Source organism: Aliidiomarina sp. B3213 (genome assembly GCF_003290085.1).
Lineage (GTDB): Bacteria > Pseudomonadota > Gammaproteobacteria > Enterobacterales > Alteromonadaceae > Aliidiomarina.
In genome coordinates this window covers 630,491-688,161 of the sequence record NZ_QMKJ01000002.1, presented here as the reverse complement: position 1 = coordinate 688,161, position 57,671 = coordinate 630,491, and the positions used below count along the sequence as shown (strand labels likewise).

Here is a 57,671-nt window from a genome sequence, read left to right as displayed (position 1 = left end):
AGCACGCCGAACTCTTCACCATGCGCGATGGGTTGTTCATGAATAAGCTGTTGAGGAATAACTACCTTGGGTTTGAGCACGTTCCTGCCTTTCTAAAATTGAAAACCAGCATAATAAATAAGCTTTAACATCAGACATTAGTTTAGTATGCGAGTTCGAAAGCTTTCAATCGTTCTCGTTAAATGAGCAAAGGGGAATCGGCAGTAACGGGCTGGCGCTCGATTTTGCCTTTGAAACAGTTAGTAACATAGAGCCGATTGTAATTGGCTAAGTCGGGGGCTAGGGTTTATTTCTTGATAAACCACAAATTCAAATAGAGAAACTTATGATAAGAGTACTCTTGTTTACATTGCTCCTAATTCAATGGGTCGCGGGTTGTTCAGATCATGAAGGCACTCAAGGTTCTGAGCGTTTTGATGCCGAATATGCAGAAAAAGCAGAACAAGTACTCACCGAACATCAGCAGTCCAGCGCATTTATGGGCAACATTGTGGTGCTGAAAAATGGTCAACAGATCTTTCAATACTCGTCTGGCTTCTCGCAGATTGAAGAGAATTTGAGGAATAGTGAAAGTACAGGTTTTAGAATTGGCTCCGTGTCAAAAATATATACGGCCGCCGCCATATTCAAAGCGATTGAGCAAGGGCGGTTATCCTTAGATGACATACTCGGTGAATATTTCCCCATGATTGAGAGCGCTGAGCGCATTACCATTGCGCACTTGCTTCAACATCAAAGTGGAATTGCTAACTACACAAGTGAACCCTCTTTTAGAAATTATCATGTTGAAGGCATAACAAAAGAAGAGTTGCTAAACGTTATTTCCTCTATGCCTAGGGAGTTTGATGCGGATTCTCAAACCCAATACAGTAATTCTAATTACTTTCTGTTGGCTAACATTCTCGAAACGGTCTATCAATTGCCCTACGCTGAAATAATTAATAATGAGATCGTTCAACCTCTGCAGTTTAGTAATACATATCATCCGCTATCTAAAACTCTTTCTGAGAAAGAAGCCGCGTCTTATGATTACACGGGCACTTGGGAGCTGCTGCCCACCACTTCACCATCGAGCTCTTTTGGGGCTGGCTCTTTAGTGTCAACAGCTGACGAAGTAGGTTTCTTTCTCCATCAGCTAATGATCGGTAATGTCGTAAACGAATCTTCTCTCATTTCTATGAAAGATATAGAACGTGGTTTCGGTATGGGGCTCCAACAGATTTCCGCAGGCGCTTATAATGGGTTTGGTCACGGAGGAAAAGTTGATGGCTTCGAGTCAATTGCCGTTCATTTTCCTCAGGGCAATCTTACTATTGCAATTATAAGTAACGGGACAAGCCAAAACCTGAATCCGCTTATGGTAAATCTCGCTAAAGCTACTTCGGAGAAACGCAACAACCGCTTACGCAAGAGCAAGCAGAGCTTTTTGCAGGGCGTTACGCTGAAGCCACAAATCCTTCAGAAACCTTTACCTTTATAGCAAGAGGTAATGAGCTCATTCTGCTCGTGATGGACGAGTTTGAAGAATCGCTTAGCTATCAAGGCAACGGGGAGTTTCTATTCGAGCAGGCGCACGCCACCAATATGACGTTTGAATTCTCACAAGACGGTCAAACGCTTATGTTCACGCAGGGAGCATATCAAGGCGAGTATAGAAAAGTTCCGTCGGGCCAATAAATGGCGCACGCTCAGGAGGTCGAACCTGCGGCCTCTGCCTCCGGAGAATAATTGAAGAATTTAGGAGTCTTCCTGTTGGGTTCTCATAAGTCTTTCTTTGCGCGCTTGCATCCCTTCAAAAATCGGTTTTGAAACTACCTCGGGGAAACCACGGGGTAGGTTTTTCTGTACCCGGCTAATAACATCGTCAACTTGGCCGCACATGTTACTGATAATCTGGTTCATTTTTGTTGGACTGAACTCAGCGAGTTTTGATGTGTTAAGGAAATGCCGCTTAAATATTTGATATATATTCCACTTCTTCCCAGTGCTTCCTCGCAAACTCATCGCCAACTTCAACTGACGAATATTTAATCCTGTACCACCTAACATGGGGTAGGCTGAGATAATGTCGTATAAAGGAGTTAACCGATATGCGCCATAAGGCTCAATATGCAAAGAGAAGTTCTTTGCATGTCCATCGGTTGCAGCTAACAAAAAGAAAAGTACTTGTGCCGCCATAAAGACTTCACGATCATGTTGGGCTTTAGCAGAGCCCTGAAGGTGTTTCATTATATCGGCTATTGATGGTCCATTATCTGATTCGTATTTTCGTGCGGACGGTAGGCCGAAAACTTGGCAATAGTCTTCTTGCGGGAGCCGCATGAGCCAGGACCGGTCTTTTGCGTATTTTCGGTCAAAGCGTTCGATCGCGAGTGCTTTCACGTTTGACGTTGTTACCACTTCACAATCCGGAACGTCAAAGCCAAACGCTTTAGCAATTCTCAAACAAAGCATTTCGTTTTCTACGCTATCACTGAGGTCTATTGTATGGTCATGGCTTTCAATTTTACCTATTGGAAGTTTAAGAATATGCGACGTGGGAGTGTTTCCAACAGGTATGCACCATTCACCATCCACTTTCAATAAAGCAGTTTTTTCCTGAGCCCCTGCAATGGATATTTTGAAGTCGTCCAATTCTCGAAGCATTCCTAAGGGAGCTCTCGACTGATACCCCGTTAAAATACGTTCCAATTTTTCTTCGGTGAGTTTCTCATAACGAAGCTCACGTACTCCGCTAGGTTCTTTTCCTTCCGGTACGAACTGAAGTGCTCCAACGCTATCTCTGCCGATTGCCGAGAGAAGATCAAATGCTTGGTTGGAGTCAGCTGCATATCGTGCAACAACCCGATCTCTAATTTCTTCGTTATCGGGGAGAAGGTTGTCGAAGAAATTAATAACCTCCGGACCATAGTACGCGTCGTGGCGCAATGGCATAGATAAAGATATTGGCCGGGCACCTTCCTGTATAAGCCATTGGTTGTCATAGCGAAATTCGTGAGCACCCGAGTCAGAGCGTTTCAAGTAGCCAACTTTAAAACCATTCATATAGACGTCGAGCTTACTCATCACCACTCCTCATTCCATCGTTCACCGGCCGATGTTTCAGTATGTGAAGTTGTATTTTTAGGCTTTACAGAGAGCTCAAGCTCTAGGGCAGACAAGAGCCGAAATAGGGTGTCGAGCTGAGTTTTATCTGGCATAGACTCGAATTTAGATACAGTGCCCTGTCTTAAGCCAACCACGTCTCCTACTGCTGCCTGGCTCAGACCGCGGGCACGACGTTCATTTCGTAAATAGTTTGATAGAGCTTTGGAATCAGTAATTTTCATTATTTAACCGTTTTATACGCAAGGGCGTTTATAATTCATTTTATACGCAAAAGCGGATAAGTCAATTTTTACACGTAAAAGCGCATATATATTCCTGTATACGGACTTGCGTGTAAATCTTCTCTTTCATAAATCCCATACAAAGGGTGGTACATGTCCACTTTATGATGCCGGCTCAATAAGCATATTTCGTCTAGCAAGATGACAGGATAATAGGTTCCGGCACGAAAAATTAAAGGTTTGATTGGAGTGACTGCTAAGAGGACGTTTGAAAGTACAAATGGCGCACCCGGCAGGAGTCGAACCTGCGGCCTCTGCCTCCGGAGGGTAATCCCGTAAAGTGTCACAAGTCTCTTTTATTTTACTAATCAATATTTTACTGTGTTTTCGAGTGCGGTTTTTCGTGCGGGGCTGAGACTTTTTAGATCAATTAAAGAAAATTTTGGTCACAGAAGGGTGGTCCGAAAAGGCTTAAATTTGACCTTTAGCCACGACAGGAGTTCCCAATCGAGCCGGAAAATCTGACTTTTTATGTCGAAAAATTTCGACATAAAAAGTGATTTGCAGGTTTCAAAATGAATGTTGATGAGGGTCACGACTTAATTAGTTGAAACATTATGTCGATATATAGTTGCAAGTATCTACGTTTTGTTTCAATATTGAGAAATGAAAACGAAAGAGCAAGTCATTCTTGAGGCCCTTGAAAAGGGGCCTATGCGAACATCCGAGCTAGAAATCTTGGGGGTTTCGCGTGCGACTATCACACGACTCACACAAAATGGTTCTATCGAGCGAATCGCCAGAGGTCTATACCAGAAGCCGGCGGCTGAGTTTGATGAAAATCAACAACTTGTAGAGGTCTGCAAACAAGTGCCGAGGGGAGTGATTTGCCTTCTATCAGCACTACAATTCTATAATATCTCGACAGAACTCCCCTTCCAAACCTGGCTAGCGATTGAGGGTAAAAGTAGAGCTCCAGCGATAAATTACCCTCCCATTCGCATATGTAGATTTACAGGAGAGTCTTACCATAAGGGTATCGAGGAAGTTCCGACAGCAAGTGGAGTTATTCGAATCTATTCCCCGGCCAAAACAGTGGCCGACTGCTTTAAGTACAGAAATAAGATAGGCAAAGATGTGGCAATAATGGCCCTAAAGGATTGTTACGAACAAAGACTAGCAACGATAAACGAGCTAAATCATTTCGCTAATATTTGCAGAGTAAATAGAGTCATGCGCCCTTACATGGAGGTATTGGCACATGGTTAAAAACATCGCTGTTTCCGTTAGACAAAGGCTTATGAATGTTGCGAGAAAGCGTAAGGAGAATTTTAATTTCGTTCTGACACGATATGGAATTGAGCGCTTACTTTTCAGGCTATCCATATCCCCTTATGCCAATCAGTTCATATTAAAAGGCGCGACACTTTTCGCAATATGGAATGATGAGCCTCATCGACCAACTCGAGATGTCGATTTTTTGGGTGTTTGTAGTAACGATATCAATTCAATTCGTGCAACCTTTACTCAAGTGTGCGAAATCGAAGCGGAAGACGGAATCGTATTTGATGCACAATCAATCAAGATTGACGAGATAAAAGAGGATGCCGAATACAGCGGTGTCAGAGTGAAGCTGATTGGCCATATTCAACGCACCCAAGTTAACGTACAGATAGATATTGGTTTTAATGATGTTGTCGTGCCTGAACCGTTGACCCAAAGAGTCCCAGCGCTCCTGGATTTTCCTGAGCCTGAGTTACTAGCATATCCCGTTTATAGCGTCATCGCGGAGAAGTTGCAGGCAATGTATTCGCTCGGGGAAGCGAATAGCAGGATGAAAGATTTTTATGATTTGTGGACTATTATAACCACTCAAAAACTTGATACTTCGTTGCTGAAAAAAGCTGTACTGGCGACATTCGAGCGCCGAAATACAGAATTCACTTCACAGGCCGTAATTTTTGAATCATCGTTTGTGAATGATGAGGAAAGGCTTCGTATGTGGAACGCTTACATGAATAAGCTTGGTATTTCTGGAATTGATTTTGCTGAGGTTGTGGACTCAATTCAGCTTCTTGTCATTGAAATCTCAAATATACTGCGGAAAGAAATGCGTTAGGCTAGCTCGGGACTAACTAAGAAAGTTTGTCAAAGCGATGAGAATTTCGTCGAAGTCATGGTTTTATTCTTGGGTTAGGTCAGTGTTGTAAAGCCTAGTAGGAATAAAAGTCCATATTACGATTTAGAATAATCGACTTACAAAGGACGTATAATGAAAAAACTAACAGTTATAGATAAGGTTCTTCGCTCCTCAAAAAAACCAGGCGTAGTTTTAAGAAATGCCCTGACTAAATTAAAAGATGAGAATTTAAGAGTGTTCTCGAAAGTTGGTTTATCGAGCTATCCATTGAAGAACAGTCGATACGCTGAAATAGAAACTCGCAATATCGCAGATATAAAAAATCTTAAGGTGTCGGTGGTATTTGAAAGCATATCAAATGAAAAAGTTTTTTATTATGTTCTGGGTATATTAGAAAAAAATAGAGAGAAAATAGAGCAATTTAAAATTACTAGGGACAATATTGAAAATCTCATCGAGCAAAAAAAATATGATCAAGCTGAAAAAAAGATCAAACAGTTGGAGTCGGCTCTTGGTTCCAGCTTTTGGTCTCAGAATAAAACGCAGTTTGTACAACTTAATCAAGGTAAAGAGTATTCGGCTGAGAGGTCGGGAGTGCCATCAGGAACTCCACAGGAGTTAATTCTGCATCATTGGAACGCCTTTTTAAAAGAAACAGATGAGAGTCGGGTTCGCACAGAAGTTCTAGAACAACTATCAGAGCATAGAGAAGATAGTTTTGTAAATTACATTATATACAGACTACTAGGTATTGATCCGCGAGCGGGGGTGGATTTATACAGAATCTTAAAAACGGAACTAAATACAACACTGATAGACCTATACGTGGCATTCGAAAGTTTATGCTTTTATGAGGTGGCATTTTCAAAGGACAACAATAAAAAAGCAATATGTGAGAATTTTGTAAAGCCGAGCAAAGACTCGGTGAATCAGCCTTGTGAGTCCGGCATCATTGAAAGATACACGGCGATAGAGCATTACACCCTTGGGAATTATGAAAGTGTTGTTAAAGCTTTAGCGGAAAAGAGCAAACTTGATTTTACAGAACTTTACTTATTTTCATATTCCTTAAAATTGTTGGGATATAGGTTAATAGGTGGCTCTGAAAAGTCAAGACTCGTTAATTGGCTTGCAGATGTCGTTGAAAACGGTGAGCTTTTTCTGAGCTCAACGCTAAATCTGGACAACTATATTTTTACTAAGTCTACTTCTTATGAAGCTTTCATCTTGACCCATTTTCTAATGCTAGAAACTGAGCCAATGTCTTTTGAACAGACGTTAAAAATTAACGACGGAATTAAAAAAATTCAATCCAGCAGATCATGTGTTACTTCAACTGTAGAAAAGGAAATTAAAACAAAGTTTGCTCCAGAGACTACTAAAATATTTGAAGCGGTAAACCTTTTGAAGGTTGAGCATAGTTATTTAAGCAATAAGATTTATGCAAAATATCTTGGAAGAGCGTTAATGAAAAATGGGGATTATGAAAAAGCAAAAGACGTTTATCAGCCATTTTCTGACACTTCAGATTGTACTTTAAGAAGAGATATTTTGACTTGTCAGATTAGGCTCAATAACCGAGAGGTTGCTGTAGATTATTTTCTTTCATCTATTGATAACATTACAAAATCTATTAGCTTCTGGTATTCACATGAACTATGCGAAATGCTGAAGCAGAACGCTCTGCGCACAAATAATATTAAAGACATAATTTCCTTATATTTTCTAAATGAAACAGTATCTAATACAACTAATCAACGAGCGATCTCACTAGCAATACGAGCTTATACGCGTTACATGGAGAAGGATAACCCTTCTGATATTGAGTTCAATATTAACGATAGGAGGCATGTCTTTTTCTTAGAGCGTATCTGTAGCCGAGAACTGCTAGTAAAATCATTGCTCTATCGTACTCAAAGGGACGCGTACGAGGAGAGAATTAGGATTTGCAACCTCCTAGTGCTTAAAAAGCTGGGTAACACTTCTAGATTAAACCATGAAGCAAAGGAATTATCTAAGCAGCAAGTTCTAGAAGAGGCTTCAAAACAAGTTTCAAGCTCAAAAGTTTATGCCGATTTGGACTATGTAAGAACACAAGTGTGGGAGGATTTTGAAAATCATTTTCAACTTTTCAAAATAAGGAGTCATGAGGGCGATAGAGCGGTTCAGGAGTTGGAGCGTACGATTGAAATGATGGAGGATAACTCTATTTCAGAGAATGCGTCTCCTTTAGCAAAGTTTATATCTGGACAGTTGGAAAGCTTTTTGAGTTTAGGCAAAGACAAAGTGAATAAACAACTTTTCCTTATTTTGCAAGCTGTGATAGAGGAGTACTGCTATGGTTTAAAGGGATTAAACAGCTACCTAAGCACAAGAGTAAGGCATGGGACCTTCAGTTCTAATTTAACAGCACCACTAGAAGCCGAAGGGTTTCTAACAAAAGCAAAGTCCCTCGATGAGCTTCATATCGATGAAGGTAATTTTCCTCCAGAGATTTCAGAGACAAAAATTTACGCGATAATAGAAGGTTTTTCTAAGGAATATACTGAGGCAATCGATAGGTTCATAGGTGAGAAAGTACAAGTGGTCACCAACGGAAGAGGAAATGATGATGGTTTTTTCGATTATCGGGTTTCCTCCAAAGATTTATACAGTATCCGAGAGACGTTAGGAGAAGAATTTACCAGCCAGGATTGTTGGGATTGTATCGTTAGCTTCATGATAGACAGAACAAATATAGGCTGTAGTCGAGCCAAGGAAATGATAAGTGTCGAATTGGCTAATCAGCTAATCAAAGCGGTAAATCGATTTTCTGAAAATGTAACGGGGATCCTTGAGGATTGTTCGCCTGTCTACAGAGAACAATTTATCAGGAAGCTAGATAAGTTAAGAAGAGATATTAACGAGAAAATATCGCATGTTGAACAGTGGTTTGAGGTCGAGTTTTCAGCATCGAGCACGAAATATGACCTCGAAATTGCTTTTGATATAACTGAGAAAATGTTAGGCAGGAAAATATTTAAAGACTCAAAGGTCCCGAGCCTAAAAATTAAGAACTCTAATTTATCATCCTTTGTAGATATTCTTCACAACATCGTTACTAATGCTGTAACTCACTCCAATATAGAGGGGAGTGAGGTGCGAGTAATTGTACATGCTGAAAAGGAAAATGGTCGATATTTTTTCAAATGTAACAATAACTGCAAGTTTTATGGAGATGTGTGTATGGAAAATACACGTCTTTCTCAATTGACTGATATGAATGAAAATCAAATGAAGGAGAGAGCGCAATTTGAGGGAGGCAGTGGTGTCGCGAAAATCCTAGGAATTTTAAGATATGATTTGAATTCTGATTCTGGGATAACTTTACGTTACAAAGATGACCAAGAGTTTGAGGTTTGCTTTGAGGTTGGAGGAGGGATTTTTGTGTGAAAGTTTTAATGGTGGAAGATGATAAATATAAATCACAGGCAATATCAAAGTATTTAGATTCACTTCCAGAACATTTCGATATTGATATTGAAGAGTCATTGAATAGTGGCTTATTCAAGCTTGAAGAATGTCACTTTGACCTGATTATCCTAGACATGAGTATGCCTAGTTTTGATATCTCTAAAAGTGACCCTTCAGGAGGGGCTCCTGAGAGTTTTGCTGGGAAAGAGTTCCTAAGTCATATGTCGCTTATTGGCAAAACCATTCCAGTCATTATTGTAACGCAATACGATAGTTTTGGCCCGGACGAGCAGCAAACATCTCTGAATACTTTGAAGAAAAATCTACAAATTGAATACCCACAATTATATAAAGCTTCAGTCTACTTTAGTATTAAATCGGATGAGTGGAAAAGAGCTTTATTAGATGCACTGAAAGGAATCATATAATGAGAATTTTATTAGTGGAGGACAATTACGAAAAGTTGCGCCTTGTGCACAAGGCTCTGGATGGTTACGGGTGTAACATTCACAGAGTCAGTTCCAGCAATGATGCAATACTTAGGCTCGAAAGAGAACAATTTGATGTTCTGCTGATCGACATATTTATACCCGTGGTTGAAGGGGGAGATGTATCAGAGCGCGGGGGCGTTGAATTGTTGAGCGAGTTAGCTGAGATAGATACGATTATATTTCCAAAGTACGTTATGGGCTTAACCAATGAAATGGATAACTTTGATGCCTTTCGCAAGGAGTTCTCGAGCCATGGCTGGTTTTTATTTAAAGAAAGAGAGGACTACGATTCTTGGGCAGGTATTTTACAAGGCAAAGCCAGAGCGAGCCATTCAAACATACACAACAACATTTGTGATATCGCAGTTGTGGCGGCCTTACACTCTCCTGAACTGAAGGCGTTTTTAAGTGAAGTAGGTGAGGATTGGATAACGTTAACTCATCATGGTCAGGATATTTACAAAGGCTCAATCCCAAGAAGTGGGGAACACCCGTTGACAATTGTTGCGGCATCTTGCCCAAGAATGGGCATAGCCTCCGCTGCAGCACTTACATCAGAATTGATTTTCAAATTTTCTCCAAAACTAATGTTCATGACAGGCATCTGTGCCGGCATTCGAGGCAGAGTTGATTTAGGGGACATAATAGTCGCTGATCGTACATGGGATTATGGCGCCGGTAAGATTATCTCAAAAGGTGATGGTTTTGAAATTCAACCAGACCCACATCAAGTTCCACTGCAGGCCAACCTTCGATTAATGATTAATCGCTATGTTGAAAACTTTGATGATGGAGAGAGAATTTTTCAAGAGTGGAAAGGGAACAAGAAGTGTTCTCCTCCAACAGTAAACCTTGGGCCAATGGCGTGTGGAGCTCAGGTAGTTGCACTAGATTCATTCGCTAAAGATTTGATAACGAGAGATAGAAAGCTTCTGGCGATAGAAATGGAATCCTACGGGTTCATGAGTGTTTGTGAAAAGCACGAAATTGCAGCAATTGTTGCAAAGTCTGTCTGCGACTTTGCGGATTCGGAAAAATCTGATGATTTCCAAGATTATGCAGCTCACACAAGTGCTGCATTTATTAAGACTTTCATAGAGCGCGAGGCTGGTAATGGTTTAATAGACTAAGTGACGGCTTTGAGTGCTGTTGCAACTGAAACAACTAAATTGTCAATGTTCTATGAAGGTCAGAGTCATATCAGGCGGGTAAATTCGCAAAGAACGGAGTAATAGGATCGATGAAATCAAGCGACTGGGTGATCATAGCTTCAGTCACTGCTCTTAACACTCCAAAAGAGTAATTTAGCGTTAAAATATTTCTATTCTTGGGGGAGAGGTCAAGCGCTAAGTGCCCCTCCCGTGGTACCAGATCAATGGTCAGTTTTGAACGAATTTCGGACCATGCTAATTTAACTAGTAACTCGCCTCGCAGTAGTTAATAATTCTGGATAGCGCGAACCGGACACGGCACTCTTATCTCTGCAATATTGCGCGTTTTGTTATTGTGTTGTGTATTTAAGTCTTTTACTGTCAATAACATAATCAAAAACTAAAGTTAGATATTGTGCGCACGTTAGAGAGGTACTGGAACTTAACTATGAAGACTTTTCGTTACTATCGCTCACATGGCTGTGCGCTGAAGCTGGGCGTTACGCTTCATTATTAATTAAGGTACTAAATTTGAATTATGATTTTCGACTTTCTTAACAGGCAAAAGGGGATTTCAGTAGATGAGTTAAATGTTCGCGAGGACAATATGAAGTTCAAATTGGAATTCTTGAAGAATTTATTTTATCTCTCGATTAAAACATGGCCTGAAAAACAAAAAGAAACGATAAAGTTCCAGGTAGACTTTGGTGACTCGCTAACCCCTGTTGCTAGAGCCTTTCCCGGGGGACTATATAGAATAATTTTCCCTGTAAGAATGCTATATGAGTTAGAGCAAGTCGTATATGGTCCTGGAATTAAAAAGCACAGGAAAAAGTCTGAAGAAACGAGAGTAGTGCTAATCTGTTTAATGCTATGTCTAGCTCATGAAATGATTCATTGTGTTCGAGGCCACTTGGATAATGATGTAGACAGCATTAAGTCCGAAGAAACTGATGCCGACTTCATGGCAGGAGGAATGGTATGGGGGTGGATTCATAATCAGCTTTCGTTTCTTAAGCCCTATGGCTTTTTAGATGAGGAGCAAGGAGGATACGAAATGGGATATGCCTCTACTGTATTGACCTCTTTATTTCAAAAGTATCACTTTGAAGATGATGGGTATCATCTTCCGCGTCAAAGGTTACTGACCTTTATGGCTGGCTATATAAATCCTGTAAAGCAAACTCAAGGAAACTTAGCGGCAAGAAAAATTGGTCAGCTTCAGGAAGCAGGCGTTAGTGCTGCTAAGTTACTCTTATCTGAAAGAGGTTTTGATATCCATTTACAAAGTATGTTCGATAATCCAGATAACGATTCTGATTACTATGAAGTCATGGGCAAAACAAATAACAGACGAGATGAGGATATTAATGAATGGCATCGTGCTAGTTTTTTGCTAGAGCCCATCAAAAAACTACTATTCAAATTCAGCTCAAAAAATAACAAGAAAAGTAAGCCGTAGTAGTAAAATAGCGGTGTACTTGGCAGTGTATTTCTGAGGAGTGAGGGTCAAGTTGATTGGTTTTGAGAAGCCGCTTCCAGATGGCATCGCATGAGGATCTGGAGCCAGCAGTCAGCCGTCTTTATAGTCGGTTTGGGGTACCTAAGAAGCTTTTCCTCTCTATTTTCAAATATATGACATTTACCTGTGGCATATACAATTTACTATCAAACGAATTTGTAGCCTATGTCTGGTCACTTTAAGAATATAAATCGATGAATGAAATAACAGAGGAAGTTAAAGAGCGTCTAAGTGGGATAATTGATATTTTTCATGGATTATTCAATGGACTAGACCCACATTTTGTTGCTGATTCTATTGGATACAGCTTCACAATACTGGTGGGGTTCGTAGCTATTGGGATTCCATTAAGTCTCCAAGTTATTTCCCGAGCAACAGAAAAGTATAACTCTGCACATATCATCCGTTACTTAAGTAGCTGGAGGCTCATTACTCCGAAACGAATTTATTGGGGCTTGATTTTATACTTCATTTTATCCCTAACTTTTAAATCACTATTACCGGTAGACGGTGAGTCTGACATTTCCTTTCTAATGCAAGTTTATGCATGGGCAGTTGCGCTAATGTGTTTGGCTATAGTTCTCGCTCTTGGAATGTGGTTCAGCCATATATTTTCTCAGGCGAGTAAGCGACCACGGGAAATCTATGATTCTCTAAAACGAGGAGTCGAGCCCCATGTAGGTGCCAGAAGAGGGCGCTATTTAGATCAACTAAATGCTAGGATAGACATTGTTCGAGAGGGATTAAGCTCAAACCCTCTTGATGTCGAGCTAGAGGAACCTATAACAGAGTTGATGAAGGAAGTTCGTCCCTTGGTTTTTAATGAGGACTGGGTGGTTCCTGTTCAATCAAATGAATGGCTGGTGGTTGTAAACTTCATACTATCGCTCAACGAAGTATCAAGAGCTGCAAGGAAGAACAATCGGAGCCTTAATTTCTCCGCCCAGCGCTCAGTTTTCGTATTGTTAGGGTATATCTTTAATCATCCACAATTTTCAGAACTTTGCGGATCGAGAAGATCACGTCCTACGAAGGCACCTTTCCTTAATCTAACGCAGATAATGTATAGTGAAGCAGAGCGACAAAACTATGATCCTTGCTCTTATGATGATCTTTATGCAGAAGGTGAGTGGCTCAGCAATATAATGGGGCTCTTTATGCGAGCGAGGGATTTTTCGCTAAACCCAGAAGGTCTGGATGCCGCATTAAACTTATGGGAGAGCCTCGTAGCATATGCGGCTCGAAACAATCCTAACCGCCTAACTAAGCTTCATCAAAGTTTAAAGGAGGCTGCAACGAGCGGTTTGTACAAAAAGCAATTGGCTCCTGTCATGTTAGGAGAAAATGAAAAGTTCAGTATGTGGCGTAAAAGATTCAACAATCTAAAGCCCTTTAAAATATCAAAATTAAATCAATGTGAGGAGGCCTTAGGCGTATTACATGGTGATGAAGCCAAAGGAGAATGGTCTGAATTTAATGGTTGTTTTGGACACGAATCTAAATTTCTAAAACAGACTTTGCCTAATGTATCGGATATAAGAGTTACTTGTATACAATCGTCCGCACTTGATTCAATTGCTTATTTTTTCGCACTTTGTGCCTTGAATAACTCATGGTCTGAGCTTAAAGAAAGTTGGTACCAGTATCAGCCAAAAGATGCAGACGCAAACTATATACAGTACGGTCTTTTTAATAGGGACCTCGGTTCTTTTTCTGATTGGATTAATGAGCACGTACTCTCATTAGATAATAAGTTTTATGAAAGACACAACATTAAATCATATGCAGCCTCAGCATGCGTAGTAATACTTGCCGAAATGTTAAGTTTGGGTAATCCCCCCTCATTTAGACTCCTCAGTATTGAGCAATCAGAAAAACTCGAGCAATTTATTGTGTTGCTCAAATCAAAGTCACAACTAATAATGAGAGAGTCAGTAAGGGATGCATTCGACTGGGACTACCCTGAAGCACATCGTATAAAAATTCAAGTTGACGATTTCTTAGATACGGAGTTGGAAAATTGTAAACAGTATACCGTTAAGCAACTCAAAAATTGTGTTCCTGAAGCATCCAACCCTGATGACCTAAAGCTTATATATCAGTCTTGGAGTCAAACTAACAGTAATTTCTGGATTCGCTTTAATCAAATCCGAAAAGATTATTTAGCCATCAAAGTTAAGTTTGCTAACAATATTTTCCCCAACACAGTAGAAGTTCCATTTAACACCGGTCCTGCATATTCGTTATCAGCGAGGAGCGGAAAAGTCATCCACGGAATTGAGTTTAATGGTATTCAGTTAGCGGAACAACTGGAAGCAGAACTAATTCAAAAACTTAAGTCACTAGCTAGAAGCACAAGTACACCTGGAAACGCAGGCAGTATGTGGTTTATATGTGAGGATGACCGAAACACCGGTCGATTTAATAAAGTTCTGGCTCAATATGGTTTTAACTCTAAAACAGATCGAATCAGATATATCCAAGGACAAGAAAGTTTTGTTGTTGAGAAAAACGCAGTTGGACTCGTTTTCCATCAGTGGAAATTTATGCCTTGGGCTAACGAAGCACAAGACCCGATAGTTGTTTACGGGTTTACTAAGTACTCTGGAGATATTTCGGGAATATCTTCTCTCCACTACTTCCTCGAAGTTCATAATCCTCTTGGGATTTGGAAAGTATAGGTAACGTATTTAAAGGGTAAGATTACTCATCACAAGTAGAGATTTAAAAGTGTAATTGATGCTTTCTCGATCTCTAGGTTGGTGTAGGAAGGTCCCCAACTGGCACTAGGCGGAGGAGCACGACTGGTAGTTTCCTTATCTTTTTGACTCAAAGATTGGTAAAAATTCTGCCGATATCGTTTTAGGGTAAAGGTCAAAATAATCTGGTTCGAATATTCAACAAAAAAATTTTGTCACGGGCTTGTCACGAATGTGTCACGGATTTTTTCTTGTGAAATTTGAGTGGTTTTGAGCAAAGGTCATTAGTGTTTTTAGGATGACTTCAACTCAATACTAAGAAAGAAATAGAAATTGCGAGAGGAAATATGCTGAAAGGCTTTGATGGCGCACCCGGCAGGAGTCGAACCTGCGGCCTCTGCCTCCGGAGGGCAGCGCTCTATCCAGCTGAGCTACGGGTGCGTGGTATTGGAGTTGCTAGAAAGCAGGCGTGGATTCTAGGGAAATTCACGAGTTTTGTCCAGTAAAAGGCTTTAAAGCGCCCTAAAGTTTGGGCGCTGTAAATGTGTAGCCATTGCTCTCTAATGTTTTACCAAAATGTATGAGTTCCTGGTCTTGGTGGTGTGGTGCGCTGATTGAGAGTCCTATCGGTAAGCCTTGTTTATTAAGGCCTGTGGGTACTGTAAGCACGGGGTGTCCGGTAAGGTTGTAAAAGGCTACGAATGGGAAGCAGTAGTCTAAATATGGAATGGCTTCTCCGTCTAGCAAGATTGAACGGTGCTTGTGGTTGTGTTCAAACGCTGGTCCCATGGAAGTAGGGCTAAGTACAAAGTCGTAAGGCTCAAACAGGCGGTTCACTTCTTGAATAAGCTCTTCTCGTTCTGCCATTGCTTGACTGAAGTGTTGAAAGCTTAGCGAGAGGCCTTGTTTCAACTCTTTGCGGGCGGGCAAAGAAGACGCCTTTAGTGACGGGCTGAACTTCAAATAAAACATTTTCCGCACGAGCCAAGGCAAACCCTGACCCATCATAACTCCGAGTAGTTTGGTCCAGGTTTTCAACATGCGTTCAGAAAGAAACTTGTCGATATGAATAGGTACGGCTTCACCACCTAGTTTTTCAATGGTGTTCACCATGCGGTGTATGGCATTGCGCACGTCGCTGCCAGCTTGCAAGCCATACAATGAGTCGAAGTAGGCTACCTTCATGCCTTGTAGGTTGACGTTTCTTCCTTTTGTATCGAGGTAATGCAGCCGTTGAAGATCGGGCTTGTAAAGCACGTCATTCGCTAGTTGTATGTCGTTCATGGTTCTAGCGAGCGGCCCTGTGTGGTTCATTATACTTATGCCAATGTTGTCTTCAGGATAGGGCGGCACATGTCCGTCAGAAGCGTAACCGTTTTGGGTAGGTTTGAAACCAAATAGGCCACAATAGTGAGAGGGGTTTCTTATTGAACCACCAATGTCGCTTCCCAGTTCAAATGTAGTTAAACCAGCAGCTACCGCGGCAGCACCTCCGCCGGTGCTACCCCCTGGTGTTCTTGTTAGGTCGAACGGATTGTTCGCAGTTGGGTAAAGTGGGCCAAAAGTTTGCGAGTCAGAGAGTAGCGTAGGTACATTTGTTTTACCCAGTATTACCGCCCCCTGTTCCAACAAGCGCTTTACCAGAATAGAGGTTTCTTTTGCTCTGTAGTTTCGCTTCGGTGGGTAGTTTAAAGTGGTGGGTGTGCCTTCCCACAAATAGCATTCTTTAATGGATACAGGTACGCCATGCAGTAAGCCTTTCTCTTCTGTTTCTCCGCTCTGGTCACAGTGTTTTGCTCCTGCGAGAGCCTGCTCCGGCTGATGAAACACATACGCCTGCAACTTCTCGTTATGCTCTTTAATGCGTTCTAAATACAAAGAAGTGATGTCCACACTGGTGAGTTTCCCTTCACGTACTTGTTGTGCAATTTCGCTGGCGCTTAAGTATTCCATAACTTTTCCCACTCTCTGATTGTTACTTCAGCCTAATAGAAAATGCGTTATTTGAGAATCCCTTGAAAAGTTTGCACTATTTAGATGTTTAAACGGGAAACGTGCTGCTTTTTAGAAAGTCTTTTTGTACTTCCATTTCGAACAGTATTTTAACTCCGACAGAATCGAGTTGCTTTTTCATATCGTTTCCATGCTTCTCATAGTTTCGCGGCATTATACCCTTGGTGGAATTTCGATAGGCCTGTTCGCTGGGCCATTGCGCGTAAGCGATAAACCGACCTGATTTATCTTTATGTAATCTGGAACCTAAACTTCCTTTAAACAGATAAATGCCTCGTGTTGTCTTTAGCCAATTTAAAATAAATTTCTGTTCACAGCCTTTTCGTGCAGAGAATTGATAAACCACTACGAACATATTTAGAACTCATTTGAAACATTAAATTACGGTAAATCCATTCAACCTAGGCATGGAACCTGAAGCTTGTTGCCCGTAAGGTTCCATGCCTTTGTAAAGCAATATTAGAGTTGCACACGTTGCTCTAGAATGAACTCTCTTAAGCACGATAGCGCAGCTTCACCACTTCCTTCTGGGCATTCCAACTGAATATCCGGTGTAACACCGTCAGCTACAGGGTTCCCATTAGGGCGTACGATGAGCGCTTTCGGATAACCGACACTAATGCCCGTATTTTCAAGCGTAAATGTTTCCATGGCTGCATAGGTTGTAGCAGGGTCTGCTGTTTTCTCACCAATCACTGTGCCAAATCCATAGTCTTTCGTAATAGCTGCCACAGACACCGCATTACTGAAAGAGAAGCGGTCAATCCATACATAGATTTGAATATCACTATCGGAGATATTCATATCACCACTGTGGGGGTAACTATCTTCTAATGGAAATAAAATCACATCGCCTTGCTCGTTCTGGGCATAGAATTGCTCTAGCTTGGCGGTGATAGATTCTGGATCGTCGTCTAATGCGAGTCTTTGTAAGTTTGCATTTCTTGAATGTTCAGACACTTTCACGCGGAACTCTGAAGCAAATCGGAATTGCTCATCTGCATACCAACCGATTAAGTGGTCGCTAAAACTATTGGTGCCGCCCGCGTTACCCCTCACATCAATAACGATATCTTTTACGTTCGCGTCTAGAAAAGTATGCATAGCTTCGTCTATAAAACTATGAAACTCCGTGGTGTCCCAAATTTGGTTGTTATCTTCTGCGTAGACGTTATAAAACTCTCCTGGTTTTAAATAACCGATTTGATTGCTTAGAACTTGGTATTCTCTAGGCTCGGAGTCGTCAATAGCTTGGCTTGCAACGTGTTGTTCTTGGGTTTCATGTGACAAGGTTGGTTGCACAACTTCATATTGCTCACCGGAGTGCGCACGTTCGAGTGTAAGTGTGTATTGCGGTTGTTCACCTTCATGTAACCAAAGGTATGGTGCAATACCCCATGCTTCTAGCAATACATAAGCAAGTCTTGAGTCGTCGGCGGCAAGGTATTGAGCCAGTGTGTCTAGCCAAATTAGAGCAGGCTGCCCGTTTACGTTGATTAGCTTGTCACCTTGCTTGATATCTTGCAGACCTAAGTATTCAGTAATGATAACGCTGTCTGCTTCAACACGAATACTTAGCGGCAATGTTTTCCCACCACTGTTAAGAAATTCACGGAAGAATTGAATAGGGAAGTCGATTCGTGTGTGTGCAATGTCTGCAAGTGCAACGAAGCGTAAAAACAAGCGATGAACTTCCAGTTGCGTCATGTTGCCATTAATCTGGTTTTGGAACTCGAGGTAGTGTCGGTCAAAAGTATCTTTATCTGTGTGGGCGAAAAAGTTGTAGCTCGAAGACTGCAAGTCCTCGTACAATTGCGCGAAGTCGTCTTTAATTTGCTGTTCATTGAAAGTGTTGGCGTGCGTTACCGCGATAGTGGCAAGCAGTAAGCAAATACTTGTGAATGTGGTATACAATCTTTTCATGTTGTCTCTCCTGTAAATTTGATGAACAGCAGATTACATGGGAGCATAACCGCATTATCGGACAGTAAACTACTAAAGTCCGGACAAAACCCTGACAAACAGTAACCTATTGAATTAAATGAATAATAAATCCCAAAAATTTAAGCTTGGAGAATGGATCGTTGATCTTGAGTCAGGTAATTGTGTCTCCGACGTTCTAGGTACTGTTCGACTTGAACCAAAAACAAGCGCTGTTTTTGCTATTTTAATTCACGCCCAAGGCGAGCTTGTGAGTAAAGACGAGATTATTGTACAAGCTTGGTCTGGACAGTTTGCGAGTGACGAAACACTTCTGCGCACCATTTCTCGTTTACGCTCAGCTCTTCATGATGACCCAAAATCGCCAAGATTTATCGAAACTGTACCTAAACGTGGTTATAGGCTTGTTGAGAAAGCTCAACTTATTGATGAAACAGCGTCGGTGCAACCTGTTAGCGGCCAACCAAAGCGTAAATGGCTTTATATAGTGCTCGCAGTTCTTATCTGCGCTGCTGTCTTAGCTGGGTGGTTTATACATACAGCAAAAGAGCAAACCGCTGGTCGCGACCTGCTTACACAGGCAGATGATTTTTATCACCAAATGCGGCTAGCCGACAATGAAATGGCTATTTCCTTATACGAGCAGCATATCGATTTACAGCCCGGTGCTGCAGCTGGCTACGCTGGTCTCGCAAATACCTTAGTGCAAAGGGCGGTTCGGTATACGGTGGCAGAGTCAGAACATTACTCCTCATTAACAGAGAAGGTAGAGGCTGGGGTGCTGGACAACGAAGAGGCTAGAAACCTTCTCAATCGTGCCCACACACTTGCGGTGCGAGCGGTAGAAATTCAGCCAAATAGCGCTGTGACTCTGAAAGCCCTCGGGTTTGTGCAATCGGCACAAGGAAAGTACGAAGACGCAATTGAAACCTATGAGCGAGCCATTGCAATTGATGATCAAGCTTGGCAAGTGTGGATTAATTTAGGTGAGCTTCATGGAGTGAGTGGAAATCGCCAGCTTGCTGTCTCGGCTTTTGAGTCTGCATTTCAGTCTATGCGAGCAAGGTATGAAGAGCAGGAGGTTCAAATTCGACCATGGATTGCGGATATTGCAGCCGTCATTGGAACTTATTATCTTGAAGATCAAGCCTACAGTCAGGCTGAAACTTGGTTTGAAGATGCTCTTCGTTACGCCCCGTTACATGAGTCAGGCACATTGGGGCTCGCACAGGTTTTGTATTTAACAGGAGACAGGCTTGGTGGCGTAGAACTTTGTCAGCAGCTCGCTTCTCGATTGCAAAAAGAAATTCGCTGCGAGCAACTTCCCGAAACACCCGCAATTCTGCACTAAAAAGATCGCGAGGATCACGTTAAGTTTTTAGCTGCTCGGGCCGATAAATAAGCAAACCTTTCTCAAGAGAGTTTGTATGAAACGCTTAACTCAACGTGCAAAACCGATAGCAGCGGTTTTATTAGCATTGTCATTTACCGCAACTTTAGTGGGTTGCGCGTCGGCTCCTGAACAAAGTATGGCAGACCGCACTCCTGCGCCGTCAGCGGTTCCGCATAGTCCGTTAACGCAATATGAAAACATTCTTGCTCATGAGTTGTTTCAATATCACGAGGGTATTCGACGTGTAGCTGTAACAAGCTTTGTGCCGGCAGAGTCGCTTCAACATCAGGCGTCGGACAGCTACTCTGATTTAGCGCGGCAAATGCAAGAAGGGTTAATGGCCTCTGCACGTCCATATAATATTGGTTTTTTAGAGTATAGATTAACCCAAGCACTGCAGCTGACCGACGAGCAAGAGCTCATGCTTAGCCGCGACACCGAAAGGTTGCGCGACAACTATATGATCGACTGGGTGGTCGTAGGTACATATAGCGAAGTAGACAATGGCTTACTTGTGAACACTCGCTTAGTGAACGCGCGTTCTGCACTAGTAATCTCGTCTTCAACTGTGCTCGTGCCATGGGAAACCATTTCTTCAGACGAAGTGAACTCACAGTGGCGCCGCGGCGGTTTGTATCGTAGTTCGCACTTGTCTGACCCGCAGCCGGAACGTGAAAAGGGCGGATTCTTAAGTAGCATGTTCGACGCACCAGGCACACGTGGGGAGATTGAATAATGAGAACAATAACGAAGTTATTAAGTACGTTTGCTGTTCTTGCAATAACAGCTTGCGGTAATACGCCGCCTCCACAAGAGCCTGCAAGAGTAAACGACAACCCAACATATTCTACGGGTTATTACTCATTCCAATTGGTGGAAGAGCTTATGTCGACGGCTAACGATGTTAGCGTAGGCGAACGTGTAGCGGTAACAAGTCCTGTGTGGTTGGCGGGTGGCTTACGTGAAAGCAATTTAATGGGTTTGCAGCTGCAGCAAGAGTTAAGTGCTGAACTTCATGCCGCAGACTTACAAGTTGTGGAATTTAAACTCACGAATGCAATTCGTGTAACTCCTGAAGGAGACTTTGCACTTTCGACCAATTACCTTGAATTAAACGAAACATTCGACGTTGATTATGTACTTGTAGGCACATTGTTAGACCGTGGCGCTTCTATGGTGGTAACACTTCGTATGTTGGACTTCGGTACTCGCGTCGTGAAAGCCACAGCTCAAATAGAAATTCCAAGAGACGTTGTGCGCGACATGGTATATACACGCGGTACTGCAATCGTTAATTGATATCTTTTTCTCGCTCAAGGTATGCTTAGGTAAAATAATAATAAGACAGGCATACCTATGCACACTTCTCGCTTGAAAGCGTTAGGTCCAGGGCTTCTTCTGGCCACGGCCGCTATTGGCGGCTCCCACCTTGTTGCGTCCACTCAAGCAGGAGCGTTGTTTGGCTGGCAGTTACTGTGGGTAATTATCGCTGTAAATGCCCTGAAATATCCTTTCTTTCGCTTCGCCGTTCACTACACAGCTACACAAGAGCAAAGTTTAATTACCGGGTATCGCAATAGTGGTAAAGGACTTTACGGTGCCTTTATTGTGGTGTGTTCGATTGCCGCCATTGTCGCAACTGCTGGTGTGCTGCTACTCACTGCGTCTTTGTTGCAATACTTTGTGTCTTGGATACTTCCTTCGCCGCCTTCGGTCATTAGCTTAAGTTTATTTCTTTTAGTCGTTAGCTGGGTATTACTAATTTGGGGACGCTATCCGGCGCTCGACAAAAGTGCCAAAATTTTCATGTTGCTGTTGGCATTGGCAACCTTGGCTGCTTTTATTATTGCCTGGTCGAAAGGCGCCGCACGGGTAGACGACTTTGTGAGCCCTAATCCATGGCAGCTAGCGAGTTTTGGGTTTTTAATTGCCATGATGGGATGGATGCCCGCACCGATTGAAATCTCGGTGATTAATTCGCTTTGGGCAAAGGAGAAATACACATACCAACCCGAAGCTAAGAAGTATGCGCTTTTCGACTTTAACTTAGGCTACTGGGTAACCGCCGGTCTTGCTGTTTTATTCCTCGGTTTAGGTGCCATTATTCAATATGGTTCTACTACGGAAGTTGCGCTAGCGGGTGGTGCGTTTGCCCAGCAGCTCATTGATATGTACGCCCAAACTATGGGCGAATGGTCGCGTTGGTTGGTGGCGTTTATTGCTTTCGTTTGTATGTTTGGCACCACCATAACTGTGCTTGACGGTTACGCGCGAATTTTTGATGCCTGCTTCCATGAAAGTCGCCAAACAAGATCGAAGTTGCGTTTTAACGCACTGCTTATTGCCCAAGGTTTACTGGGCTTGTTGATTATTATCTTCTTTGCGGGTGCATTACGCCCTATGCTCACATTCGCAATGGGGTTGGCGTTTGTGACAACGCCATTATTTGCTTGGCTTAATATGAGGCTAGCGAAAGAAGCAGGGCTAATGAATAGACCATTAAAGGTATGGTCAATAATGGGTCTTTCTTACCTAATTATCTTTGTTTTCCTCTACTTAATCTGGCTATTGATGTAGCCACTCAAGGAGTTGCTTGCAACCGACATAAATTGTCGTTATTTTCTTACATCGGGTGAATTTCACGTAAGCCATCATATATAAAAATAATAGGCTTCCGTTTGTGGAGTTGTAGTTATCCATTCAAAGTTAAACGCCAATCAGCACGGTAAAAATAGCCGTACCAATAGAACGCGCATTTTGCGTGCTTTTGCACGTTTAATGATGCTGCTTTTGGTCGTGGTGGCTATCTTCACATCTTACATTGCATGGCAACGCACCCTCTCTTCCGAACAAAAGCAATTAAGCCATTTAAGTGGAATTCTTGCCCAAGGCTTTGAACACCAAATGGCGAAGCAAGACGTTATTCAACAAATTCTCGCCGAAGGCCTGGAAGTTAGCTCGGAATCTTCGAGTACTGAAACTGCTCAGGACTTTTTTCAGCGTATGCGGCCATATCATAGAAGTGCACTTGGCTATGCCATGCTCGACATGCAAGGCAATGTGCTAGGCTCTTCGCTTCCAGAATATGAATTCGCCCCAGACTCCCAATCCGCTTTAGACATGAGCAGTGAAAGCTTGCAAGAAGCTATACTCACACGTTCATTCCAAATCGGGCGCCCACAACTTTCCACCACCATCGATAAGTGGGTTACCCCGTTATACACACCAGTGTTTGACGACGATAACGAAGTTCGCGCGATTATGGTGTCGATGCTGATTATCGATAGCGACAATGCGGCGTGGTCTGAATTACAACTTGAAGACAATATTGAAATTGTACTGGTTCGTGACGACGGTTACTTAAACTATATGTATCCCGAGCCTGCTACTCGAGAGCGCTACGACCGAATTTATCAAACCCGAGCGTCGGAGCCATTACGCAATTTGATTCGCGAACAGCATGGCTGGGCTTCATACGATCGCCCTTATAACATGGCGGGTGGCTATCGCCATCATTACCTTTGGGTAGAGCCTATGGCGCAGTATGGTATGACTGCGGTGGCAATGAAAGACCGTCGCTATGTGATTATGGCTTGGTTGAGTAACTTAGCTTTGCCTACGGTGGTATGGTTACTAGGCGTATTAGTTTTAATTTATGGCTACCGACGAGCGAAACGCCTGATTGATGTGTCTGATCAAGATTTAAGAAGTTTAAACAGCCAGTTATCAAGTTCTTTAGAGCAATACGACTCGCTTACACAATTGCTACCTGTTGGGGTGTATCAAGGCAGAGTAAACAGCGAAGGGGAGCGAGAGGTCACGTATCTGAATCAGCGCGCTCGCGAAATATTAGAGTTGCCTGACTCTCTCCCGCTCGAACGTATGTTTACCGAGATAGAGCAACGAATCCACCCTTCGGATCGGTATGACTACAACCACCAAAGTTTAAAAGCCGCGCGAGAGAAAGCGCCTCTTTATTGGCAAGGCCGTATACTTGTCGGAAGCGAAATTCGTTGGGTTGAGGTGCAGTCGATTCCGCAAGTGAAAGACAATGAAAGTTTGCTTTGGAATGGCGTTATTATCGACACCACTGCAAGTAAACGGGCTGAAGAACAAATTAACCAATTGGCATTTTACGACGCATTAACCAAGCTACCGAATCGTAGAATGTTGCAAGAAAAGGTTAAAAATCTGAAACATAAAATGCAATCTATACCTCAGTATGCCGCAGTACTGTGTTTTGACGTCGACAATTTTAAAACGCTGAATGACTCTTTGGGGCAGCAAGCCGGCGACGACTTACTTGTTACCCTTTCTGAGCGGTTACGTCGCTCGATCCGAGATCAAGATTTTGTGGCTCGTATTGGCGGAGATGAGTTCGTGGTGGTGCTTACTCGGTTGTCTGAGCACGCAAGTGCTGCGGCTAACCAAACTCGCGCGTTGGCAGCGGAACTCATTCGTGACTTTGAACAGCCCGTTGCGCTAAATGAATCCTTTTATCGGGTAACGGCAAGTGTCGGTATTACCTTGTTTGACAACGACACGCGCTCGGTAGACACCCTACTGCAACAAGCAGACCAGGCGATGTATCAAGCCAAAGCCGCTGGTCGCAATACCCATATTTTCTTCGACGAAAGTATTCAAACCATGTTGCAGGACCGCCAAGAGCTTGTTCGTGACCTGCACCGCGCCATTGAAGATAACGAATTCGAGTTGCATTACCAGCTCATCGTAGAAGCAGATAAGTCGGTGCATGGTGTCGAGGCGCTGGTACGCTGGAGTCACCCAGACCGTGGCATGATTCCTCCAAACGACTTCATTCCGTTAGCCGAGGAAACTGGCGATATTTTGCTGCTTGGCGAGCAAATACTCACATCTGCGTGTCAGCAATTGAATGAGTGGCACCAAGATCCAGAACGAAAGCACTGGACCATGTCGGTGAACTTAAGTGTACGCCAGTTACATTCACCGAGCTTTGTGGCCGACACCTTAAGTATTATCGAAAAGTCGGGGGTAGAGCCACAATACTTGGTGCTGGAAATTACTGAGTCGATGCTACTTTCAGAACCAGACGACGCCATTGAGAAAATGACAGCCTTGAAGCAGCACGGTGTTAAGTTCGCACTCGACGACTTTGGTACGGGTTATTCTTCCTTAAGTTATTTAAATAGCTTGCCGCTCGACAAACTTAAAATTGACCAGTCATTTGTGCAAAATCTCCATAAAAACGAGAGTCCTCGCACCATTACCCGCACCATTATTTCATTGGGCGAGTCTTTAAGACTCAAGCTGGTTGCAGAGGGGGTAGAAACGAAAACCCAAATGGAACTACTTGCGGCACAGGGCTGCCAGTTATTCCAAGGATACCTGATTAACCGACCTACTCCTGTTTCGCAAATTGACCTTGTGCTGAAGCGCTTGCAAGAAGGCTCTGAAGCGTAGCGGTGTCATTAAATCGTATTATCTCCGTCAAATAATCTTCATATTGAAATGCCAAACTTTGCCTGACTTGGCTTACGTTGAGTTGTTGAATTCATCCACCTGCTAAAAGGGCAAAAGTTATGAAGCATCAAACAGCTCCGGTTGTGGCTAGAACACTATTCATTTCAGACGTTCATTTAGGGTCGAAAGACTGTAAAGCCGACTTTTTGTTACACCTTTTGCAGTCTGTGAAAGCTGAGAAAATCTACATTGTGGGTGACTTAGTCGACTTCTGGGCGATGAAGAAGCAAATGTTCTGGCCCGCTAAACACCACGAAATCATCCAGTCATTACTTGCCAAAGCGCAGTCTGGCGTAGAGGTTATTTACATTCCAGGTAATCACGACGGAGCCATGCGCAAATACCGTCACCCCAATGTTGCAAGCATTAGAATTCAGCGCAAAGCGATACATACCACAGCCGCAGGGAAGCGGTTGCTGGTACTTCATGGTGATGAGTTCGACGAGCAGGTGTACTTAGGTCGTTGGCTACATTTTATTGGCGACAAGCTCTATTATTTTTTGCTGGCGCTCAATCGTCATGTGAACCGTATGCGCAAATGGACAGGCCGTTATTATTGGTCGCTTTCTAGTTATGTGAAAGGGCAATTTGCTAAAGCGGAGTTGGCGATAACTCGTTTTCGTGAAGCGGCTATTCAAGAGGCTAAAAAGCGTGGATTAGACGGCATTGTTTGCGGACATATTCACCAGCCGGATCTTCGTATGGAAAACGGTATTATTTACGCAAACGATGGCGACTGGGTAGAGCATTGCAGTGCTTTAGTTGAGAGTGAAACGGGCGAATTGGAACTTATGTATTGGACGGATGCAGAAATAGCATCGGCGAGCACATCTGCATTTCCTGACAAGAACGTAGTACTTACGGAGCCAGAGAAACGCCCGCAAGCAGCTTAGGTGTAAAATTAAGCAGTTAGCCGCAATTCGCTTGAGAATGTGTAAGAATATAGACGACACTTCGTACTATTCATGCGCGTTACCAAGGAGTTGAAATGAAACTGCACGCAAAAACGTCGATGTTGGCCATTGCCTTCGCTAGCATCGTTGGATTTGGAGCCCAAGAAGCTCAAGCCAATCCAGTCGCTATTGAAAACCCTTTCGTAGAACAGTATTTGTTCACCAGTAACGAAGTTACCGACCAAGCCATTGAGCAAAGTGACATATTGGTTGTACCGGTGCCGGAAGACACCCAGGTAACACTACCTGAATGGTCCAGCGCAACGACTAGTCATGTTCAAAGAGTTTTAGAAATCGCCGAGTTTAGCGGTGAAGCGGGTTCGCAACGCGTTATTGTGGCACCTGCAGGATTAGACGTTGAACGTTTAGTGCTTATCGGTGTTGGCAACCCTGCAGAATTTGTGCGTAAAGAAGCAGAGAAAGCAGGCGCTGCACTTTCAGCTTTAGTGAACAGTACAAATGCGGAAACGGTCGGAGTAGATGGTCGTTTAATTACCAACCCTGTTTACAACGGACGAATTCTTGCTGCGATGTCACATGGTGCAGATCTAAGAAACTACCGATTCGACCGTTATTTTAGCGAACCTGAAGCGCGCCCTTCGCAACAATACACTTGGCGTGTTGCTAGTGTTTCTCAAGCAAACCAAGAGTTCTCGGCGTTGCAAGCCATTGCAGAGGGTGTATTTTTAGCGCGTGAATTAACCAATTTACCCGGTAGTGCAGGCTACCCAGAAGCATTTGCTGAATATGCGCGTCAGGCATTAGAACCCGCTGGTGTTGAAGTGACCATTTTAACCCCAGAACAGGTTCAAGCCTTAGGTATGGGGGCACTTTACGGGGTGTCTCAAGGTAGTCAGCACAAAGCGCATTTGCTTGTGGCTCACTGGGAAGGCAGCGACGATCAGCCGCTAGCGATGGTCGGTAAAGGTATTACTTTCGACACGGGTGGCTATAACCTGAAAACCAACAGCGGCTCTATTGTTCGTATGCAAACAGATAAAGCTGGCGCTGCTGCAGTGGTAGGATCGGTGCTCGCGTTAGCTCGCCAAAATGCCGAAGTTAATGTGGTAGCAGTTGCGCCTCTTGCTCACAACCTTATTTCAGGCGAGGCTCAACTCCCAGGAGACGTGGTAACAACCGGTTCTGGTTTAACGATTGAAGTGACGAATACCGACGCAGAAGGTCGTTTGGTACTCTCTGACGGACTTTGGTACGCACGTGAAAACTTCCGCCCTCGTGCCATGGTAGATATAGCAACACTAACAGGCTCTAAAATTGGTGCTGTTGGTAATGAATATGCGGCTGTATTTAGTGACCACGACGAAGTGCTTCAAGTTATGCAAGAAGCAGCAGACGTAACTGAAGAGCGTATCTGGCGTCTACCTATGGATCCTATGTTCGCAAGTGCAATTGAAAGCCGTATTGCAGATATGAAAAACGTGGGCTCGCCGGGTGCTACTGCCGGTGCCATGTTGCTGCAACGCTTTGTAGGTGACACGCCGTGGCTACACATCGACATGGCCGGTAATGCCTTGGTAGACGGACCTTCTGGTATTCACCCGCGTGGTGCGACAGGCTTCGGGGTTCGCCTATTGACTGAATGGGCTATTCGTCAGCCGTAATTTTAAGCTAAAAGCATTAAAAACAAAAAAGCCCCGAGCACACACAACTCGGGGCTTTCTCGTTAAAAGCTTTCGTTAGCTTTTGTTTTCTAAAGTACGTTCGTTTGACTTAATGGAAATAGAACGTGGCTTCATTGCTTCTGGAATTTCTTTCACCAGATAAATATTCAGTAGGCCATTGCGTAATTCCGCGTCGGTTACTTCAACGTGTTCTGCAAGGTTGAATTTGCGCTCGAACGCTCTTGCCGCAATGCCTTGGTATAAGTATTTACGCTTGCTGTCGTCTTCGGCCTTCTTGCCGCGAACGGTGAGTACACCGCGCTCGGTTTGAATGTCGAGTTCGTTTTCTTCGAAGCCAGCAACCGCAATGGTAATCATATACTGGTTTTCTTCCTTCGCTTCGATGTTGTAGGGCGGGTATCCACCTGTGCCGGTGTCTCCACGAAGCGCGTTGTCTAGCATTGAGGCTAAACGGTCAAAACCAATGCTGTTTCTGTAAAGTGGTGTTAAATCGATAGTGTTCATCATATCCTCCAATGAGCGATAATTAGTTACGCAGTCCGAATGTTCTCAGCGAGACCCATCCTCTGCATAACTAGACATAAGTACTGCCATATTTCTTTTCAAGTATGCGCAGCAAAAATTTTTACGTTGTTTGTTGCAAGAAAGGCATGTGGTAAATTGCAGCATTAGCCTGATTAGTGGGGTTTAATGGAGGTTCTATGAGCCATGAAGTTGCAGAAGGTTGCGTACGTGTAGAAGAGAAAATTTCACCTTTTACTCAGCAGGTCACCACTTATAACCACCGTTGGTTGGCTGACGAACCTGAAAGTCTTGGCGGAGCCGACGAAGGCCCTGCGCCGATGGAAATGTTGATGGCGGGTTTAGGGGCGTGCACCTCCATGACTTTACGAATGTATGCCAAGCGCAAGAACTGGCCGTTACAAAAAGTAACCGTAGACTTGTCGCATCAGGAAGGAAAGTTGCAAGACGGCGAAATTGTAGGGGAAGTTATTCATCGATCCATTCGTGTTGCGGGTGAGCTCACCGAAGAGCAAACCTCTAGGCTTTTAGAAATCGCGAATAAATGCCCTGTACATCGAACTATAACTAACCCGAACTTGGCCATTGAAACAGAATTGAATTTATCGACCGAAACGAAAGATTAAAGGATTGTAATGACTGAACAGTATTTACCCTGTGTAGAAGTAAGCCCAGAGCACGAAGCAAATGCAGCCGTTATTTGGCTACATGGCCTAGGCGCCGACGGCCATGACTTTGAGCCTATCGTGCCGCATATTCAATTACCCGCAGAGTGCCAGGTTCGTTTTGTGTTCCCTCATGCCCCAAAAATACCCGTGACGGTGAATGGTGGCATGACGATGCCTGCTTGGTACGACATTTTGGAAATGAGCATAGACCGCAGCGTCGACGAAAAGCAGTTACGGATTTCGGCAAAGCAGGCCCAAGATCTTATCGAACGGGAAATAGAGCGCGGTATACCAGCAGACCGTATTGTTTTAGCAGGCTTTTCTCAAGGTGGTGCGGTTGCTTATGAAGCTGGACTTTCTTTTGACAAAAAGCTTGCGGGCATTATGGCTTTGTCTACCTATTTAGCCACGCGTGACTCTATTCAGCCGAGTGAAGTTCAAGCGGAAACGCCAATATTGGTTCACCATGGATCACAAGACCCAATCGTGCCAGTTAGTCTAGGTGAGCAAGCAAAAGGGTGGTTAACCGACCATGGCTATGACGTTGAGTTCCAAACTTACCCGATGGCTCACCAGGTATGTGGTCCGCAAATTCAAGACATCGCAAAATGGCTGGCGCGCTTTTTATAACGCGCCTTAGCTCGGTTTTTTGCTTGGAAAAAGTTTGCTTGAAAAAAGTTTGCTTGGAAAGGGCTTGTTTGGCAAAGATTAGTTTAGAAAAGACGTTCCAAACTCAAGTTGTGGCAAGCCTAAATGCTCGGCAATGGTTTGCCCAATGTCTGCAAAGGTCTCTCGTTTACCTATATTCCCCGGCTTCACTTTCTTCCCAAAGCAAATCACAGGCACATATTCACGTGTATGGTCGCTACCTGGCCAAGTAGGGTCGCAACCATGGTCTGCGGTAATAAAAACGATGTCGTCTTCTTGCAGTATGGCTTCGAGTTCAGGTAAGCGCTGGTCGAGTTGTTCTAAAGCATGCGCGTAGCCTGCTACATTTCGACGGTGTCCATATTCCATGTCGAAGTCGACAAAATTGGGGAAAATAATACTGCCGTGCGGTGCTGTTTTAACAACATCTAACGTGACGTCGAAAAGGGCATTATTGCCCGCAGCTTTGTGCTTCTGTGTAATACCTTGATGCGCATAAATATCGGCTATTTTACCGATGCTAATTACTTCATTGCCGGCTTGCTGGTTTTTAACGAGTACAGTGGGTGCAGGAGGTAGCACTGAAAAGTCTCTACGATTACTCGTACGCTTGAAGCTCTCAGCGCTTTCTCCGGTAAATGGGCGCGCAATAACGCGGCCCACGTTTAGGTTTTGTTGGTCTAGAATAGCTCTTGCCTGCTCGCACAATGTAATTAAACGTTCTAGGCCAAAGTGCTCTTCGTGTGCGGCTATTTGTAATACTGAGTCTGCGGAGGTGTATATAATTGGCTTGCCGCTGCGAATATGCTCTTCGCCTAATTCGGCAATTATTGCTGTACCCGAGGCGTGGCACTCACCTAATACGCCCGGCAAATTACCAGCTTCTTGAATAGCGCTAATGAGCTCTGGTGGGAAAACACTTTCGCCTTTGGCGACTTCCTCGTTTTTAGGAAAGTAATGCCAGTCAAATTGCACCGGAACACCCGCTAACTCCCAGTGTCCGCTTGGTGTGTCTTTACCGTTACTCAGCTCTTGTGCAAATCCGAACTGAGCTTTTGGTTCTATCGAGTCATCGAGCCCCGGAATAGCGTGCCCTGCGGCCTCTGCTCCCAGTTGGGCAAGCCCTAAACGTGTTAGGTTTGGTAAGTTTAATGGTCCTTGGCGCTCTGCATTATCTGCCTGCCCTTCGGCACAGGCTTGAGCGATATGACCCAAAGTATTGGCACCCACGTCACCAAATAGGTGAGCGTCTGCGGAAGCGCCGACACCGAAAGAGTCAAACATCAGAATAATTGCGCGCGCCATGTTCTTTGCCTCACTAAAGTTTAAACAAAACCTTCAAGAACTACTTGATTAGAGAATACACCACTGGTGGCGCTTCTACATTCGCTTCGTTAATTGAATATGCCGATTGCACTGATTGAATAGCGGCTTTAGCGTCTTCTTCCGTTTTAGCAAAAACCCTAGCAATCGGTGTTTTTGTATCTACTTTCTGGCCTATTCGGGCAAAGTCGGTTAAGCCAACACTATGGTCTATGGTTTGGCTTGGGTCGGTACGTCCACCACCTAAACTCACCACAGCCAAGCCAACTTCACGGGTGTCGATAGCATGGATGTAGCCGTCTTGCGGTGCGAATATGTCCATGCTTACGGCAGACAATGGTAAATGCTTCGATTTGTTCTCGATAAGGTCACTTGGGCCGCCTAAAGCTGCCACCATTTCACTAAATTTCTCTGCGGCGGCGCCAGTTTCTAGTACAGTGCTTACCTTTTCTAATGCCTCTTGCTCGCTTGATGCCAAGTTGGTGAGTACTAACATTTGTGCGGCGAGCGTAACCGTAACTTCATGTAAACGTGGATGGCGATAATGGCCTGTTAAATACTCGATAGCTTCCCGAATTTCTACCGCGTTACCGGCTGTAGACCCTAACGGTTCGTTCATGTCGGTAATTGTTGCAGACGTGGCTACTCCAGCTCGGTTGGCAACCTGCACAATACTTTGCGCTAGCTCAGTTGCGTCCTCTTCTTGAACCATAAACGCACCGCTTCCGGTTTTAACGTCCATGGCTAGTGCGTCAAGTCCCGCTGCTAGCTTCTTCGACAGAATCGATGCAGTAATGAGTGGAATAGAGTCAACGGTGGAGGTCACGTCTCGAATGCTATAAAAGCGCTTGTCCGCAGGTGCAATCTCTCCCGTTTGGCCAATAATGGCTACGCCGACTTGTTTCACGATGCGTTTCAGCTCGGCTTCATTGGGGGCAGTGTTGTAACCTGGAATACTTTCAAACTTATCAACAGTTCCGCCGGTGTGTCCTAATCCGCGTCCGGCAATCATAGGTACATATCCACCACACGCAGCAATAATCGGCCCTAACATAAGGCTTACCGAGTCGCTTACGCCGCCCGTGGAGTGCTTGTCGACTACTGGACCGTTGAGGTTCATTGAGCTCCAGTCGAGTACTTGGCCGGAATGCATCATTTGCTCTGTTAATGCCACTCTTTCTGGCATGGTCATACCCTTGAAGTACACGGCCATGGCAAAAGCAGCAATTTGACCTTCGGTAACTGCGCCGCTTGTAATGCCTTTTACAAAGTAGGCTATTTGTTGTTCTGAAAGTGCTTTGCCGTCGCGTTTAGCACGGATAATTTCTTGCGGTAACATGATTAGTAATCTCCTTGATTCTTATTTTCGCTTCCTGTGAGCACTGCTGCTAAGTCACCTCTAACCGAGCTTGCGCCTATTCTAAAGCGAGCTGGCGTAAGTGCGTCAGGTGATAAAATTTCGCTGACTAAGTTCATATAGGTAAGCGCGTCGCTAAGGGTGCGAATTCCTCCTGCTGGCTTGAACCCGTGGTGAGAAGGTGAGCGTTTTGCAATTTCGTTCAACATGACTTCTGCCGCTTGTGCAGTAGCATTTACAGTCACTTTTCCTGTTGAGGTTTTGATAAAGTCGGCACCGGCTTCTAGTGCTATGTTGCTTGCACGGGCAATGTTCTCTTCACTTCCAAGCTCGCCGGTTTCTAATATAACTTTGAGTTGCACATAGGTACCGCAAGCGGCTTTACATGCCTGCACGAGCTGTTTAGCCAAAACTTCGTTACCTGCTAAAAATGCACGGTAAGGAAAAACAACGTCTACCTCGTCGGCGCCATAGGCAACAGCGGCTTGAGTTTCCGCAACGGCAATGTCGATGTTGTCTCCGCCGTGAGGGAAGTTGGTCACGGTAGCTATTTTTACCTTGAACAATTCTCTTGCGTCTAGTGCCGCTCTTGCGTAAGGAATAAACCTTGGAAATACGCAAAGGGCAGCGACATGAATAAGTTCTCCGCTGGGTAACAGTAAACTTGCGTCGTCCGCCAGTTGTTCAATGTCTGAAACGGTTTCTTGGTCAGTTAAACTGGTAAGATCAAGAAACGAGAAAGCCTGAGCCGCAAGCTCTATACTAGGTAAATTCATAATGTTTCCTCAGGCGATGTGTTCTGGGCCGAATGAGTGGGGTAAGAGGTCTTCTAAGAATAGACTTTTACGAATACCTTCAGGCCCGCAAATATGAACTTGTGTTTGCGCGTTAGCGAACTCGCGAATGCGCTGACGGCATCCGCCGCAAGGAGAAACCAGTGCTTCGCCATTGCCGATAACGTAGATGTGTTGAATGTTCTTTTCTCCTGCCATCACCATTGCAGCAATAGCACCGGCTTCGGCACACGTTCCCTCGGGATAGGATGCGTTTTCTACGTTACATCCGGTAAATGTTTGGCCCGAGCTCGTCAGAATAGCCGCACCCACAGGAAATTTTGAGTAAGGCGAGTACGACTTTTCCATGGCTTGCTTGGCAAGCTCAAACATTTGTTCTGCACTTTGTGTTGGTTCATTCATAGCTGTTTAATTTTCAGCAGCAAAAGGGGAGTTATTCTAGCGAACTTTAGCCACTGCTTCCAACCAACGTTGATATTGTCGCTCACGCTCTTCGGTGCTCATGTGTGGCCCCAAGTCTTGGTCATGCTCCACCAAGCCGTAAATGTCTTGAAGGTCATTAAACAAGCCGGCTTGAAAACCTGCTAGAAATGCTGCGCCACGAATACTTATTTCTACGTTTGCAGCTCGCTTCACCGTTTTTCCAGTAATGTCGGCAACGGCTTGCAAGAACCATTGGTTTTCGGTCATACCGCCGTCTACTTTTAGGGTCTCAATTGTTTGACCGTCTTCCGTCATAGCGCGCATGAGATCTTGTGTTTGTAACGCTACGCTGCGCAACCCCGCTGCTGCAATTTGCTCTTTCCCTGTGTCGCGGGTCATACCTAAAATGGCCGCACGAGCATGGGGGTCCCAGTAGGGTGCGCCAAGACCTGTGAATGCCGGTACGAGTATTTCTGACTGTTGCCAAGGCACGTTTTGCGCAAGTTGTTCTGAGTCGGAGGCTTTCTGCAGTATGCCTAACTTGTCACGTAGCCACTGCATAATGGCTCCAGCCATAAAGATACTTCCTTCTATGGCGTATGTGGTTTCGCCTTGAATGCGCCAGGCTACGGTTGAAAGTAACCGGTTTTTTGAAACAAGAGGTTTGTCACCGCTGTTTACTAATGCAAAGCAACCTGTGCCATAAGTGCTTTTAGCTTCACCGGGCTGTAAGCATGCCTGACCCATCAGCGCGCCTTGCTGGTCGCCAACCATGGAATAAATAGGAATTTCAGCGCCCAATAATTTTGAGTGTGTTACACCAAAATTGTCTGCGGTGTTACAAATCTTCGGTAAGCAGTTTTTCGGGATATCAAAAATATCCAGCAGTTCGTTGTCCCAGTCGCAGGTTTCAAGGTTCATGAGCAGGGTGCGAGAAGCGTTACTGGCGTCGGTGGCAAAGCTTTCACCATGAGTCAGTCGCCACAATAAGAAGGTGTCGATAGTGCCAAAACATAATTTGCCTTGTTTGGCTTGTTCGCGTGCGCCTTCTACGTTCTCTAAAATCCAGCGTATTTTTGTGCCTGAAAAATAGGGGTCAAGTAATAACCCTGTTTTCTCTTGAATTTGGGTTTCAAGGTTTTTGTTTTTCAGTTGTTGGCAAAAATCTGCTGTTCTGCGGTCTTGCCAAACAATTGCGCGGTAAATAGGTTCGCCTGATTCACGATCCCAAACTACGGTTGTTTCACGTTGATTGGTAATGCCAATGCTGAGAATGTCGCTTGCCTGCAGGCCTGCGCTATCAAGTGCGTCCTCGCATGACTTTAGAGTGGATTGCCAAATATCTTCAGGGTCGTGCTCTACCCAGCCACTTTGCGGAAAGTGTTGCGGAAATTCATGTTGGCCTTGGCCAACTACATTTAGCTGTGCGTCGAAAATCAATGCGCGGCTAGACGTTGTACCTTGGTCTATCGCTAAAATATGCTGTTTTTGAGGTTTCGGCATAAATCGTAAACTTTGGGTTATGGTTTTCCTTTACCATAACCCTGTCTAGGTTTTACGCCAACAGTTGATGTGTTTCGAAATACTGTGAAACAAGCTCTTCCGCTTGCTGCAAGCTAGTTACAGAGAAGTTTACGTGTCCTACCTTTCGGCCTGGGCGTGGCGCTTTGCCGTACCAAAACGGTTGGCTGGTAGGTATAGCCCAAAGACTGTCGGCAATTTTTTCAGCACCAATAATATTCAGCATCATGGTGGGTGCCATAGTGAGTTCGGGAATCGTATGTTGTGCCATGCAGCGCATATGTAGGCTGAATTGAGAGCAGTTACTGCCTACCATCGACCAGTGCCCGCTGTTGTGCACGCGAGGGGCAATTTCGTTCACCAGAAGCTCTGCGTTCTCGCCTTCGCCAACAACAAAGAATTCGATAGCGAGTGTTCCTACATACCCCAAATGCTCAGTGAGTTTTTGGAACCACTGCTCGGCGGTAGGTTGTAAATGAGTAGGAATGTCTACAAGCCCAGCAAAGGTGTGGCTTAGAATACCTTCTCGGTGGACATTTTGTACCAATGGGTAGCAGTGAATTGAACCGTTTTGAGTACGAGCGCCCACAATCGACACTTCGTAATTAAAAGGTATAAATGCTTCGACAATACCGGGTTGTTGTCCTGCAGTTGCCAATAAGCTGTCGATGTCTTGTCCTGGCTTCCAGCGCCATTGGCCTTTTCCGTCGTAACCACCTTCTGCTGCTTTAATCACTGCGCCCGTTTCCCACGACGCTAAAATATCAGCTAGCTCCTCAGCTGTATTGAAAGACTTCCATGGAGAAGTTGCGATACTTAGGTCGTCGCACATTTGCTTTTCATGGCGGCGGTGCGTTAAAGGTTGAATCGCATTAGGATCGGTTAGGAATTTATGCTTCGCCAACGCAATATGCTGTGGCGATATTTGTTCATGTTCCCATGTAACAACGTCGGCCCATTCCACCGCTTGTTCCAAAGTTAATGAAACAGCTTGGTGGGCACCAACAGGCATAACCTCGTTGGTTTTAGTGTTGACCAATAATACTTCGTCGCCCAGTTGAACTGCGGCTTGTCCTAGCATTTGGCCAAGTTGGCCATTACCAAGAATTAGGGTCTTCATGAATCCAGTTCCAGCTTACTGTTACTCATCACTTTGTCGCGTTGTTCTTCACGGAATTTACGAACTGCGCTTTGAATATCTGGGTTTTGCGTGCCTAAAACTTGCGCCGCAAGCAGACCAGCGTTTGCTGCGCCGGCTTGCCCTACCGCTAAAGTACCAACGGCTACACCCTTAGGCATTTGTACAATGGAGAGCAGGCTGTCTAGTCCCTTCAATTGCTTCGAAGGAACAGGTACGCCAAAAACAGGTAAACAAGTGTAGGCAGCTAACATACCGGGTAAATGAGCGGCACCGCCAGCCCCTGCAATCACAACTTTAACGTCGGTTGCTTCAGCTTCTTCCATGGTCGACTTCAGAAGATCGGGCGTACGGTGTGCAGACACAACGCGAGCTTCCCAGTCTACTCCAAGGTCTTTTAACATGGTCGCTGCGTGTTGCATCACGGGCCAGTCAGATTGAGAACCCATAAGAATTAGAACGGATGCCATTGTTAGCTCCCTCAATTGTGTCTTAATATTAACCACATTGCCTTCACGTCGACTGTGCGCTTACATCGATTATAGAGGCAAAGTAGTATGGAAGTTTGAAAGGCGCGGATTATAGCAGAAAATTCCGCCAATGGCAGGTGTGCAAAGATTCGTCGTAACGTGATAAGTTCCGTACCCAAGTTGTAAAAACAAAGTAAACTGGTTGGAGTCGACGGAAAGATTTCGCCATAGTCAAAAACCACATTAACTGGCGCCAAAACGGAAAGGCAAATTTATGAAGTATGTATTACCACTTGTCTGGGGTTCATTGTTACTGGCCAGTGTGGCTTTCACAAAACAAGTGGCAGCGTCTGAAGGATTATGGCTTCCTAGTGAGCAGCCAGATCTTTCGAATAATTTACCTACTCAAGCGGTAGTTAAAATTGGCACCTGCAGTGGTGTCTTGGTCTCTTCTCAAGGATTATTGCTCACCAACGCGCACTGTATAGAAGACACGCTCGAAGTGAGTAGTGACGTGGAGTCGGAAATTAAGGCGTCCGGTTTTATTGCGCAAAGCCAAGACCAAGAGTTAGTGTCCGCACCTGGACTTTTTGCCTCTATTACCCTCGAGCAAAGTGACGTGACCGAAGCAATGAGTGTGGGTGTTACGGCAGACATGACACCGCGCGAACGTTTCTTGAAAATAACACGTAACCGAAACCAACTCATTACCGAGTGTGAAAACGAAGCAACCATAAAGTGCCAAGTTCAGTCTCACCAAGACGGCTTAAGTTATTTGTTAATAAAAGAACGAGAGTATCGCGATGTTCGCCTAGTTTACGTACCGCCCGTGTCGTTAACGATGCATGGTGGCGAGGACATGAATTGGCAATGGCCAAGGTTTTCAGCGGACATTGCAATTCTACGGGTATACACCGACACCGAAGGTAAAGCAGCAGACTATTCCGAAGAGAACATTCCCTTAGAGCCACCCCAATATGCCGAAGTCGGTGATTCACATTTAACATTCTTTGACACCGTTCGTGTGGCAGGTTTTCCTGGCCAAACTCAACGTCTACGCACCGCGTCTGAAGTACAGTGGAACTTCACAGAAAACTATCCAGCCTTGCTAAGTTATTTGCATGACTTTGAAGCAATGGTGGAAGCGCAAATGGAAACTAGTGAGAGAGCTCGCATTCGTTTCCAGCCAGTTTATTTTCAGCTGAGTAACCACATTACTTTTATCGAGTCTCAAATTGAGTATTACCAGCGCTTTGGCGTGCAGCGTTTAAGCGAGAATAGGCAGGGGCAATTGCTACAGTGGCTATCTGCACCAGAACGCGAGCCTATGTTTCGTGAAGCGTGGTGGACGGTACAAGAGCAACTACAGAGTGACCGTACGTGGCTAGAGCAAGATTTGTGGTGGAATTTCCTCAATAGGTTGAGTTTGCCGGGTGCTGCATTACTTGTTCATCGTTATGCATACGAGCAAACCTTACCTGCAGACATTCGCAGTCGCGGTTTTCAGCAGCGCGACTTACCAGCACTACAGGCTCGTTTGGACCAATATGCACATAGGCTCTGGCCGGAGTTTGAGCAGCGGCTGATGGTGTACCTCATGAACCGTTATCTTGAGCTTCCGGAGGCACAGCAAATTGCTTCTGTTAATGACTTCTTTGGTATCGATGAAAACACCACAGAAGAGAGCTTACAGAACCGTATTGAAGAGTTGTACGCGGCCCCCGGCTTGCTTGAAGACGAAGTTAGGGAAGCGTGGTTAGGTAAGTCTTTGAACGAAGTTCAGCAGTCTGACGACCCGTGGTTGCAGTTTGCGACTCAAACTTCAAGAGCGCGCTTGCAAATGGATAGTCGTGAAATTGAGCGCCGTGGTCGTATGGCATACGCACGCCCAATGCTTATGAATGCCCAGTTAGAACTCGAGGGGACGTACGGGCGTCAAGTGCCCGCCAATGCGAACCGAACTTTAAGAGTGAGTGAAGGACAGGTTCTTGGTTATAACCCAAGCCCTAACAAAGATCCAAATGAATACAAGCTGGCGCTAACTTATTTAGATGTTTTTCGTGACCATATTCAAGAAAACAACGAAACGAATGTTCCCGAGCAGTTTGTCGGGATGATGAGAAGGCATAATAACGAGTGCTTTATTAATTTCGAACGCGAATCTGTACCAGTCAATTTCATTAGTACTGCCGACAGTACCCCGGGAAGTTCTGGCTCTCCAACTTTTGATCAGGAAGGGCGTCTAATTGGGTTGGTTTATGACCTTATGGAAGAGTCAACCATTAGTGATTGGCATTACAGTCGTGAGCATCATCGAACCATTCATGTGGATATTCGATATGTACTATGGATTCTAGGTTATTACGAGGGCGCCGACACTATTCTTCGAGAACTCGGATTTAGCCACCAAGGCGACGCAGAAACACCGTCTTGCAGACTTACTGCGCTGAACTTTTAGCGTTAAGTTATTCTAGGTCTAACTCCAATTGCCGGTCCTCGTCGGGGTCCGGCAATGTCACACCTAAACCAATTAACCTTACTTTCCTATTTTTTGCTCTAGCCCAAGCTTCTCCAAGCAGCTGGTAAAACAGGGAAGGTGAGACTTTGTTGGCACTACGAGAAACGGTTGTTTGTTGAAAGTCGTTAAACTTCAACTTAACGGTTTGAGTACGAATTCTAGTTCCTTGCCAAGGGCCCGGAGGAAGTCGCTTTTTCAGCGAAGGTAACAGAAACTTCTCGATAAACACCTCGGCTTGTTTCAACTGTGCGAAGTCTCTCGCTAAGGTGTCCTCGACACTTATTTGTTTACGCGTGCGTGAAACTGAAACCTCGCGAAGGTCGATTCCTTGGCAGCGCTGATGCAGTACATAGCCACTTTTCTCACCCAGTATCTGTTGAACTTGCTCAACGCTAGCGCGCTGAATGTCTTTGCCTAATCGGAATCCAGCATTGGCCAGCCTCTCTTGGCTTTTTGGGCCTACACCGGGAATTCGGCTGAGCGATAATGCGCTAATGAATGAGAATACTTGTTCGGGGGGGACGACAAATTGGCCGTCTGGCTTGTTTTCGTCGGACGCAATTTTTGCGACCATCTTTTGATTGGAAATGCCTGCGGAGCCGCTGATTCCCATTGTTCGCAATTGGGCACGCACATCTTCCATAGCCAACGAAGCAGAACCCTGATGACTTTTTAAATGAGAAAGATCGAGGTAAAACTCATCGATGGAAGCAGGCTCAACAAGGTCGGTATACTCACTGAGAAGCGCTCGTACTTTTTTGGACACTTCCTTGTAACTTGCCATGTCAGGTTTAACAAAAGTGAGGTGGGGGCATAATTGCCTAGCTTTAAAGCCCGACATGGCACTTCTCACACCATACTTACGTGCTTCATAATTACAGGTCGCCACAACTCCCCGTTCACCACCTCCACCAACAGCAAAGGGAATGTTCTTGAGTGCAGGGTTTTTAGTGACTTCCACGGCAGCAAAAAACGCATCTAAGTCTAGTAGCGCTATCTTTCGTTGTACCGCATCCGGCGTTGTATCAGCTGGCAAGGTCGCTTCCTAATTTCATGGCTTACCCAAAATATCTCGTGGCAAGTTATATTGCCACTTTACCTGAAACACAGAGCGTCTTGAATTGAGAAAGCACTAAACGTTTTATTTTAAGTTGCCGTAATTAACATTACATACAGTGTGGATACATTTTCGACAGCGCATTTACCTTGCGAAGATAAAACCGTATAATCGGTGCAAGAAGTTAGCAAAGCGGATGTATTCGGAAGCTTGAGTACGAGTAGCCAGGAGTGAGATGTGAAAGTGTTAACCCAAATTAAGTGGAAAAATATTTTAGCGGTTGTTGCAGGTGTTGCGGTAGCTGGCAGTGTTTGGGCAGCTACAGACGACATGAGTCGCGAAGCCATTTTAGAGCGTATTAAACCTGTAGCGAAAGTTCGTTTAGCAGGTGAAGAAACGCAGACTGCGAGTGCTGGTAACGAAGCGCAAGGTACGCGTTCAGGCGAGCAGGTGTTCAACCAAGCGTGTGCGGCATGCCACATGAGCGGTGTATTAGGTGCACCGAAGAAGGGCAACGCAGCTGATTGGGAACCACGTATTGCCCAAGGTATGGACGTACTGCTAGAGCACTCAATTAACGGTTTCAATGCAATGCCACCGCGTGGTACATGTATGAACTGTTCTGACGAAGAAATTCAGGTTGCAATCGAATATATGATCGAAGGCATCTAATTTACTGAGTTTTCAAAGCATTATGAAAAAACCGCCAGTTGGCGGTTTTTTTGTGCAATCTTGTCCGACCATTTCACTTTTCAAACCAAGCTGACCAAGTTATACTCAGCCCTTGGTAGTAATTATTACATTTCAATAACAATAATAATTACGGTAATAATATTTCTACCGCCTAAAGATAAATAACAAGTAACCGTTAACTAACTGGTTGATTAAATTGTAGTTAATGGTAGGCGAGAGAGTAAGTGACAAAGTCGGGAACACAAGGAACACCCACAGAACGTGTTGACGCGCTAGAAAAACTAAAACGACTAGAGAAGGTTGTTGAGCGGTTAAAGGCGTTAACCGAGAAATATAGGCAGGCTGAAGTAGTTCAGCAGGCCCTTTTCCGTATATCCGAACTTGCCTCGTCTGCACAAAGCATGGAACAGCTTTATTCTTCAGTGCATAAAATTGTTGCGCAGCTTATGGAAGCGCGTAACTTTTATATCTGTTTGTATAACGAAGACCGCAGTAGCTTTAGCTTTCCTTACTTTGCCGACGAATATGACACACCAGAATTTGTAGCCGAAGTTCCGGCAGAGTCGTTAATGAACGGTATGACAGGTTACATTCTGCGTTCAGCGGAACCATTACTCTGTACCGGTGAAGACATTCAGTCACTCAACGACAGCGGTGACGTAACTACAATGGGTTCATTGCCTGTTGATTGGATGGGTGCTCCTCTTATTCTGGCTGACGACGTAATTGGCGCAATGGTGGTGCAAAGTTACGTAGACGATGTGCGTTACCAACATGAAGATCTCGAGTTATTAACTTTCGTTTCTCAACACGTTGCGAATGCGTTAGAGCGTTTCAGACAACGCGAGTGGATGGAACGTGAGATACAGCACCAAACATCTGAACTGCGTTTCGCGAACGAAAGTCTATTAAAAGAAGTTACTGATCGGGAAAAGGCTGAGCAGCAAACTAGTGTGCTTTATGCTATTTCTGAGTTAACGAACACCGCGGAGGACATGCGCGGCTTCTACAGTGACTTACACCGCCAAATCGACAAGCTTTTAAACGCAGACAACTTCTATATTGCTTTATTGACCGAAAATGGTCAGCAGGTTTACTTCCCTTATTACATAGACGAAAGCGGTTCAGAAGCTCGCCAACGTCGCCTGCAAAAAGGCTTAACCGAGTATGTTTTGCGTACGGGTCGTCCAGCATTTGTGAATGCGCAGCGCCGAGACGAACTAATACGCCGTGGTGAAGTGGTGCGCGCGAGCGACCACGGTAAACTCGCTCACGAATGGTTAGGTTCGCCTCTAACTATGGATGGTGAAGTATTCGGTGTATTGGCGGTTCAGAGCTATAGCGAAGAACAAAAATATTCGAAAGACGATTTAGAATTGTTGAACTTCGTTTCGCAACACGTAGCCGTAGCGATTGAACGTCGTCGTTCTGCAGAGAAATTGGCCCGAGCCAACGTATTCTTGGAAAAAAGAATTGCCGAACGTACTGAAGAGCTTGTTGAAGAGATTGAGCGTCGTAAGAAAATTGAAGCTAGGCTTTTCCACGATGCGCACCACGACAACCTTACAGGCTTGCCAAACCGCGCAATGTTTACCGATCGTGTTAAACAAGCGTTGTCAGCTCAAAAACGCCGAAGTAAAGAATACTTCGCGATTCTATTTGTCGACTTAGACCGCTTTAAAAACATTAACGATACGCTTGGTCACTCAGCGGGTGATAAGTTCCTGCTCGAGGTGAGCGAACGTTTAAGCAGCATGATTCGGGAACACGATTTGCTGGCGCGTTTAGGTGGCGACGAATTCGTTATTTTACTCGATCGCATCAACCATATTGATGACGTGAAAGACATTTCCGCGCGCATTATCGAAGTTATGAAAGAGCCTTTCGTTCTGGAAGGGCAGGAACACTTCTCGGGTGCGAGTATTGGTATTGCTAATTACCGCGACGAGCATGACACGGTTGAGCGCTTATTACGTGACGCCGACGCGGCAATGTATGAAGCTAAAAGCATGGGTCGTGGCCGTTACGTGGTATTCGACGAAACCATTCGCAGCGGCTTGGTAGCAGCGATTAACCAAGAAACAGCATTACGCCATGCGCAGGTGAATGAAGACTTCATTCTTTGGTATCAACCTGTACAAGACTTAGAAACTCGCTCGAATGCGGGCTTCGAACTGCTACTGCGTTGGAAAAAGGGTAACGAACTTATTCAACCGAAAGAGTTTTTAGAGTTAGCAGAGCGTTCTGGAGCTATTCTAGAAATGGACGCATGGATGCTTACCCAGGCATCTGAACTTCTGGCTGCTCGAGAAGCTGCGGGCGAGAGTACGGCGCCTATCCATATTAACTTGTCGGTACAACACCTTCTGAGAAATCGTCATATTCAGCGACTCATCGACATTGTCGAGGCGGCGAAAGTTAATCCAACCGCATTGGTATTTGAGTTCGACGAAGAGTCACTTCAAAACGAAGATGCGCGTCGTATCTTGGCAAGCCTTCGTAAACTTAAAGATCAAGGTTTCCAACTGGCACTTGACGACTTTGGTAAAGGTGCGGGACCACTGCAGTTTATCTACAACTATCCATTCGACATTGTGAAGCTCGACCACCGCTTTGTAGCGCAAGTCAATAAGAAAGACCGCGCGCAAGCTATGGTGCGTCACGTAGTTACATTGTGTGAAGAGTTGGGTATTCGCCTTACCGCAGAAGGTGTTGAGAATAATCGTCAGTTAGAGAAGTTGACGGATCTTGGCGTGCATTTTGGTCAAGGTTATTACTTGGGTGCTCCACAAGAAGTGCAGTCGGAGAAGTCTGAACTGCGTTGCTCAGCTTAGCCTTCAGAATATTTTAATCGGCACTTTTTCCTTTAGTCTTCATCTAGCATGGCGCGAATGCGTGCGGCGTGTGCTTTACTGCGCTTAATACGCTCTTCTTCCGGCAACCGTTGTTGTTGGTTTTCCCACTGAATATCGTCTTGTGGCAGTTCTAATAAAAACCGACTAGGTTCTGGACGAATCACCTCACCAAATTGTCGACGTTCTTTCGCCATGGTGAAGATAAGCTTTTGCTGGGCGCGAGTAATCCCCACATAAGCCAGCCGGCGTTCTTCTTCAATATCGTCGTTATCTATGCTGGTTTGATGCGGAAGTAAGCCTTCTTCCATACCCACCATAAAAACATAAGGGAACTCTAGTCCTTTAGACGCGTGCAAGGTCATCAGCTGAACTTGGTCGGTTTCATCTTCCTCGTCTTGCCTGCTAAGCATGTCGCGTAGCATTAAGCGTGACACTACTTGCTCAAGGTTCATGGCTTCGTGTTCTGCGTCGCCTTCCAGCATGTTGACGACCCAGCGGTATAGTTCATTAATATTCTTTACGCGCATTTCCGCGGCTGTTGGACTCGGGCTGGTTTCATATAGAAATTCTTCATATCCCGACTGCTGAATAAGGGTTTGCACCGCCTCTATGGCGTCGCGAGTGTCTCCGGAAGAACTTCTGGCAGCGTTGAGAATAAGCTGCACGAATCCGAAAACGTCTTGATAAGAGTGCGACGAAAGCATGGTTTTTAAGCCTGGGTGCTGGCACGCGTCGAATAAACTAATGTTTTCTTGGTGCGCAAATTGCCCAATTTTTTCCAATGTCTGAGGACCAATGCCACGGCGAGGAACGTTAATAATACGCAACAAAGCATTGTCGTCGTCGCCGTTTACCACCAATCGCAAGTAAGCCATAACGTCTTTAATTTCTGCGCGTGCGAAGAATGACTGGCCACCGGTAATTTTGTAGGGAATACGGTTCGCCATTAGTGCCTTTTCGAACACTCGTGATTGGTGGTTACCCCGATACAGAATAGCGTATTCACCATACTTGGTTTGCTGCATGAAACGTTCGCGCACAATTTCCGCAACCACGCGCTCGGCTTCGTGCTCTTCATTTTTGCCGTAAATAACTTGCAATGGTTCGCCATATTCCATTTGCGAAAATAGTTTCTTATCGAATACGTGTGGATTGTTTTCAATAAGTATATTAGCAGCTTTCAAAACACGGCCCACAGAACGGTAATTTTGCTCTAATTTAATCACTTTGAGCTGTGGAAAGTCATTTTGTAGCAACGCCAAGTTTTGCGGCTGTGCGCCACGCCAAGAGTAAATACTTTGGTCGTCGTCGCCTACCACGGTAAAGCGCGCTCGCTCACCTACCAGTAGCTTAACTAACTGATATTGGCTGGTATTGGTGTCTTGGTATTCGTCTACTAATAAGTATTGAATGCGTTGTCGCCAGCGCTTTAATACCGACTCTTTCGACGCAAGCAGCAATGTCGGTAGTAAAATAAGATCGTCAAAATCTAGTGCGTTGTAGGCTTTTAAATGTCGTTGATACGCCTTGTAGGTTTCCCATGCGAACATCTCGTCTGGGTCGTTATTTACCTGAACATGCTCGGGCAATAACATGGCGTTTTTCCAGTGACCAATTTGATACTGCACTTTTTGAATCAGTGCTTTGTCGCCCTGTAACGTGTCTTCAGTCAAAGCATTCAATAATGCGTAGGAGTCTTGATCGTCGAATAGCGAGAAGCCTGGTTTAAAGCCCAAGTGGGCTGCTTCTTTGCGAATAATGTCTAAACCCAACGTGTGGAACGTTGACACTCGAAGTCCGCGCGTGCTTTGCTTGCCAAGGGTTTGACCAATACGCTCACGCATTTCTCGCGCAGCTTTGTTGGTAAACGTAACAGCTGCAATGTTACGAGCCTGGTAGCCGCCTGAAGTAATGAGGTGTGCAATTTTTTCGGTAATAACTCGCGTTTTACCACTGCCAGCGCCGGCTAATACAAGAAGGGGCCCTGTGGTGTACTTAACAGCTTCTTGTTGTTGGGGGTTGAGTAGCATGTCGTTGAATCACTGTTCGGCTTTGGCGTGAGAAGAGAGGAATTGTACCTGAATTCTTATTGGAGCTGAAACTCCTGCTAACATGCTATAGTAAAACAAGTAGCAAATACCCCAGCAGTAATAGGTAACCTTATGATAGACGGTAAAAAGTTAGAAGAACTCGCAAAACAAGTTACAGACAGTATTCCGCAAGGTGTGAGAGACGCAGCAGATAACTTAGAGTCGCGCGTGAAACAAACCTTGCAACAGCAGTTAGGTAAGCTGGATGTGGTAACTCGAGAAGATTTGGAAATTCAACAACAAATGGTGCTTCATATGCGACAGCGTATAGACGCACTAGAAGCTAAGCTAGATGAACTTAAACAGGCTCAAGACAAGTAACGAGGCTGCCTCGTGAGCTCGCGGCGATGGCGTGCTTGCCCTGAATGCGACTGGGTAAGTGCCTTGCCGGTACTAAAGGTGGGCGAATCCGCTTTCTGCCCGCGGTGCCAACATGAGCTCGTCCACCGCCACGACGCCCCTGCTCAACGTATACTTTCCTATGCGACTGCAGCGTTGGTGATGTTATTACTCACCTTGCCATTCTCTTTTCTTAGCTTTGAAATGGGCGGCATTCGACATGAAATTGTGTTGAGCGACGCTGCGTTTGTCATGTTCGACAATAACTGGCCGATACTGGCATTACTGATTGCCCTTTCCATTATTGTTCTTCCCGGAATTTTCTTACTTATGGTGACGTGGCTATACGGCTCCATAGCGATGCGAGTCAAACTGCCTGGTACTTTATTTATTGCCCGAATATTAAGCGGACTAAAGCCGTGGCTCATGACTGACGTGTTTTTAGTGGGGGTGTTAGTTAGCTTAGCAAAGCTGGCTAATATGGCAGACATTGGGTTTGGTTGGTCGTTTTTCGCGTTTTTCATTTATGTCATTTTGTTGGCAAGAACGGTAAGTATTGTTGACGCAGACTGGTTATGGTTTGCCTTGGAACAAGAGCCCCAGCCACCCTCTTTTGCGAAAAGGGGTATGACAGCGCACGAGCAAGGTTTAGTCGGGTGCAAATGCTGCGGCATGCTGAACTCTGCTACAGAGAGGCAATGCCAGAGATGCCATACATCGATAGCACCCCCCTCACCGCTGCGCATTCAAGCGACATGGGCGCTACTTATTTCTGCTTTAGTGCTTTATATACCTGCCAATATTTATCCCATGATGTACACCCAAACTTTGGGGGGGCAAAGAGAGTCGACTATTCTCGGTGGTGTGTTACAAATGGTTGATATGGGCAGCTATTTGATTGCCCTTGTAATTTTTGTGGCAAGTTTCATTGTACCTATCGCAAAGATAGCGGTACTTGGATATCTTAGTTATTTGGCTTCAAAGCCTGCTAAGTTAGCTACACCAAAGAAAATGCAGCTTTATAGACTTACAGAAGTTGTCGGTCGCTGGTCAATGATAGACGTGTTTGTGGTCGCTATTATGGTAGCTCTTATTCAAGGTGGTGTGCTGTTAAGCATTCTTCCGGGCGCAGCGGCTGTCGCTTTTGCCGGTGTTGTGGTGCTTACCATGATTGCCGCCAATACATTTGACCCGCGCTTGTTGTGGCAAGCAGAACTTAACGCTGACGAAATGAACGATGCAGTAAACAACATGGAGCAAGCTGGTGCAAAACGAAACGCCTGAAACGAAGAGCTCAATGATGCGAGCTGAGAAGAAGGTTAGCCGAAAGCTAAGTTCAGTATGGCTTGTGCCTATTGTAGCGGTGGCGATTGGTATTTGGATGGCTTACGACACGGTAACGAGCCGTGGGCAAATGATTACTATTGAGCTTGCAAGTGCAGAAGGTATTGAAGCAGGTAAAACACTGATTAAAACCCATGACGTGGCTGTGGGGCGTGTCGAACATGTTAGGTTGTCTGAAGATTTCGAACGCGCAGTTGTGGAAGTTCGCATGTACCAAGACACAGAGCGAATGCTGAATAGTGAGACACAGTTTTGGGTGGTAAAACCGCGTGTGGGCAGGCAGGGAATAAGCGGCCTTTCAACCTTATTGTCGGGGGCTTATATCCAATTACAAATCGGCGATGCTAGAGACAACCAAAAGAATTTTGTGGCATTAGACGCTCCGCCTGTAACACCCGCAGATATGGACGGCTTACGCGTTCATTTAACCGCGGACGACGCGACTATGCTAGGTGTGGGCGACCCGGTGTTGTACAGAGGCTATACCGTTGGGCGGGTAGAAACAGCTGTATTCGACCATGAAACCCGCAGCATGGATTACCAAATATTCGTACAGGCGCCATACCATAGCTTGGTGACACCGAGTGTAAGATTTTGGATGAGCTCGGGTGCTCAAATGGATCTGGATTCTCAAGGCGTACGCGTTGAGATTGGTTCTTTAGAGTCGTTATTAGGTGGCGGCGTAACCTTTGGCGCTTTCGAGCCGACCAATAACGAAGATATGGTCAGTGCGAATAGTGAATTTCGGTTGTTCGTCAATGAAGAGGAAGCCTCTCAAGCTCGCTATACTAAAGTTATTCGCTATGTTGTGTTGTTAGAAGACAGTGTGCGCGGGTTAAGTAAAGGCTCTCCTGTGGAGTACAAGGGCGTTCGGGTGGGTACGGTAGAAGAAGTGCCTTACCGTGGAGTTCCTGGAAGCTCTTCTTCGCTTCTCGATTTAGAAATTCCGGTGCTGATTAGATTCGAGCCAGAGCGTATTAGCGAAACGGTTTCTGAAGCCCAAATGCTCATGTGGCAAGCGGAATTGGCGCAAATGTTCCGTGTTGGTTTACGGGCAAGTTTACGCGCAGGCAACTTACTCACGGGGGCTTTATTCGTTGACCTGAATTTTTACCCCGACGAAACTTATGAAGTAGCCTCTATAGACAGTGAATACCCGGTTTTTCCCTCGGTCACGAACAGCTTCACCCAGCTCGACCAGAAGTTAACCGCATTGTTAGACAGCTTAAATGACATTAACTTAGACGAATTTGTCGATACCGCGACTGAAACGCTTCGTTTCTCAGAACAGACCTTAGAGTCTGTGGCTCAGGCTGCAGACCAACTGGCGGAAATATTAAATCATGAGGATACCCGGGAATTGCCGGGCGCTTTAGTAAGAGCGTTAGACGAATTAGAAAGAACATTCTCAGGTTATTCAGTTGATGCTCCGGCTTATAACGAACTTACTCAGTCGATTGAGCGTTTAAATGCAATTCTGCGCGACTTAGAGCCAGTGAGTGAAACTTTGAGAGATACACCAAGTGCTCTATTTTTTGATACCAAGGTGCCAGAAGATCCGCCGTTAAGGAGAGACCCATGATCACATTGAAGTTGTCTACATTGAAAAAGTGGAGCTTGATGGCGGCGCTTTGCCTATTAACTGCTTGCGCGGCAAGACCTCCTACCATAACTCATTATGTGCTTGCAGAGCCGGAAAGCGAAGTAGCCGATGCTGCATTTGCTGGCAAATATGCCATTGGTTCGATTCGCATGGCTGAGTTCCTAAAAGGTAACGCGTTAATCATCGCCGAAACCGACTCCCAGATTCGCCATACAAGAATGCACCGCTGGGCAGAACGTTTGGAAGCGCAAATTGAGCGACAGCTTAGGTTGGGTTTGGCGCAGCAATTTCCACAAAGCCAATTTGTGCCACTGTTGAGTACCGGCTATTTGCGCAATATGGATTACCGAGTGGACTTGCACGTAGACGCGTTTCATTTGAATGCGGAGCGCCAAGCTGTGGTGCGTTTGCAGTGGTTTGTTCGCGACGCGCAAGAAGACTTCGTGCATAGCGGGCGAATTGCTACTGAGGCGAATATTCAATGGCCAGCAGAAGAAGACAGCGATTTAGAGTATGCAGCAATGGTGGAAGCTTTAAGCAATGCTTGGCACGATGCACTCACTCAGCTCGGGCAACAACTTCAGCAAGTTAAACAGAGTAACCATGCCAACTGAAATACCCTTATTTCCCGCAAAACGTATTTGGTACAAAGCTCCACATAACGCGTTTACTGACCTTGCATGGTTTCGGGGCGCGTGGTGGTGTGTTTTCCGTGAAGGTGAAAACCATGTGTCGCCAGACGGGCAAATTAGACTTCTTCGTTCTAAAAACGGAGAGTCTTGGCGGACCGTAAAAGTGTTCGTGGCTGAGGGTGCAGACTTAAGAGACCCTTCGCTGGTCGTAACACCACAAAATAAACTTGTGCTATTGAGTGCTAAGAAAGTGCTTCGAGCAGAACATGGATTTTCTCATTTGGTGTATGCCTGGCAGTCGGATACCGGACGGCAGTGGTCGCAAGCACAAGAGGTAGGTGAGAAAGATTTATGGCTTTGGCGCGTGGCATTTCCTGACAGCAACGAGCAGTTAACCACAGGGCTTGGTGTTGCTTACAAGGTAGGTGGTGACTACCACGCTCGACTTTATAGTACTGAAAACGGTATAGACTTCATTCCACTGGTTGAGCGCTTACGCGGAAAGCGAAAGCCTGAGTACAGTAATGAAAGCGGGCTGTGTTTTAGCAAAGACGGAACAGCGTGGTGCTTAATGCGACGCGACCCTCAAACAGCGTTGCTTGGTTCAGCAAAGCCTCCTTACAAACGCTGGAACTGGAAAGACACCAAACAACGCATTGGCGGTCCGGTTATGGCGACCCTAGACGATGGCCGAATATTGAGTGTTGTGCGCTTTTATACGGTAGAGAACAAACAAATTGTTGCTGCAAGAACTAGCTTTGCATGGGTGAATACTGAAACAGGTAAACTAACCGAATGTGGTCGCTTGCCTTCTGGCGGCGACACGAGTTATGCCGGGTTAGTGGTGAAAGATGGTGTGGCCTATGTGAGCTACTATTCAGCGCATCGATTGGTAGCTCGAAAGTATCGCCCGTCGATTTACTTTGCGCAGGTACCTATTTGTGATCTATTGCCTGACACCGAGGAAGGGTAACGTCGTTGTTCAAATTTAATATCCGTACACAATTATTTATTGCCATTGCAGGAACTGGACTGCTGCTTATTGCGTTGGTGCTGTTAGGAACGCGAAGCTTATTTATGCACAACTTCCAAGAGTACTTAGCAGCCCAAGAGCGTGAACGACTCACCCGCGTGGCTATTATTCTTGCTGACTACTACGAACAACAGCAACAGCGTTATGAAGAGCAAATTCAACGAGGTCGTTGGAGTCCCGAACAAGAAATTACGCCCACGAGCTTATGGCGCGAAGCGCTCAGTAATTTGCAGCGAGACCTGATTATTAACCCTGAGCGCTTCAGTGCAGAGTCGCAGCTTTCTTTTGTCGAGTTAAATTTATATACCCCAGCGGGGAACCGAATATTTGGTCCCGAAATTAACGACCCCGTCACTATTCCTATACTCGTTGGTGAGCAAGTTACAGGGCTTTTAAGTACAGTTCGCCCCACTGGAGCTACCGGACCTATAGATGCGGTTTTTGCTCGACAACAGGGTAGTGCACTGCTCTATGCCGGTGGCATCGCCATTTTAGTTGGCGGTTTTGTAGCTTGGCTATTAAGTATTTGGTTTAGGAGACGAATTCGAGCTTTGGCAGACGTAAGTCAGGCTTTGGCGCAAGGAAACTATGGAGCACGTGCAGAACCGAAAGGTCACGACGAACTGTCCGAGCTTGGTGTCGATATGAATAAGCTTGGTGCGGCGCTGGAGAGCGCACAGGAGCAGCGCCAACGCATGTTGGCAGACATCGCGCACGAACTGAGAACACCATTGACGGTTTTGCAAGGTGAAATAGAGTCAGTACAAGACGGTATTCGGGTTGCAGACAATGCGCACCTTGCTCGGTTGCATCACCATGTAACGCATTTAACTCGCTTGGTGAACGACCTACATCAGTTGGCCCAGTCGGACGCTGGCGCGTTAAATTACGAGTGGCAAACCATTGAGTTGAGCAGCTTTGTAAAGGCGATTTGGCAAGATTATCAAGTACGTTTCACTGCAAAGCAGTTAAATGCACAAGCGACATGGCCAGAGCAAACAATAGATATTCTTGGAGACATGGACCGTTTATGCCAAGCACTAAACAATATTATTTCTAATAGTGTTCGATATACCGAGTCGCGTGGCGAGGTTCAGTTGTCATTGTCGGTGAATGAAGACGCGGTAGAGGTGGTACTCGAAGACTCTGCTCCGGGGCTTAACGCTTCCCAATGTGAATTATTGGGTGAGCGATTGTATCGCCCTGATTCTGCCAGAAGCAGAGCAGAGGGAGGGAGTGGTTTAGGTTTGGCAATTACCAAAGCCATTATTAAAGCGCATCATGGAAGTATAGAGTTTGAACCGTCTTCATTGGGCGGTGTCCGAGTCACCATTCAGTTACCACTTCATTCAACCTCGAGAACAACAAGATGAGCCAAGCGTTAATATGGGTAGTAGACGACGAGCCAGACATTCGTGAAATTATGCGCGACTACCTCAAGCATCATGATTATCAAACGGAAGAGTTTGAGTCGGGAGATGCCATGCTAGAGGCGCTTGAGCGAGGCGGAAAGCCAGACTTAGTGTTGTTAGATGTAATGATGCCTGGAAAAGACGGCTTTGAAGTGTGCCAAAAGTTGCGTGCGACAAGCCAAGTGCCCGTTCTCTTTTTAAGTGCGCGCAATGACGAATTAGATAAAATTCTGGGTTTGAAACTAGGCGCAGATGAATATTTGGTTAAACCTACCAGCCCAAGGGAAATTGTTGCTCGAGTTGAAGCCATGTTGCGCCGTATGTCTTGGTCGAAGTCGTCGGAAGATACGAGTAACGCAGCCGAAGGTATTCTTTGCCATTCTATTTTTGAACTCGACCAACAGGCGATGGAGCTGCGCATTGAGGGCAAACCACTGGTGCTGACCCGAGTTGAGTTTCGCTTAGTAAAAATGTTGATGTCACAGCCTGGCAGGGTTTACCCAAGAGAAACATTGGTTGAAGGTGCTTACGAAGATCACCGTATAGTGAGTGACCGAACCGTAGATAGTCATATTAAAAATATTCGTTCTAAAATAGAGAAGTTGGTGCGCGGAGCCGATCCAATACAGTCTATTTATGGTGTGGGATATAAGTGGCTCGAGAATAAAAACTAATTCTCCACACTTTCTCCATATTTTGAACAAACTCGCTCCATAGTGTTAGTCCATGATAAGCCGTGTGAGATGAAACATTCCCTGTGAAGGGCGTTCCCCTAAAGGAGAGAAGTGATGAAAAAATTAACCCAATACTTAGTGCCACTTACACTGGCTTCAATTGTAACTTTGCCTGCTTGTGCACAAGTTCCAGCCGCTGAACAAACGGAGCGTGCTGAAGCGCAAGAACGCGCGGAACACCGTGAAGCCCACCGAGCTGTATGGTTTGAGCATATCCATGGTGAAAGCGACGGTGAGATGCCTCATCCTCCGCGCCCACCTCGTGCAGGGGCTCCGCATATTATGGAGCAGGTAACGATTGTGCGCCGCGAAGCCCTGGAAGAGCAATTTAATGAATTTGACTTAGACAACGACGGCTATGTGAACGTGAACGAGCTGAAGGAAGTTATGGAACGTCAAGCTCGAGAAAAGGCGGAAGCCTTGTTCACCCGACTCGACCAAGACGGTACAGGTATGGTTGACCAACAAGCGTTCATTGATAACATTCATGGATTTCGTGTGATCGACCGTGAACGAATTCGAGCTCGCGCAGAGGCTGCAAGAGAAATGCACGAAGAAGCACGCCGTAGAATGGAAGTGATTATCCATGATGAGAATGGCGAGCGCGTTGTGGAAGAGCGTATTTTTGGACCAATGCCAGAAGGTGAGTACGAGTTATTTATTGAACGAGAGTTTTCTGGAGAAGTTGAGATAGAAGCTGACGTGGTAGAAGTTGAAGAGGAAGCAGAAGAAGAAGGTTCTGGAAACGGCTCTTAAGAACTTCAGAAACATTTTTATACATAATAAAACGGCATCTTTGGGAACAGAGATGCCGTTTTTGTGTCTTAATGTGCTTAGAACATATAACAAGGACTATTTATGACGTTTTTGACGAGACTTTGTCTTACTTTAAGCTTAGCTATAGCTGTTTGGGCAGCGCCAAGCCACGCCCAATCTATTTCTATGGATTTTGACACTAGTGAAACTTATGAGTCGGTGTTAACTGCGGCAACCAATGGCGACATCGACGAAGCCGAAACGTTAATGGAGCGTTTAGAAAGAGAGCATGAAGGCACGGCGGAGTATCATTTTGTGCTCGGGCAAATTGATATGTTCAAAATTAATGAAGCGTCGGCATTTCGCGCGCCCTTTATAGCACGCAGCATGCGCAAAAACTGGGAGCAGGCGTTGGAAATCGACCCTAATTTCGAGCCGGCAGCCTTTAGTTTAGGTATGTTTTATGCTGCGGCTCCAGGAATTGTTGGCGGCGATAAAGACAAAGCGCGAGAATTGCTGGCGCGTTTAGAAGAGATGGACAGTGACTACCAGCATCCGTTCAATGTTGCCATGATAGGGCTAGCTGATGCTGAAACAGAAGAGCAGCAAGCGCAACGCAACAATGATTTAGCTGCCGCATTCGATGAATGGGCCGTAGCTATGCCTAACGAGCTTTCACCTCGTGTGTCTGCAGCTTCTCTACATATTAATGAGAAAAACTGGGAGCAAGCTGAGCGTTACTTGAAAGAGGCCGACGACATTATTGCTCAAGACGAGACGTTGGAGAAATCGGAGATTTATAGTGTCGATTACCAGTGGGGCAAATATGCAGCTGAGTCTGGCTTAGCTTTAGAAAAGGGGCGCGACAGACTACTAGCGTTAATACAGCTTGAAGAGCACCCAGAAGGTTTACGTGAAGGATACAGCCACTTTAGGCTGGCGCAAATATTCAACCACTTGAATCTAGAGCAGGCAAAAGACCTTCATTTAGTAAAAGCTCAAGAACTAGCAAGTGAAGATGAGCAACTGCAAACTGCTATTGATGAGTTTCTTCTAGAGAACCAAAATATTGCAGGCTAAGCGTTGAACCGATAATAAAAAGCGACTCGCGTACTGAAACGGAGTCGCTTTTTTAATGGCTAAAATTTGGCGCTAAACTTAAACGGTTTCAATCTCTTTCGGATTAGGTCCGTATTGGTTCTCGCCAGGTGTACTGTCGGAGACAAAGAAGATAATGAGTACAATAGCCCCAATAAAAGGAATAAGTGCGATAAGTAGCCACCAACCGCTTCTAGAGGTGTCATGCAATCTACGTACGGCAACCGCGATGGCAGGAATAAGAACGGCTAAGCCATATATAACCCCTAAAGTTCCGAATCCCATTTCTGGATTATAGGTGCCTGTCATACGATCCACGAGCATCAGAACAATGCTAGCAATGACATTGAACAAATAGAAAAACCAGTATTCTTTTCTACGCGCTCGACCGCTAAACACTGCGTATTTTTTTAATACTCCAATGTAATAGTCCATATTTCCTCTTTATGTTGTTGTATTTATATGGTTTAACTTCTCAGAATGCACCTTGCAGTATAGACCATTAAATTGCGTTGGGAGTGTCTGTGAAATTTCCTAGAGAACTTTAAAGTCAGACTAAAATTCATCTATTAACTAGCAAAGTCACATGCCTCATTTAGCTTCTTACCACTACGCTTAGTGTAAACAAAACACAAGGAGGTGTTATGGGATTTGCGGTGATGCTTTGTCGGGCGCAGCAAGGTATGGAAGCGCCAGAAGTTCGGGTAGAAGTGAATGTAGGTAAGGGGCTGCCAAGTTTTCAAATTATTGGAATGCCAGAAACTACCGTACGTGAAGCGAAAGACCGAGTACGTACGGCAATTCAGAATAGTGGCATTCCCTTTCCTGTAGCCAAAATTACGGTAAATCTTTCACCTGCAGAGTTGCCTAAGCAGGGAGCGCGGTTTGACCTAGCTATTGCCCTTGGAATTCTTGCCGCGGAAGAAGAATGGACTCTGCCGACTGAGCCATTAGAGTATTATGGTGAGTTAGCTTTGAATGGTTGTATTCAGCATGTTCCTGGGTTGTTGCCCGCTCTAGTACAAGGGCAAAAGCACAACCGCGCAGCTATGATTCCAGCCGAAAATAAGGCTGAAGCCGCGTTATTACAAAAAGCGAAAGTATACGCGCTCGATAATCTATCTCAGGCTATAGCCCATGTTACCGGCATGGAAAAACAAACACCGCTAAAGCCGCAGGCGATAACCCCAAAACCACAAACGCAGGCAAATCTGTCGGACGTTCATGGCCAAGCCCTTGCTAAACGGGCGTTGGTTATAGCGGCTAGTGGCGGTCATCACGTTCTATTTGTCGGCCCGCCTGGCACTGGGAAAACCATGTTGGCAAAGCGTTTAATTGGTTTATTACCCTTGCTCAATGAGGAAGAAGCACTTGAAGTTGCCGCCATAAAGTCGTTAACGGGCCAGCCATTTAATCTTGCTGACTGGCGCCACAGGCCTTTCCGGGCTCCTCATCATTCTTGTTCGGGAACTGCATTGGTGGGTGGTGGTTCAATTCCCAAACCGGGAGAAATCTCACTTAGCTCAAATGGATTAATTTTCTTAGACGAACTTACTGAAATTCCAAGGCATATATTAGACACATTACGAGAGCCAATGGAGTCGGGAGAAGTTCATATTAGCAGGGCTAAAATGCAAGCTACGTTTCCCGCGAAGTTCCAATTTATTGGTGCGCTAAACCCTTCACCGTGCGGTCATTTCGACGGAAGCTTAAGCTCTGCTAGAGCAACGCCCGACCAAATTCTGAAGTATTTAGGCAGAATTTCTGGGCCGTTTCTAGACCGAATCGACCTTCAAGTTGAAGTGCCAAGACAACCTGACGCGTTAAAGCGAAGTTCAGAGCGAACTATAGCGCCGGAAGACACTTCTGAGTATTGGGCGGAGCGAGTAGCAACTGCTCATGGCAAACAGCTGCAAAGACAAAACTGTTTGAACAGTGCGCTAAAAGGAAAAGAATTAGACAATTACTGTGCCTTAAGTGAAAAGGACCATGATTATTTGGTGACTGCAATGGAAAAGTTGCAGCTGTCTCATCGTGCGTATCATCGCACTTTGCGGCTTGCTCGAACTATTGCGGATTTGGAAGGCTCGCATGCAATTGAGCGTATGCATATAACCGAAGCTATGAGCTACCGCGCCCTCGATAACTTGCTTAATCGTTTAAAGGAGTTTTGACAATTTTAGACAATCTATTGGTGAGAATTGGTTCCGGATTGTCCAGGTACTCCTTATATTAAAGTTGTTAACATTATTTTAATAAAAGTCCGAAATTAATCAGAAATACAGGAGTATAGTGATGAAAACTAGGATGGCCGTCTGCTTATTGGCACTTTTTTCCATAACCGGATGCTTTGATGATGACAAGCAACAACTTGATGACCAGCAAGAACTGGTGATCTCAGACACCGAGTTGA

General features: G+C 45.1%; 49 protein-coding genes and 1 tRNA gene (2 of these 50 running past the window's edge). 32 read left to right on the top strand and 18 right to left on the bottom strand.

The annotated features are described in order from the left end of the window. On the bottom strand, positions 1 to 80 hold the beginning of the coding sequence (locus DQX04_RS08490; RefSeq protein ID WP_111915455.1) for an endonuclease/exonuclease/phosphatase family protein. The gene continues 658 nt to the left of window position 1, outside the view; the window shows 80 of its 738 coding nt (coding positions 1-80); the start codon lies at positions 78 to 80; its stop codon lies beyond the left edge, outside the window. Between the two features lie 260 nt (positions 81 to 340). Here DQX04_RS08490 and DQX04_RS08485 point away from each other — a divergent pair, with 260 nt between their 5' ends. Together DQX04_RS08485 and DQX04_RS12480 are read left to right on the top strand one after the other, a co-directional pair. Continuing rightward, positions 341 to 1,480 (top strand): serine hydrolase, encoded by a 1,140-nt coding sequence (locus DQX04_RS08485; protein ID WP_165831970.1) that lies wholly within the window; start codon positions 341 to 343, stop codon positions 1,478 to 1,480. A gap of 26 nt (positions 1,481 to 1,506) precedes the next feature. Beyond that, the gene (locus DQX04_RS12480; RefSeq protein ID WP_165831969.1) at positions 1,507 to 1,677 is read left to right on the top strand and encodes a hypothetical protein; all 171 of its coding nucleotides are present in this window, start codon (positions 1,507 to 1,509) and stop codon (positions 1,675 to 1,677) included. Between the two features lie 60 nt (positions 1,678 to 1,737). Here the strand turns inward: DQX04_RS12480 and DQX04_RS08480 are convergent, their stop codons facing one another. Both DQX04_RS08480 and DQX04_RS08475 read right to left on the bottom strand, forming a co-directional pair. Next, positions 1,738 to 3,066 carry a type II toxin-antitoxin system HipA family toxin gene (locus tag DQX04_RS08480; protein WP_111915453.1) on the bottom strand — a complete coding sequence of 443 codons (1,329 nt, stop codon included), beginning with the start codon at positions 3,064 to 3,066 and terminating at the stop codon, positions 1,738 to 1,740. After that, positions 3,066 to 3,329, bottom strand: a complete 264-nt coding sequence (locus tag DQX04_RS08475; RefSeq protein WP_111915452.1) for a helix-turn-helix domain-containing protein — start codon at positions 3,327 to 3,329, stop codon at positions 3,066 to 3,068. The genes DQX04_RS08480 and DQX04_RS08475 overlap by 1 nt, the downstream gene beginning before the upstream one ends. 666 nt (positions 3,330 to 3,995) lie before the next feature. Between DQX04_RS08475 and DQX04_RS12610 the strand changes: the two genes are divergently transcribed. The 7 genes from DQX04_RS12610 to DQX04_RS08440 all read left to right on the top strand — a co-directional run bounded on the left by DQX04_RS12610 (position 3,996) and on the right by DQX04_RS08440 (position 14,767). After that, entirely contained in the window at positions 3,996 to 4,598 is a 603-nt protein-coding gene (locus DQX04_RS12610; protein WP_111915451.1) for a type IV toxin-antitoxin system AbiEi family antitoxin domain-containing protein, read from the top strand. Further along, positions 4,591 to 5,448: a nucleotidyl transferase AbiEii/AbiGii toxin family protein gene (locus DQX04_RS08465; RefSeq protein WP_111915450.1), complete on the top strand. Its 858-nt coding sequence runs from the start codon at positions 4,591 to 4,593 to the stop codon at positions 5,446 to 5,448. The genes DQX04_RS12610 and DQX04_RS08465 overlap by 8 nt, the downstream gene beginning before the upstream one ends. A gap of 153 nt (positions 5,449 to 5,601) precedes the next feature. After that, positions 5,602 to 8,901, top strand: a complete 3,300-nt coding sequence (locus DQX04_RS08460) for a hypothetical protein (RefSeq protein WP_111915449.1) — start codon at positions 5,602 to 5,604, stop codon at positions 8,899 to 8,901. Further along, on the top strand, positions 8,898 to 9,350 hold the full coding sequence (locus DQX04_RS08455) for a response regulator (RefSeq protein WP_111915448.1): 453 nt from the start codon (positions 8,898 to 8,900) through the stop codon (positions 9,348 to 9,350). Before DQX04_RS08460 ends, DQX04_RS08455 begins: the two co-directional genes overlap by 4 nt. Continuing rightward, complete coding sequence (locus DQX04_RS08450) at positions 9,350 to 10,543, top strand: response regulator (RefSeq protein ID WP_111915447.1); 1,194 nt, start codon at positions 9,350 to 9,352, stop codon at positions 10,541 to 10,543. The genes DQX04_RS08455 and DQX04_RS08450 overlap by 1 nt, the downstream gene beginning before the upstream one ends. A gap of 559 nt (positions 10,544 to 11,102) precedes the next feature. After that, positions 11,103 to 12,026, top strand: coding sequence for a hypothetical protein (locus DQX04_RS08445; protein ID WP_111915446.1), 924 nt, complete (start codon positions 11,103 to 11,105; stop codon positions 12,024 to 12,026). A 254-nt stretch (positions 12,027 to 12,280) separates the two neighbouring features. Continuing rightward, positions 12,281 to 14,767: a hypothetical protein gene (locus DQX04_RS08440; RefSeq protein WP_111915445.1), complete on the top strand. Its 2,487-nt coding sequence runs from the start codon at positions 12,281 to 12,283 to the stop codon at positions 14,765 to 14,767. 382 nt (positions 14,768 to 15,149) lie between these two features. Here DQX04_RS08440 and DQX04_RS08435 read toward each other — a convergent pair. From DQX04_RS08435 to DQX04_RS08420, 4 genes are all read right to left on the bottom strand, one after another. After that, a tRNA-Arg gene (locus tag DQX04_RS08435) sits at positions 15,150 to 15,226 on the bottom strand. A gap of 81 nt (positions 15,227 to 15,307) precedes the next feature. Next, positions 15,308 to 16,738 (bottom strand): amidase, encoded by a 1,431-nt coding sequence (locus DQX04_RS08430; RefSeq protein ID WP_111915444.1) that lies wholly within the window; start codon positions 16,736 to 16,738, stop codon positions 15,308 to 15,310. An 88-nt stretch (positions 16,739 to 16,826) separates the two neighbouring features. Next, the gene (locus tag DQX04_RS08425) at positions 16,827 to 17,153 is read right to left on the bottom strand and encodes an antibiotic biosynthesis monooxygenase (RefSeq protein WP_111915443.1); all 327 of its coding nucleotides are present in this window, start codon (positions 17,151 to 17,153) and stop codon (positions 16,827 to 16,829) included. 104 nt (positions 17,154 to 17,257) lie between these two features. Continuing rightward, on the bottom strand, positions 17,258 to 18,721 hold the full coding sequence (locus DQX04_RS08420) for a S41 family peptidase (RefSeq protein WP_111915442.1): 1,464 nt from the start codon (positions 18,719 to 18,721) through the stop codon (positions 17,258 to 17,260). A gap of 118 nt (positions 18,722 to 18,839) precedes the next feature. Here DQX04_RS08420 and DQX04_RS08415 point away from each other — a divergent pair, with 118 nt between their 5' ends. The 7 genes from DQX04_RS08415 to DQX04_RS08385 all read left to right on the top strand — a co-directional run bounded on the left by DQX04_RS08415 (position 18,840) and on the right by DQX04_RS08385 (position 28,209). After that, entirely contained in the window at positions 18,840 to 20,090 is a 1,251-nt protein-coding gene (locus tag DQX04_RS08415) for a winged helix-turn-helix domain-containing protein (RefSeq protein WP_111915441.1), read from the top strand. A 76-nt stretch (positions 20,091 to 20,166) separates the two neighbouring features. Then, positions 20,167 to 20,868 (top strand): FlgO family outer membrane protein, encoded by a 702-nt coding sequence (locus DQX04_RS08410; protein WP_111915440.1) that lies wholly within the window; start codon positions 20,167 to 20,169, stop codon positions 20,866 to 20,868. After that, the gene (locus tag DQX04_RS08405; protein WP_111915439.1) at positions 20,868 to 21,431 is read left to right on the top strand and encodes a FlgO family outer membrane protein; all 564 of its coding nucleotides are present in this window, start codon (positions 20,868 to 20,870) and stop codon (positions 21,429 to 21,431) included. The genes DQX04_RS08410 and DQX04_RS08405 overlap by 1 nt, the downstream gene beginning before the upstream one ends. A 57-nt stretch (positions 21,432 to 21,488) precedes the next feature. After that, positions 21,489 to 22,709: an NRAMP family divalent metal transporter gene (locus tag DQX04_RS08400; protein ID WP_111915438.1), complete on the top strand. Its 1,221-nt coding sequence runs from the start codon at positions 21,489 to 21,491 to the stop codon at positions 22,707 to 22,709. Positions 22,710 to 22,889: 180 nt separating this feature from the next. Beyond that, positions 22,890 to 25,574 carry an EAL domain-containing protein gene (locus tag DQX04_RS08395; protein ID WP_111915437.1) on the top strand — a complete coding sequence of 895 codons (2,685 nt, stop codon included), beginning with the start codon at positions 22,890 to 22,892 and terminating at the stop codon, positions 25,572 to 25,574. Between the two features lie 119 nt (positions 25,575 to 25,693). Continuing rightward, a complete protein-coding gene (locus tag DQX04_RS08390; RefSeq protein WP_111915436.1) occupies positions 25,694 to 26,527 on the top strand; it encodes a UDP-2,3-diacylglucosamine diphosphatase in 834 nt (277 codons plus the stop codon). A gap of 95 nt (positions 26,528 to 26,622) precedes the next feature. Further along, positions 26,623 to 28,209: a M17 family metallopeptidase gene (locus DQX04_RS08385; RefSeq protein ID WP_207916298.1), complete on the top strand. Its 1,587-nt coding sequence runs from the start codon at positions 26,623 to 26,625 to the stop codon at positions 28,207 to 28,209. Between the two features lie 75 nt (positions 28,210 to 28,284). Here the strand turns inward: DQX04_RS08385 and DQX04_RS08380 are convergent, their stop codons facing one another. Next, positions 28,285 to 28,734, bottom strand: a complete 450-nt coding sequence (locus tag DQX04_RS08380; RefSeq protein WP_111915435.1) for an Hsp20 family protein — start codon at positions 28,732 to 28,734, stop codon at positions 28,285 to 28,287. A 197-nt stretch (positions 28,735 to 28,931) separates the two neighbouring features. On the opposite strand from DQX04_RS08380, the gene DQX04_RS08375 reads away from it, so the two are divergent. Further along, positions 28,932 to 29,378 (top strand): OsmC family protein, encoded by a 447-nt coding sequence (locus DQX04_RS08375; protein WP_111915434.1) that lies wholly within the window; start codon positions 28,932 to 28,934, stop codon positions 29,376 to 29,378. A 9-nt stretch (positions 29,379 to 29,387) separates the two neighbouring features. After that, entirely contained in the window at positions 29,388 to 30,050 is a 663-nt protein-coding gene (locus DQX04_RS08370; protein WP_111915433.1) for an alpha/beta hydrolase, read from the top strand. A gap of 78 nt (positions 30,051 to 30,128) precedes the next feature. Here DQX04_RS08370 and DQX04_RS08365 read toward each other — a convergent pair whose 3' ends face one another. The 7 genes from DQX04_RS08365 to purE are packed head-to-tail and all read right to left on the bottom strand — an operon-like array spanning position 30,129 to position 37,094. Next, a complete protein-coding gene (locus DQX04_RS08365; RefSeq protein ID WP_111915432.1) occupies positions 30,129 to 31,373 on the bottom strand; it encodes a phosphopentomutase in 1,245 nt (414 codons plus the stop codon). A 40-nt stretch (positions 31,374 to 31,413) separates the two neighbouring features. Then, on the bottom strand, positions 31,414 to 32,733 hold the full coding sequence (gene deoA / locus DQX04_RS08360; protein ID WP_111915431.1) for a thymidine phosphorylase: 1,320 nt from the start codon (positions 32,731 to 32,733) through the stop codon (positions 31,414 to 31,416). Beyond that, positions 32,733 to 33,524 carry a deoxyribose-phosphate aldolase gene (deoC, locus tag DQX04_RS08355; protein WP_111915430.1) on the bottom strand — a complete coding sequence of 264 codons (792 nt, stop codon included), beginning with the start codon at positions 33,522 to 33,524 and terminating at the stop codon, positions 32,733 to 32,735. Before deoC ends, deoA begins: the two co-directional genes overlap by 1 nt. 9 nt (positions 33,525 to 33,533) lie before the next feature. Then, positions 33,534 to 33,944, bottom strand: a complete 411-nt coding sequence (gene cdd, locus DQX04_RS08350; protein ID WP_111915429.1) for a cytidine deaminase — start codon at positions 33,942 to 33,944, stop codon at positions 33,534 to 33,536. A gap of 36 nt (positions 33,945 to 33,980) precedes the next feature. Then, positions 33,981 to 35,468, bottom strand: a complete 1,488-nt coding sequence (gene glpK, locus DQX04_RS08345; RefSeq protein ID WP_111915428.1) for a glycerol kinase GlpK — start codon at positions 35,466 to 35,468, stop codon at positions 33,981 to 33,983. 52 nt (positions 35,469 to 35,520) lie between these two features. Beyond that, on the bottom strand, positions 35,521 to 36,606 hold the full coding sequence (locus DQX04_RS08340; protein ID WP_111915427.1) for a 5-(carboxyamino)imidazole ribonucleotide synthase: 1,086 nt from the start codon (positions 36,604 to 36,606) through the stop codon (positions 35,521 to 35,523). Continuing rightward, the gene (gene purE / locus DQX04_RS08335) at positions 36,603 to 37,094 is read right to left on the bottom strand and encodes a 5-(carboxyamino)imidazole ribonucleotide mutase (RefSeq protein WP_111915426.1); all 492 of its coding nucleotides are present in this window, start codon (positions 37,092 to 37,094) and stop codon (positions 36,603 to 36,605) included. Before purE ends, DQX04_RS08340 begins: the two co-directional genes overlap by 4 nt. 274 nt (positions 37,095 to 37,368) lie before the next feature. Between purE and DQX04_RS08330 the strand changes: the two genes are divergently transcribed. Then, positions 37,369 to 39,552 carry a S46 family peptidase gene (locus DQX04_RS08330; RefSeq protein WP_111915425.1) on the top strand — a complete coding sequence of 728 codons (2,184 nt, stop codon included), beginning with the start codon at positions 37,369 to 37,371 and terminating at the stop codon, positions 39,550 to 39,552. Between the two features lie 7 nt (positions 39,553 to 39,559). Here DQX04_RS08330 and dinB read toward each other — a convergent pair whose 3' ends face one another. Continuing rightward, a complete protein-coding gene (gene dinB, locus DQX04_RS08325; RefSeq protein WP_111915424.1) occupies positions 39,560 to 40,648 on the bottom strand; it encodes a DNA polymerase IV in 1,089 nt (362 codons plus the stop codon). Between the two features lie 258 nt (positions 40,649 to 40,906). Here dinB and DQX04_RS08320 point away from each other — a divergent pair, with 258 nt between their 5' ends. After that, entirely contained in the window at positions 40,907 to 41,341 is a 435-nt protein-coding gene (locus DQX04_RS08320; protein ID WP_207916302.1) for a cytochrome c5 family protein, read from the top strand. Positions 41,342 to 41,586: 245 nt separating this feature from the next. Continuing rightward, positions 41,587 to 44,196 (top strand): EAL domain-containing protein, encoded by a 2,610-nt coding sequence (locus DQX04_RS08315; RefSeq protein ID WP_111915423.1) that lies wholly within the window; start codon positions 41,587 to 41,589, stop codon positions 44,194 to 44,196. 32 nt (positions 44,197 to 44,228) lie between these two features. On the opposite strand, the gene rep is transcribed toward DQX04_RS08315, so the two are convergent. After that, positions 44,229 to 46,247 (bottom strand): DNA helicase Rep, encoded by a 2,019-nt coding sequence (gene rep, locus DQX04_RS08310; protein WP_111915422.1) that lies wholly within the window; start codon positions 46,245 to 46,247, stop codon positions 44,229 to 44,231. Between the two features lie 132 nt (positions 46,248 to 46,379). Between rep and DQX04_RS08305 the strand changes: the two genes are divergently transcribed. The 9 genes from DQX04_RS08305 to DQX04_RS08265 all read left to right on the top strand — a co-directional run bounded on the left by DQX04_RS08305 (position 46,380) and on the right by DQX04_RS08265 (position 55,240). Then, a complete protein-coding gene (locus DQX04_RS08305) occupies positions 46,380 to 46,628 on the top strand; it encodes an accessory factor UbiK family protein (protein WP_111915421.1) in 249 nt (82 codons plus the stop codon). Positions 46,629 to 46,640: 12 nt separating this feature from the next. Continuing rightward, positions 46,641 to 47,930, top strand: a complete 1,290-nt coding sequence (locus tag DQX04_RS08300) for a paraquat-inducible protein A (protein WP_111915420.1) — start codon at positions 46,641 to 46,643, stop codon at positions 47,928 to 47,930. Beyond that, positions 47,911 to 49,572: an intermembrane transport protein PqiB gene (pqiB, locus tag DQX04_RS08295; protein ID WP_111915419.1), complete on the top strand. Its 1,662-nt coding sequence runs from the start codon at positions 47,911 to 47,913 to the stop codon at positions 49,570 to 49,572. The genes DQX04_RS08300 and pqiB overlap by 20 nt, the downstream gene beginning before the upstream one ends. Further along, the gene (locus DQX04_RS08290) at positions 49,569 to 50,207 is read left to right on the top strand and encodes a membrane integrity-associated transporter subunit PqiC (RefSeq protein WP_111915418.1); all 639 of its coding nucleotides are present in this window, start codon (positions 49,569 to 49,571) and stop codon (positions 50,205 to 50,207) included. Before pqiB ends, DQX04_RS08290 begins: the two co-directional genes overlap by 4 nt. Further along, a complete protein-coding gene (locus DQX04_RS08285) occupies positions 50,197 to 51,198 on the top strand; it encodes an exo-alpha-sialidase (RefSeq protein ID WP_207801095.1) in 1,002 nt (333 codons plus the stop codon). Before DQX04_RS08290 ends, DQX04_RS08285 begins: the two co-directional genes overlap by 11 nt. 5 nt (positions 51,199 to 51,203) lie before the next feature. After that, positions 51,204 to 52,631 carry an ATP-binding protein gene (locus DQX04_RS08280; protein ID WP_111915417.1) on the top strand — a complete coding sequence of 476 codons (1,428 nt, stop codon included), beginning with the start codon at positions 51,204 to 51,206 and terminating at the stop codon, positions 52,629 to 52,631. Then, a complete protein-coding gene (locus DQX04_RS08275; RefSeq protein WP_111915416.1) occupies positions 52,628 to 53,344 on the top strand; it encodes a response regulator in 717 nt (238 codons plus the stop codon). Before DQX04_RS08280 ends, DQX04_RS08275 begins: the two co-directional genes overlap by 4 nt. 114 nt (positions 53,345 to 53,458) lie before the next feature. After that, positions 53,459 to 54,160 carry an EF-hand domain-containing protein gene (locus DQX04_RS08270; protein ID WP_111915415.1) on the top strand — a complete coding sequence of 234 codons (702 nt, stop codon included), beginning with the start codon at positions 53,459 to 53,461 and terminating at the stop codon, positions 54,158 to 54,160. Positions 54,161 to 54,262: 102 nt separating this feature from the next. Then, positions 54,263 to 55,240, top strand: coding sequence for a lipopolysaccharide assembly protein LapB (locus DQX04_RS08265; RefSeq protein ID WP_111915414.1), 978 nt, complete (start codon positions 54,263 to 54,265; stop codon positions 55,238 to 55,240). Between the two features lie 78 nt (positions 55,241 to 55,318). Here the strand turns inward: DQX04_RS08265 and DQX04_RS08260 are convergent, their stop codons facing one another. After that, the gene (locus DQX04_RS08260; protein WP_111915413.1) at positions 55,319 to 55,693 is read right to left on the bottom strand and encodes a DUF805 domain-containing protein; all 375 of its coding nucleotides are present in this window, start codon (positions 55,691 to 55,693) and stop codon (positions 55,319 to 55,321) included. Positions 55,694 to 55,902: 209 nt separating this feature from the next. On the opposite strand from DQX04_RS08260, the gene DQX04_RS08255 reads away from it, so the two are divergent. Next, positions 55,903 to 57,432, top strand: coding sequence for a YifB family Mg chelatase-like AAA ATPase (locus tag DQX04_RS08255; RefSeq protein ID WP_111915412.1), 1,530 nt, complete (start codon positions 55,903 to 55,905; stop codon positions 57,430 to 57,432). Positions 57,433 to 57,553: 121 nt separating this feature from the next. After that, a protein-coding gene (locus DQX04_RS08250; RefSeq protein WP_111915411.1) for a hypothetical protein crosses the window boundary here: on the top strand, positions 57,554 to 57,671 show its 5' end (the start). The gene runs 983 nt beyond the window's last position; only the first 118 of its 1,101 coding nucleotides appear in the window; its start codon is at positions 57,554 to 57,556; the stop codon falls past the right edge of the window.

Coding starts and splice junctions, on each gene's coding strand:
- DQX04_RS08480 (WP_111915453.1), bottom strand. CDS start 3,066: ATGAGTAAGCTCGACGTCTATATGAATGGTTTTAAAGTTGGCTACTTG.
- DQX04_RS08475 (WP_111915452.1), bottom strand. CDS start 3,329: ATGAAAATTACTGATTCCAAAGCTCTATCAAACTATTTACGAAATGAA.
- DQX04_RS12610 (WP_111915451.1), top strand. CDS start 3,996: ATGAAAACGAAAGAGCAAGTCATTCTTGAGGCCCTTGAAAAGGGGCCT.
- DQX04_RS08465 (WP_111915450.1), top strand. CDS start 4,591: ATGGTTAAAAACATCGCTGTTTCCGTTAGACAAAGGCTTATGAATGTT.
- DQX04_RS08460 (WP_111915449.1), top strand. CDS start 5,602: ATGAAAAAACTAACAGTTATAGATAAGGTTCTTCGCTCCTCAAAAAAA.
- DQX04_RS08450 (WP_111915447.1), top strand. CDS start 9,350: ATGAGAATTTTATTAGTGGAGGACAATTACGAAAAGTTGCGCCTTGTG.
- DQX04_RS08445 (WP_111915446.1), top strand. CDS start 11,103: ATGATTTTCGACTTTCTTAACAGGCAAAAGGGGATTTCAGTAGATGAG.
- DQX04_RS08440 (WP_111915445.1), top strand. CDS start 12,281: ATGAATGAAATAACAGAGGAAGTTAAAGAGCGTCTAAGTGGGATAATT.
- DQX04_RS08430 (WP_111915444.1), bottom strand. CDS start 16,738: ATGGAATACTTAAGCGCCAGCGAAATTGCACAACAAGTACGTGAAGGG.
- DQX04_RS08425 (WP_111915443.1), bottom strand. CDS start 17,153: ATGTTCGTAGTGGTTTATCAATTCTCTGCACGAAAAGGCTGTGAACAG.
- DQX04_RS08420 (WP_111915442.1), bottom strand. CDS start 18,721: ATGAAAAGATTGTATACCACATTCACAAGTATTTGCTTACTGCTTGCC.
- DQX04_RS08415 (WP_111915441.1), top strand. CDS start 18,840: ATGAATAATAAATCCCAAAAATTTAAGCTTGGAGAATGGATCGTTGAT.
- DQX04_RS08410 (WP_111915440.1), top strand. CDS start 20,167: ATGAAACGCTTAACTCAACGTGCAAAACCGATAGCAGCGGTTTTATTA.
- DQX04_RS08405 (WP_111915439.1), top strand. CDS start 20,868: ATGAGAACAATAACGAAGTTATTAAGTACGTTTGCTGTTCTTGCAATA.
- DQX04_RS08400 (WP_111915438.1), top strand. CDS start 21,489: ATGCACACTTCTCGCTTGAAAGCGTTAGGTCCAGGGCTTCTTCTGGCC.
- DQX04_RS08390 (WP_111915436.1), top strand. CDS start 25,694: ATGAAGCATCAAACAGCTCCGGTTGTGGCTAGAACACTATTCATTTCA.
- DQX04_RS08385 (WP_207916298.1), top strand. CDS start 26,623: ATGAAACTGCACGCAAAAACGTCGATGTTGGCCATTGCCTTCGCTAGC.
- DQX04_RS08380 (WP_111915435.1), bottom strand. CDS start 28,734: ATGAACACTATCGATTTAACACCACTTTACAGAAACAGCATTGGTTTT.
- DQX04_RS08375 (WP_111915434.1), top strand. CDS start 28,932: ATGAGCCATGAAGTTGCAGAAGGTTGCGTACGTGTAGAAGAGAAAATT.
- DQX04_RS08370 (WP_111915433.1), top strand. CDS start 29,388: ATGACTGAACAGTATTTACCCTGTGTAGAAGTAAGCCCAGAGCACGAA.
- DQX04_RS08365 (WP_111915432.1), bottom strand. CDS start 31,373: ATGGCGCGCGCAATTATTCTGATGTTTGACTCTTTCGGTGTCGGCGCT.
- deoC (WP_111915430.1), bottom strand. CDS start 33,524: ATGAATTTACCTAGTATAGAGCTTGCGGCTCAGGCTTTCTCGTTTCTT.
- cdd (WP_111915429.1), bottom strand. CDS start 33,944: ATGAATGAACCAACACAAAGTGCAGAACAAATGTTTGAGCTTGCCAAG.
- glpK (WP_111915428.1), bottom strand. CDS start 35,468: ATGCCGAAACCTCAAAAACAGCATATTTTAGCGATAGACCAAGGTACA.
- DQX04_RS08340 (WP_111915427.1), bottom strand. CDS start 36,606: ATGAAGACCCTAATTCTTGGTAATGGCCAACTTGGCCAAATGCTAGGA.
- purE (WP_111915426.1), bottom strand. CDS start 37,094: ATGGCATCCGTTCTAATTCTTATGGGTTCTCAATCTGACTGGCCCGTG.
- DQX04_RS08330 (WP_111915425.1), top strand. CDS start 37,369: ATGAAGTATGTATTACCACTTGTCTGGGGTTCATTGTTACTGGCCAGT.
- rep (WP_111915422.1), bottom strand. CDS start 46,247: ATGCTACTCAACCCCCAACAACAAGAAGCTGTTAAGTACACCACAGGG.
- DQX04_RS08305 (WP_111915421.1), top strand. CDS start 46,380: ATGATAGACGGTAAAAAGTTAGAAGAACTCGCAAAACAAGTTACAGAC.
- DQX04_RS08290 (WP_111915418.1), top strand. CDS start 49,569: ATGATCACATTGAAGTTGTCTACATTGAAAAAGTGGAGCTTGATGGCG.
- DQX04_RS08285 (WP_207801095.1), top strand. CDS start 50,197: ATGCCAACTGAAATACCCTTATTTCCCGCAAAACGTATTTGGTACAAA.
- DQX04_RS08275 (WP_111915416.1), top strand. CDS start 52,628: ATGAGCCAAGCGTTAATATGGGTAGTAGACGACGAGCCAGACATTCGT.
- DQX04_RS08270 (WP_111915415.1), top strand. CDS start 53,459: ATGAAAAAATTAACCCAATACTTAGTGCCACTTACACTGGCTTCAATT.
- DQX04_RS08265 (WP_111915414.1), top strand. CDS start 54,263: ATGACGTTTTTGACGAGACTTTGTCTTACTTTAAGCTTAGCTATAGCT.
- DQX04_RS08260 (WP_111915413.1), bottom strand. CDS start 55,693: ATGGACTATTACATTGGAGTATTAAAAAAATACGCAGTGTTTAGCGGT.
- DQX04_RS08255 (WP_111915412.1), top strand. CDS start 55,903: ATGGGATTTGCGGTGATGCTTTGTCGGGCGCAGCAAGGTATGGAAGCG.